A 57,671-nucleotide genomic window follows, 5' to 3' on the forward strand; every position below is an offset into this window, starting at 1 on the left:
ATCACAACCACAGCGCCCTGGAGCGACGTATTCGACTCACCGAGCCGGATGCTTGGCAGGGTTGGATCGTCGGTACGCAGCAGAACGGTCCTGGTCGGAAACTCCAGATTCGCCGTTACGGAAATACCCCGAACGTAGAACTCGTTGAGACCTTTTTTGAGCTGAATCGGGATGTGCAGATACCCCATACTATAGGCATCGCCCATGTGCAGTTCGCCGTTCACGTACACGTTGCTGTTGCCCTTGATGTTCAGCAGCGCCACCCGCTCGCGATCCGATGGGTACGTCAGGTACGTGTACCCACCGCCCCCACCGATTCCCCCCCGCAGGCTACCGGGAGTTACGCCGGGGCCGGCCGGAGCGCCCCCGTTGCGGAACGCATTGTTCCGCAGCCGGAGCCGGTTCAGGCTATCGGCCGTAACGGCCAGCCACTTCACGTCACGACCCTGCTCATCGCGGCCAAACACGGCCCCTTCTGCCGGCTGCTTCAGGGTGTTCGTGTAGAGTTGATGGGCCAGCGGATCGGTGTAAATAGCCTCCCGACCGTAGCGGCTTCCCGTCAGGGCCACCAGGCCCTTCGTAAACTGATAACCACTCGACGTGCTGGTGGGCTGAGTTGTCTGTGCCTGCGTTTGCCCGCCCAGCAGAAGCCCAAGTAAGGCGCTGGCAATTCGTTTGTTCATAACCGGTACGTTCATAGGTGCTATTGCTTCGATGCCGTCTGGGTAGGCATCTGGTACTGAAACCTGGTATTGACCGGGGCCCCGAAATAGTTGACGTTCAGGAAGTCCAGTCGTTTTTGATGCAGCGCCAGCCGCCGTTTAAAATCCGCTACGTTTTTCCGGTCTTTTTGGGTCCAGCCCACTTCGGCCAGCGCGATGGCCCGTGGCCAGACCATGTATTCGACGTATTCCGGCGTCAGCATGTATTCCGTCCAGACGTTGCCCTGCACACCGATGATGTGTTTAGCTTCCTCGGCGTTCAGACTGTCGGGCGTGGGCTCGTAGCCGTACGTTTTTTCGAGGGTTGTGAAGCCGCCGATGGCGATTGGCTGCGTTTTCGGGTCGGCCTGGTAATGGTCCAGATAACAGAACCCACCCGGCGTCATGATAGCGTCGTGTCCCTGGCGGGCAGCCGCAATACCTCCTTCGGTGCCGCGCCAGCTCATTACCGTAGCGTTCGGCGACAGACCGCCTTCCAGGATTTCGTCCCAGCCGATCATCTTCCGGCCTTTGGACGTAATGAATTTATCGATGCGCCGGATAAAATAGCTTTGCAATTCGTGTTCGTCTTTCAGCCCTTCCCGTTTCATCAGGTCCTGGCAGAACCGGCTTTGTTTCCACTGGGTTTTCGGGCATTCGTCGCCCCCGATGTGAATATACTGGCTGGGAAACAGGTCCATTACCTCCGTCAGAACGTCCTGCAAAAACGTAAATGTCTCTTCGCGCGGAAACAGTACGTCCTCAAACACCCCCCACTTCGTCGCGACGGGCACAAGTTTGTCGGGATTACTGCCCAGTTCCGGATAACCCGCCAGAATGGCCATCGAATGTCCCGGCAGTTCTATTTCAGGAATGACCGTTACGAACCGCTCCTGCGCGTAGCGAACTACCTCGCGCACTTCGTCCTGGGTGTAGAAGCCCCCGTACGGTGTTCCATCGTACCGGTTCTCGCCGTAGCGACCCACCATCGACTGTTTCCGCTGCGAACCAATCTGGGTCAGTTTTGGGTATTTCCTGATCTCAATCCGCCAGCCCTGGTCTTCGGTCAGATGCCAGTGAAAAACATTCTGCTTATGGAGCGCAATCAGATCGATGTATTTTTTGACGAAACTAACCGGGAAGAAGTGCCGCCCTACATCCAGGTGAAGTCCGCGGTAGGCATAACGGGGCTGGTCTTCGATGGTACAGCAGGGTACTGACCAAACCACATTCCGGACGGCCGCCGGGCTGAACACCTCAACCGGCATTAACTGAAGCAGCGACTGAAGCCCGTAAAAAAAGCCGTTGGGCTGCTCGGCCGTGATCACAATCTGTTTGGGCGTAACCCGCAGGGCGTATCCTTCCTCACCTAACGTTTCTCCCCTGGCGGCTTCAAACCGAATGGCGGCCTTACTGGTCTTACCAGTCGTAACCGACGGGGTACGTCCTGTGGCTTTTGCTAACTGACCGGCCAGCATATCGGCGATGGGTCGGATAGCCGCATTGTCAACCGAAATCTGTACTGTGTTCGGCAAGGTAAACACCCCCGCCTTTTCGTCTAGTTTGTTGGGTTTAGGTACTATGGCGTACGTTGCTGACTGAGCCAGTGCCATTCGACTCAGCACAAGAATAGAACAGAGAATAATTAATTTTTTCATCAAAGAAAGTGCTTAAACCATTCAGGGGCATAATTTATAAAATAGTTTCTAAAAAATTTTAAAAACTAAATGATTATTGGCTGCACGCTGCCCATTCAGAATAATATTGGGGCGTTTGTCGACCAATGCGTTTTATTTACTTGCTGCAAGCGATTCATTTCGTTGCAGGAAGAGCGACCAGCTGTAGTCTGCGTAGTACCTGATCACCGACCTGCCGGCCTTGCTCCTGGCCGTTTTCGATGGCTTCGCGGTAGTGGATACCGCCGTATAACCGACTAATCGCAGCTTCGTCGGCCGCGTGATGAAACGACATAAACTGCCGGGAGGGAAGCCCATACGCCACTTCCGTACTGTCCGTAAAGGCCTGGTTTGGTCCGAACAGCTGCGTTAAGACCACCGCCGAAGCCGTTGAGATGACACTATGCCCGCTGGGGTACTCGGGAAACGGGGGCGTTTGCAGCAACGGCTTCCAGCTTTCGTCGATGTGCGCGTTGATATACGTTTCGGGGCGGATTACGTTATACCGGTATTTGTCGTCCCAGCAACCGATGAACCCATCGAACAGAGCCACCGCCGTCAGGAAATAAGCGGCACTGGTTTTGAGCAGATCGGCTCCGGTCTGGCGGGCTACCTGACCGGCAATGGCCAGCCAATGCCCACCGGGCGACAGTTTTTTGCTCGCAAAGTTCATGTGCCCCTGCGTGTTCAGGTAGAATGGATTGCAGTCCCAATAATTGGCAATCAGCCGCTGCTCCGGGCTTAGCTGATTACCCACATCGCGTACTTCGCGGGCTGATTGGTAGAACCGGCTGTCGGGGGTCGTGGCAAATTCGGGGGGTGCAGCCAGTTTGTACTGCGCGGCCGAGTCGAGAGTAAGGGGCCGGATGCGTCGCCAGTACGGTTCTACGGCCGCGATATAGCCGGGTGGAGTAGGCAGCCAGGCCCCGGGCTTCTTCTGCGGAGTGTACCGCCGGAGCGAACGCGTCTGTTTATACTGGTCGGCCGCAGCCCAGGCCAGAATGTGGCCGGCCATCTGCCGACCCACTGCCCGCGAGGCCGCAATGGTCTGCGCCGGGTACCCCTGCCGGCCGACCTGCTCCCAAAGTTTTTCGGCTAACTCGTCGAGCCGTTTTTCCGAGAAAACTAAACTGCGCCCCACCACCAGCAACGCTTCACTAGCGGCCAGCGCGGGCTGGACACCGGTCAGCGTCAGCGAAGGAGGTGGCGTCAGCCCGGGTAATTGCCCTGCCGCCGACCGATACGGCCCACCCTGGCTCGCTACCAACGTTTCGTAGGCAGCCGCGTGGGCATACAGGTAAATCCGCGATGCTACGGGTGGCGAAAAAATATCGGCTACAATAACCTCCGTCAGCGCGTCATGAGCCCGGTGCAACAAGTGCCGCTCAAAGACATCTCGATCGGCAGTCTGCCGGGTCCAGCCTAACGTAGCCCGGCTTGACGTAGCCCGGCCTAACGTGGCCCGGCCGGGCGTAGACCAACCAGACGTAGCTACCAGACTGATTATCACGAAACAAGCGATCTGCCAGGTTTTCATCGTTCAAACCCAATCAGGGGGCCATCGTTTATGGTGAACAGAATCCGCTTCCGCCCGGAACCGGTACGCAGTTGAACGCCCGTCCGCACATCCCCACCAGCCCACAGGCCGGTCTGCCGAGGGGCCTCCGCGCTGAACCTGCCCCGGCCATCGCCCCGTAGGACAACCCCAAAACTGGCATCGCAGGGACCGTGCTGCACCCGGTACGGATGAAAATTGCCCGCTATGATTACGTCGGTTTTGCCGTCGCCGTCCCAGTCGTCAATCAGGAGACTACCGGCGCGTGAGAACTGGGCTTCCAGCGGAAAAGGCATAAATGAAAACTGGCCATTGCCCTGGTTGAGAAAGACCCCGGACGCCAGTTCGTAGGCCTCTACGGTGGTTGCGTTCGCCAGGGCCTGTTCGCCAAAAATGGTTTCGACCGTAGCGTCGGCGTACTGGTGGTAGCGGGAAAACCGCTTTCGTAGGGGCACGACCTGATCCAGCAACTCATCCCGCGAAGCCGCCGGATACGGTTTTCCCTGCACGTAGTACACCCAGACCGGATCAAGTACGCCGTCCTGATCAATGTCCCCGGCCACAACCGACATAGGTTCGGCCAGGCTGGCCCGAAACGGGTTGTTCAGGCCCGCATTGCCAGCCACGATGTCCGTATCCCCGTCGTTGTCAACGTCGGCCAGGCGCAGCGCAGCCCACATCCCTTTACTCTGGCTTAGGCCCGCCTGTTTGGTCTGATCAACCAGCTTACCTGGTTGATTACGAAACACCCGCACGGGCATCCAGTCACCGGCCAGCACCAGGTCAGGCTGTTTGTCGCCGTTGAGATCGGCCCAGGCCGCGGTCTGCACCATCCCCGCCTGTCGGCAAGCGGGAACAACCTCGTCCGTTACGTCGGTGAAGCGTACGGCTCCTCCGGCGGGTGTGTCGTTGCGAAGCAGGTAGCTAACCGATGGCAGGGGAAACGACCCCGCCTTACCCCGACCGCCCACGAACAGATCCTGGTCACCATCGCCGTCAAAATCGGCCGCAGCTACGGCCATTTTGCTGTCGCGCATGACCGGCAACGCGCCGGTTACAGCCGGACCGAATTTGCCCCGCCCGTCGTTCAGATACAGCCGATCCTGGTATTCGGGCGACCCCGCTTCGTATTCATTGCCTCCGCTGACGACATACAGATCGGCATCCCCATCGCGGTCGGCGTCGAAAAATAAGGCGTTCACGTCTTCGTAGGCTGCCTCCGCCTGCCAGGGCTGCTGCGGACTGCGGGTAAACGTACCATTGGCCTGCTGCACCCACAACTCGCCCGACTGCCCAACGGCCCCGCCCAGATAGAGATCATCCCGACCGTCGGCATTCACATCTCCGGCCGCCAAGGCCGGCCCCAACCGCGACAGCTGGTACGGAATCAGCACCTCCACCTTGAAGTCAATGAAATCGTTTTCCTGGTGGCGATACGGCAAAACGGATGCCATCGGGAGCGGCCGGAACCAGGGCATGGGCTGGGTAGAGGCCGAGGCTGGTGTGGCCTGCGTGTCGGCCTGTCTGATCGTTAGCAGTTGATCAACTGGTGGGTTTATCTGCCGGGTCTGCCTGCCGTCGGGCCAGTAAACGGTTAGTCGTTTAACGGTCGTCTCGCGGCCCAGGCCAAAATGCAGGACTGTCTCGACCGAAGCCTGATAGCCCCGCGTCGGCGATACGGTTTGTAGCTGCCGTCCGGCGGCCGTTTCGAGCACGACCCGCGCACCCAACGCCTGGGTGTTGGCCCCCGCGCCTACCAGCCGTACCCGTAGTGCATGAGCGGCATCCGGTTGCTGATCGGCGTTGTTGCGGTACAGCGACGCGGGTTCGTTCTGGTGGCAGACCACCAGGTCCAGATCACCGTCGCCGTCAAAGTCGGCGTAGGCAGCCGCTCCCGACACGGCCGGCTGGTCGATGCCCCAGGCCGCCGACTGGTTGCTGAACGTCAGATCGCGGTTGTTGCGGAAGACGTAGCTGGTCAGTCGGTTCGACGGCATTTTTTTGACCAGATCCAGCGTCTGGAAGTTGAGGTTACCCTTAGCGGCTTCTTCCAGTTTGGCGTCGGCCACGGTATACTTCATAAAATCCAGATCCGTAAAATCGCGCAGATAGCCGTTCGAAACAAACAGGTCCTTCCAGCCGTCGTTGTCAAAATCGGCCAGCAAGGCCGACCAGCTCCAGTCGGTGGCCGAAATGCCCGCCAGTTGCCCGATTTCGCTGAAACGAAGCTCGCCCTGCGCATCGGTGCCCTGGTTTAACTGCAGCATATTGCGCATCTGCTGCCGAACGTATCCACTGTCGATCAGCAGCTTGTAGGCATCGTACTCGTCGGAGCCTTTCAGCATCTTCTGGCGGTGATTGTCGGCCGGGAGCATATCCAGCGTCACGATGTCGGGCAGCGTATCGTTGTTGTAATCAGCAATGTCGCAGCCCATGGAAAATTTGGAGGTATGGGCCATGCTGGTTCGAATCACCTCCCAAAAGCCGGTATGCTTACCCGATGCGTCGTGCTGATTCAGGTAGAGGCAATCCTGTTCAGTGTAGTCGCTGGTCGTGTACAGATCGGGCCAGCCGTCGTTGTTCACATCGGCCACACCAACGCCCAGTCCAAAGTTGATGGGATTGTTCAGAATGCCCTCCGCCAGCGTTACGTCCGTGAATTTACCCTTGTCATTCCGCAGGAGCCGGTTGCCGTAGCGCATGTCCGGCGTCGCCCGCAGCTTCCGGGTACTCAGCAACGGATTGAAGGTATGATTGGAGTGATTCAGGATAAACGCGTCCAGATCGCCATCGCGGTCGTAGTCGAGAAAGGCGGCCTGCGTTGTTTGGGTGCCGGGCAGATCAAGGCCGTACTGACGAGCCTGTTCGGTAAAGTGTGGAACAGCCGGCTCATTAGCCTGATGCTGAACGCCTTCGTTGATGAACAGCTCATTCACCAGCTTGTCGGGCCCGAACTTACCCGAGTGGCAAACGTAGATATCCAGCCGGCCATCGCCGTTGATGTCCACCACACTGACGCCCGTGCCCCAGGTACCGTTGCCGCTGACACCCGCCTGCTGCGTTACGTCCGCGAACTTCCATTTTCCGTTCGGTTCGGAGCGGTTGACGTAGAGTGTATGCGGTACGGTATTGCCCGAAAAAAACAGATCGGGTTTACCGTCGCCGTCGAAATCACCGACCCCCACGCCATTGCCATTATACAGGTATTCGTACCGGAAGATGTGCAGCGAATCCGTTTCGACCAGCCGGTTCGTAAAGTCAACGCCGGTTTCCGCTGCCGATAGCCGCGAGAAGAGCGGAGCTTCGGCCGGCCGCATGGCCCACCACACCGGAACAGCCAGCAGGATTGACAACGCAATGGCGGATAGTCGGATCATAGTACCAATCGGGTTAGTCCAGGCGCAGATTTTCGTCGCCGGGTTCGTAGGTCGTGTAAATCAGAATCAGGGTCATCATTTCCTGATTACTCCGCATCTGTCCATCCGACGTAATGAGTTTGGCCGGCTTGTTCGGATTCATGGGATTTGCGTCCGTGTTGTCGTACGTCCCCACCACGTTCACCGTCGCGCCCGTTGGCAGCACAACGGGTTTCTCATAACGATACAGTTCCTGCCAGCGGAAATCCCAGTCGGGGATGTGAACGAGTCGCAGCGTATCGGCCCCAGGACTGGTTGCATAGGCTGTAAACTCCTTACCAATCTGGTGCATGTGGGGCCAGGCATACAGCAACGTAATGGGTTTGTTCCGGTACGCCACTTTCAGGCTACAGGTCTTTGCTTCCCCCCCAAACAGAAACAGCGGGGGCGTGATTTCATCCTGACCGATACCGCCCGATCCCAGACTAATGACATTGACGACGCGTTTGATAGGCTCCTTCTTGAAGAAGAAATTCACTCCGTTGATGGTTTCCTCGTCTTTGCCGGCCGGTCCGAAATGCACCGTCAGCAGCACGACGCCCCGTTTGGGCATTACCCAGCCCATATCCTTTGGGTACGTTTCGACCGAAGCGCCCGGAATCCAGCCGCCGTAGTAGGTCATCTTTTTCTTGTACGGCAGCCACTCCTGATAATGCCAGGCGTCTTCGGCATTCAGGTCCACCTGCTCGATGGTGTTCGTCAGCGAAATAGCCGGGTCATCCACCGGGTGAATGGCAAAGTTGGCGTGATGAATCGCTTTCTTGTTGGTCGACGTAAACTCCAGGGCTTCGATATTGGCTTCCTGAGCCAGCTCGAAGGGAATCTTGAACACCATAAACCGCTCGGTGCCGTCGCCCCGGTGCAGAAACGGCTTGCTCACTTTCAGCGTCAGATCAGGTGGGCGGGTGTAGCCGGTTCCCGCCTGCACCCGGGCCAGTACCTGTTCTTCGGCTTCCTTACGGACCTTACCCTTCGGCAGCCCCGCATCAATCCAGTTCGTAATGGCGCTGATCTGCTCGGACGTCAGGCTGCGCTTGTTGGCAAATGCCACGTAGTGATCGTCGGCCCGCCAGGGTGGCATGTAACCGGCGTTGATTACCTTTTTGATGAACGTAGCCCGCTTGGCCACGTCTTCGTAACTGATCAGCGAGAACGGAGCCGCTTCGCCCGGCCGGTGGCACACCGCACATTTGGCGTGAATCAATGGCTGAATGTCCTGATAAAACGTTTGCTTCTGGGCATACGCCGTCGGCACCCAGAGCAGAGTCAGCAAGCCAACCAGTTTACCAACCAACACCTGTTTCATAGAAAGCTAAAACGACCAACCCGCCGACGTCGGCGGGTTGGCACTAAACAACGAAAATACAAAAATTATCCGGATCGGTTCATACAGACCTCGTCTCTGTTACGGACGATCCCACCACACCCGACCGGTGGCATCCTGCAGGTCCCGGCCAAAACCCGGTTCCTTCGCCATATCGTCGTAAGCCGCTTTGCGGTTCGCGTAGTTGGGCTCCGTTGGACTCGGAATACTCAGCGGGGCACGCCGGGGTACCGTCAGTACGGCACCGTTCGAGATCAGATTCGGCAGCATAACCGTCGAGGTGGCATTCGGGAAGCCCGTCCGCTTCCAGGTAGCCCAGCCTTCGCTCGGCTGACGGAGGAAGTGAAGGTACTGCTGGCTGGCGATCTGGTCCAGCGCTTTCGCCGGATTGAACGCTACTTTCGGCTGGGCCAGATAGGCCGTTTTTTCAGCCGCGGTCACTGGCGTGTAGTTCGTCAGCTGGCCTCCCTGCGCTACCATATCATACCAGTCGATGGATGCCGTTACGCCGGTTTCGTACCAGGTTTTCGCGTCTTCGGTCGTAATGCCCGTAGCGGCCATTTCGGCCCGCATCAGGCAGAAGTCAGCATAGTTGATCACCGGGAAATAGTTGCGGCCAGTACCAGCGGTTCCGTTTACGGCATACGACGCCTGGAACAAACGGGGCTGAATGTACGACAACGTATCGAACGTCTGGTTTGCGCCATTGACGGCCAGTGTACGAACCGTGTAATACTGGCGTACATTCTGCTGGACCGCCGACTCGTCCGGACTGGTGAAGCTGCCAATGTAGCGCCGGGGCGACTCTTTCGTACCGGCGGGCAGCTGCCGGTTGGCAATCAGCAGGTCGATGTTGGCCTGCGAATAGCCGTTGGGCGTAAAGAACGCATCGATGCGTGGATCTTTCGCTTCATACATGAAGTCGACCAGGGGTTTGGAGGCCCGCAGCACTTCCGGGAAGAAGTTGGAACCCGCGTCGCCCGTGAAGCCGGCCGGGGTAACAAACACCCAGCTATCCGCATTTGAACTCATCAGATCCGCAGCGGGTGAACTCAACACCTCCTGGGCAATAGTTTTCAGCTTTGCCGGATCGCGCTTGGCCAGCCGGGACGCGATTTTCAACCGGAGGGCATTAGCCGCTTTCACCCACTGCTGCGTGTTGCCCGCGTAATACTGATCGTTCGTGCCAAGGGCTACCTGGGGAGCCGACTGCGGGGTTTTCAACGTCGTGATGGCTTCTTTCAGCTCCGCATCGAGCGTGGCAAACAGCGCCGGCTGCGCGTCGTACTTCGGGGTTTGTGTTCCGCCGTACCGCGCCTGAAACGCTTCGGTATAGGGAATGCTGCCGTAGATATCGCTCACGTAGAAGGTATAGTACGCTTTTAGTACCCGGGCAATCCGGATCATGTGTACGTAGCGCGGCTGCTCCTCGGCCGGCAGGTCGCCAACCAGCTTTTCAACGTCGGTCAGGGCATTGCCGATGCCGGTGTACAGCGAACCGTACCGCTGGCCGAAGTTATCGTACACCTGCGTGAAGTTCTGGCCGTTGCCGGTTACGCCCGTCGAGTATTGCATCCAGGGCATGATGCGCCGGTAATAATCGTAGAACGCTTCAAAATCGCGGTTGTGAATGTTGATCGTTGCGTTCAGAAACTGGCTGCCGGGTGGAACGCTCGTCAACCCTTCCGGATTGATGTTCGTTTCCACAAACGCTTCTTTCTGACAGCCACTGAATACCAATGTACCCACCGTCAGCAGACCAGCAACGTATTTTTTATAGGGTGTAATCATAATTGTGTAATGTCCGATTAAACTGATGTACTGTGATTAGAGGCCTACATTAACCGTTACGCCAATGTTCCGGCTGAAGGGCAATCCGCCGTATTCGGCAAACTCGCCGGCCCGGTTGCTCAGCAGCCCCTGCGGGTTGATGCCATCTTTCGCGGTGCGGTACAGGTAACCCAGGTTACGACCAACCACACTCAGGCGCAGCGACTGAACTTTAACCTTGTTCAACACCGTAGCCGGTACGTCGTAGCTTACGGAGGCTTCGCGCACGGCTACCCATGAGTTCTCGAATACAGAATATTCGCGGATACCCGATCCCCAGTTCGACAGGTTGTCGTAATAGGCAAAGGCCGGAATCGGCTTCAGGTAGCCTTTATCCACGGCTTCTTTATAGGTCATGCCGCCCAAATCAACCTGCTTGCCATCGACGGTTGCCGTTACGCCCGTGTTCAGTACGCCATCCGGAATGATACCATCGTTGCGGACATTGCCCTGGGCATCGGTGAAGGTGATACCACCCGACTCGGTGTCACGACCGAACAGGCTGTTCTTGAACGTACCGAAAGCCGATCCGTACTGGTGCGTGGCCGACGCCATTACGCCCCCAATCTTGGAATCCACCTGGAAGGTAGCCGAGAAATTACCGAACTGGAAGTTGTTGACGTTGCTGAGCAGGAACTTCTCCAGTAAGGTTCCCAGGTCTTTCGAACCCTGACCGGCCGCTCCGCTCCGCAGATACGTCAGGTAGCCGCCGTTTGTGCCGCTGGCAGCGCCAATCAGCTTCCGGCCCTGTGCGTCGCGGGCAAAGGCATACGTTGAAACGATGGTGCCATAATCACTACCCACCCGGGCAATGGAGCGCACATCATTCCCGAACGCCAGGCTCAGCTCGTACGTATCAACCCCGTCGACCAGCTCCAGAATTTTGTTCCGGTTGCGGCTGAAGTTGAACGACGTATTCCACTGGAATTTGTTTGTCTTGACGGGTGTGCCGGTCAGCAAAATCTCCACCCCACGGTTCAGAATCTTACCGGCATTGACCAACCGGTTCGTTAACCCGGCCTCCTGGGCTACAGGTAGGTTAAAGATTTCGTTCCGGGTCAGTTTGTTATACACCGCTACGTCGATACCCACCCGGTTGTTGAATAACCGCAGATCAGTGCCCACTTCCCATTCCCGGGCCAGACGGTTCCGCAGGTTATAGTTGGGCAACACGTTGTCCCGGAAGCCATATTGCTGAATCTGGCCATTGATTGAGTTGAAAATGCTGCCTGCGGAGTAGAAACCGGTCTGGTTGGTAATCCAAGCATCGGTATCACCACCCGTGAAGCCGTAGCTGGCCCGTAGTTTACCAAACGTCAGAGCTTTAGGCAGTTCTTTAACCGACTGCGTGAAATCCCAGGCCAGACCAACAGACGGATAATAATACGAGTACTGACCCGATCCATCGGCGTAGGTCAGGGCCGACGAGTAGTCGATCCGGTTCGTGAAGTTCAGGAACAGCGCATCTTTGTAGCTCAGATCACCGTAGGCATAAACCGCGTCCGTACGTTTAGAAGCAGCTAGACGGCCCTGACCTATATCAGCCACTACAGGGTTGATTGAATTTGGCAGGTTAAACTGTCCCGGAATCCGCAGGCCGCCATCCGTACGTAGCCGGAAGTCCCGACCGCCGATGATGCGGTTCGTTTCACCACCTACCGTCAGGTTCAGATGAAACAGCGAACCAAAATCCCGGCTGGCCGTCAGTAACGCCTGAATACGCGACTGGTTGTTGGCCTGAGAATACTGCGAGTATTCACCCCCGCCAAAGCCAACCCCCGGTCCCAAGAATTTATTCTCAGTAGCGTACAGTTCGTTCTGAATGTTGGCCCGCACCAGGGCTGTCAGCCAGGGCGTAACGTTCGCCGTTACGTCGATGTTGCCGCGGAAAATCTTTTCGTTGCGGTACGTATTATACTGGAAGGTTTCCCACAGGAACTGACTGATACCATAAGGATCAGCGGTTCCCGTTTTCCGACCACCCAGGGGCGACTGATAATTGTCGGCCCAATAATCAATATCCAGCGTCCGGGGTCGTGCGTACACAAATCGGAAGACCGGGTTGTAGGTTCCACCCTGCCGGATTGGATTCAGGTTATCATTAATCGTGTAGTCGGCAGCTACGTCCAGGTTGAATATCTTGCCCACCCGCTGCGTTGCCCGGATGTTGAAGTTGTTGCGCTTCAGTTCGGCACCGCCCGGCATGATTGTGTTGTTGAACAGATTGGAGTACGACGCCCGGAACGAACCCCGGTCGTTGGCGCCTTCAACGGCTACGTTGTGGTTCGTGTACCGCCCCGTCTGGAAGAAATCCAGCGGATTGTTGGCTTTCCACTCAACCATGCGGCCATCCAGATCGCGCACCATGCGGCCGTCGATCTTCGGACCGAATGAATACGCCCAGGCGCTGTTCTGCGACTGAACCACCTCTACCCCATCGGCTGCTTTGGGGAACGTAGGCGAAAGCCCGGCACCGTACTGGTTTTGCACGTCAACGAACCGATACGCGGTTTCAAACGACGACGTGTGGTTGTACGATACGCCCAATCCTTTCTGATCGCGTCCCTTTTTGGTTGTGATCACAACCACACCATTCAGGGCTTCCGATCCGTAGAGGGCGCTGGCGGCCGAACCTTTCAGTACCGTTACCGTTTCAACGTTATCGGCGTTCAGGTTTTTCATGATGTTGCCGAAATCCTGCGCAGCTCCCCACGAGTCGGCCCCCGTTGTAGTCGGCCGAATCAGCACCCCATCAACTACGAACAGCGGCTGCGTATTCGAACTGAGCGAGGCATTTCCGCGAATCCGGATACGGGACGACGACATAGGACCGCCTGAGCCCTGGTCAATCTGAACCCCGGCTACCTTACCCTGCAGGGCGTTCACCAGGTTAGGGGTGTTTGCCCGCAGCAGGTTCTGACCCTGAATTTCCTGGGCGGCATAAGACAGTTTACGCGCTTCCTGCTTAATCCCGAAGCCCGTAACGATGACTTCGTCGAGCGACTTGGGATCTTCCTTGATTGTAATGGAGAGGGTTGCCGCGTTGCCGACCGGCACCTCCTGGCGCAGATAACCCACCCCCGACACGACGAGGACAGCGTTGCCGTTCGGGACGTTCAGCCGAAACGCACCATCGGCGTCCGTACTGGTACCGGTGGTCGTTCCTTTCACGAGCAGGGATATTCCCGGAACACCCACGCCCTTGTCGTCTTTGACGGTACCGGACACGGTCAGTCTGTTCTGTGCGCTAACAAGCGAGCTTATGAACAGGAAAAGGAAAAGTGGTAATAATCGATTCATACACCCGTAAGATGATGGTTACGTTAACAAGTTGACTCGGTAGTAATAATTAGATAACTACGCACAATCTTACGATATTTTTGCAAAATTTGCGACGAGTTAATAAAAATTTTTAAAAACAGCCATCGGATAGTAAAATAGTTTGGGTTAGTTAGAATACGCTGTTAACTCACTTATATCCGTAAATAAGCACTTAACCTTAATGACGACCCTAGAAGACGAGTTAGTACCCCGAAAATCAGTTGTCACTCACAAAAAGAACCAGCGGCTTAAAAGCGTTTTATCATACCTGTATCAGGAAGGAGCCTGTACACTGGCGCAATTAGCCGACGTTTCACACACCAGCATTCCGTCGGTCACCGGGCTGGTTGACCAGCTCCTGGAAGAAGGCTGGGTCAGTGCCAACGGCATCGTAACGGGCAACAACGGCCGACGGCCGACTTTATTTGGCTTACGACCCGACGGCCACTACGTCATTGTGCTGGACAGTAATACGCACGACACCCGTTTGCTGGTGGTAAATCCGTTGCGCCAGATCGTTTTTCAGCGCACGGTCGACCGGCGTCTGGAGGACACCGCCGGGTTTCTGGATTTTCTGGCCCGGTTCGTAACGGAAACCCTTACCGAGTCAGCAATTCCCAGATCGGCCATCCTGGCCATGGGGCTTGCCATTCCGGGGCTGATCGATGCGCGACGGGATCTTAACCTGACATACAGCAGCCTGAATCCAACCGATCAGTCGATCACGACCTGGCTGGAAGAACGCCTGGATATACCGGTTTACCTGATCAACGACACCAAAGCCACGGCCCTGGGCGAAAATCGATTCGGGGGCGGCCTGGGTAAAAAGCACGTGCTGTCGATCAATATCGACTGGGGCGTGGGCCTGGGCATTATTCTGGACGGCAAGGTTTTCCAGGGGGCTTCGGGCTTTGCGGGTGAACTCGGCCACATCCAGGTCGACCCCGACGGGGACCTGTGCTACTGCGGAAAAGTAGGCTGTCTGGATACGATCACGTCGGCGTCGTCGCTGGTCCGGCGGGTACAGCGGGCGGTGCTGGACGGGTGCGTATCGCAGTTGGCCGCTTACCAGAACGACGTTAGCCAGATCACGATCAACCACGTTATCGAAGCGGCTCACCAGGGCGATGCGTTTGCCATTGACCAGCTGCACGAAACGGGTTATCAGCTCGGTAAAGGGCTGTCGATCGCGATCAACCTCTTCAATCCGGAAGTCATCATTGTCGACGGTGTGTTGGCGCAGGCGGCCATATTCATTACCAATCCCATCGAACAGGCCATCATCAAACATTGTCTGAGCGGGTTCCGCAACGACCTGACGGTCGAGGTAACGAAACTGAACGGCGCGGCCAAGTGGCTGGGTACACACGCGTATGTGATGGAAAACGTATTTGCCGACTTTTAGCCGATGCCCAGACGCCCTCTCCCGACCCGGTTTTCCACCGTATTTCTGTTTCTGCTCGCCGTTACGTCATACGGGCAGGCTCCTTCCGCCGATCGCATCAGCCGACACATCCGCTGGCTGGCCGCCGACAAGATGCAGGGCCGGGGAACCGGCAGTCCCGAAAACGCCAAAGCGGCTGCCTACATCGTCCGGCAGTTCCGGAAGGCAGGCCTGAAACCCCTGGGTACCGCTGGCTTTTACCAACCCTTTACGGCTGAAGTCCGCCGGGTGGTCGTGCCTGACAGTCTGCGAAAAGCGGCCAACGTCATCGGTTTTCTGAACAACGACGCCCCCCACACCATCGTGATCGGCGCCCATTATGATCACCTTGGCCTGGGTCGGCAAGGCAGTTCGCTGGCCGAAAAGCCGGAGGGGCAGATCCACAACGGCGCCGACGATAACGCGTCGGGCGTAGCCGGTCTCTTGGAACTGGCCCACTACTACGCTAAAAACGACGTAAAGGAACCGTACAATTTGCTGTTCATGGCCTTTGGAGCCGAAGAACTGGGTCTGCAAGGCTCGCGCTATTTCCTCAGCCAGCCGACCATGCCGCTGGTCAATCTCAACTTCATGGTTTGCATGGACATGATCGGGCGGTACAATCCGGAGCGGGGCGTCGGCATTGGGGGCTACGGCACCAGCGATGCCTGGCCGCAGGTCTTTAAAGGCGTGGAAAGCCCCATCAAGTTCTTCACCGATCGGGCGGGTAATGGGGGCTCCGACAATGCCGCTTTCTACGCCAAACAAATTCCGGTGCTGTTTTTCCATACCGGCGGCCACCCCGACTACCATAAACCCACCGACGATGCCGACAAGATTGACGCGTCGGCCGAGGAGCAGATTCTCAAGCTGTGCATCCGCCTGCTGGACAACGCCATGCAGCAGCCCAAGATGACGTTTACGGCCGTGAATTAGTGGTTTTTTCAGTTTGTAGTTTGTGGTTTGTAGTTCTTCCGGTGTCAACCAACTACAAACCACAAACTACAAACCACAAACCGAAAAACTACAAACCCAATAACCATCCCAACTCCCCGGCGCCCATTTTTACATGAACCGACGTACCTTCCTCCACCAATCGACCCTGGCTTCTGTTGCGGTATCCACGGGTTCGGCCCTGAACTTTTCCGGCCGCGACTTACCTACGGTCCGTGTAGCCGCCAACCAGCGCAACTTCCGCAGCCAGGCCGTTGAAGACACCATCCGGATGGTGCGCACCCAGATTAAAACTACCGAACTGGGCTGGCTCTTTGAAAACTGCTTTCCAAATACGCTCGATACAACGGTCGACTTCTCGATGGTCAACGGCCGGCCGGATACGTACGTCATCACGGGCGATATCGACGCCATGTGGCTACGGGACTCGACGGCGCAGGTGTGGCCGTATCTTCCCCTGATGAAGCAGGACGAGCCGTTACGTCAGTTGATTGAAGGCGTTATTAACCGACAGACGCGTAACATTCGTAAAGATCCGTACGCCAACGCCTTTTACAAGGACGATACCAAAGTCGGCGAATGGAAAGACGACAAGACCGACATGAAACCCGGTCTGCACGAACGAAAATGGGAGATCGATAGCTTGTGCTACCCCATCCGGCTGGCCTATGCGTACTGGAAACAGACGGGCAGCGTTGCACCGTTCGACGCCGACTGGCAGGACGCCATGCGGCTGGTGGTGCAGACGTTCCGGGAACAGCAGCGTAAAACGGGTAATGGCCCTTACAAATTTGAACGAACAACCAGCTGGGCTACTGATGGCGTTCCGCTGAGCGGCTACGGTTACCCTGTTCGGCCCGTTGGCCTGATCTGCTCTACCTTCCGGCCGAGCGACGATGCGACCATCTTTCCCTTTCTGATTCCGGCCAATTTTTTCGCCGTGACGTCCCTGCGGCAGATGGCCGACATGCTCACCGCCCTGAACGGTAACGCTACGCTCATCGCCGACGCCCGGGCGCTGGCCGGTGAGGTAGAAACCGCCCTGAAGCAGCATGCCGTCGTGCGACACCCGCGCTTTGGCAACGTGTATGCGTATGAGGTCAACGGCTTCGGCAGCTATAACCTCATGGACGACGCCAACGTACCAAGCCTGCTGGCGATGCCATACCTGGGCAGCATGCCCGTATCCAACCCAATTTACCAGAACACCCGCAAGCTGGTGCTGAGCCAGGACAACCCGTTTTACTTTGAAGGCAAGGCGGGGGCGGGCATCGGCGGACCGCACGCGGGCATGGACATGATCTGGCCCCTGAGCATCATCATGCGCGGGATGACCAGTACCGACGACCGGGAGATACGCACCTGCCTGAACACGCTGCGTGCCAGCAACGCCGGTACTGGTTTCATGCACGAGTCATTTCACAAAAACGATGCGTCAAACTTTACGCGCAAGTGGTTTGCCTGGGCCAATACGCTGTTTGGCGAATTTGTCCTGAAAACATTCAACGATCGTCGGCACCTGCTGAGTTAGCTGTAAACCATACATCTGACCTACTAGGTATCACTTTATTAGTCAGAATTTTAATACACTAACTTTTACCATCTCTCCTTTGGTGGGAATGATAAAAGCCCTCCTCTTCCGAAGACGGGGATTTATCCATAACTCAATGCATCAGTTCTTGCTATGAAACGATTTGGCTTGCCTTTACTCACCGCCCTGCTCGCTTCGGCTCCGGTCTTTGCGCAGCAGCATTCCGATCAGAACCATTCGAAATACGTCTGGCCCAAAGACGAGCAGGTCCGACAAAAGCTGAGCCAGTGGCAGGACGTTAAGTTTGGCCTGCTGATGCACTGGGGCACCTACAGCCAGTGGGGTATTGTGGAGTCATGGTCACTGTGCCCTGAAGACGAGGGCTGGTGCGAACGCCGGGGACCACACGCGGCTAACTATACGGAGTACAAACGGGCGTATGAGACCATTCGGGCGGAGTTCAACCCCGTCAAATTTAATCCGGAGCGCTGGGCTGAAGCGGCAAAAAAGGGCGGTATGAAATACATGGTGTTTACCACCAAACACCACGATGGATTCTGCATGTTCGACACCAAACTGACGGACTACAAAATCACCGATCCCAAAACGGCTTTTGCCACTAATCCACGTAGCAACGTCACGAAAGAAGTGCTGGATGCCTTCCGGAAACAGGCGTTTATGGTCGGTACGTATTTTTCGAAGCCCGACTGGCACACCGACAGCTACTGGAAACCCTATTGGCCACCCAAAGACCGGAACGTCAATTATGATCCGAAGAAATACCCCAGCGAGTGGAAGAAGTTTGCGGATTTTACAAACGGACAGATTCAGGAGCTGATGACCGACTACGGCAAAATCGACATTCTGTGGCTGGATGGGGGCTGGGTCCGGCCGTTCAACACCATCGATTCGACCATTAGCTGGCAAGGGGCCATTCCCTTCGATCAGGATATCGACATGGCCAGGATTGCCCGTGAAGCCCGCCAGAAACAGCCGGGTCTGCTGGTTGTTGACCGCACCGTAACGGGCGAATACGAAAACTACGTCACCCCCGAGCACCAGATTCCGGATCAGTACATGCCTATCCCCTGGGAAACCTGCATGACGATGGGTGATAGCTGGTCCTACATCCCGAAAGAGAACTTTAAATCGTCGCGCAAGCTGGTCCAGATTCTGGTCGACATTGTGGCGAAGAACGGTAATCTGCTGCTCAACATCGCTCCCGGCCCCGATGGCGACTGGCACGAAGAAGCCTACAGTCGGCTGACCGAAATCGGCAGATGGCTGGACGTAAACGGCGAATCGATCTACGGCACCAAGCCGCTGGCACCCTACCGGCAGGATAAGTGGGCTTTCACGAAAAAAGAGGACGTAACCTACGTATCATACCTGCCTGCGGAGTCGGAAACGCAGCTTCCGGCCACGGTAACCCTGCCGATCGTGCCCGGCAAAACCTTGACGCTGTTGGGCACAAAAGCTGCTCTGAAATGGAAAAAATCAGGTGCCGGCGCTACCGTGGCCATTCCGGAAACTAGTCGAAAGCAGCTCGCCGGTCAACCCGTCTGGGTGTTCAAATTGAGCTGATTAATCAATGAGATACCGGCTGCTCAGGCTACTTCCGTCAGCCGGTTTTCGCTGACCAGCGGCAGACTGACCACAAACCAGTCGGCCTGCTCCTCGATCTGAAGTTCGCCCTGGTTGAGAAGCTGGTACCGGCTCGCCAGATCGGTCAGTCCGGCCCGAACGGTATCGACGCGCAGGTTTTTGCGCTGGAGTGTATTGGCTACGCTCAGCCGCTGGTCCGCTGCGGACGCGATGCGAATCAGCAGTGGCTTATCGGGCAGAATTTTATTGTAACGCACCGCATTTTCGACCAGTACGTGCAGGGCCAGCGGAGGGACCAGCAGCAATTCATCCGCTGGTTTGACGGCTATTTCCAGCTCGATGCCATCGGCATAGCGGGTCCGGAGCAGGTGGCCAAACGACCGGATAAACGCCAGTTCATCGCGGAGCGGCACCAGTTCGCGGTCGCTGGCCGTGAGCAGGTACCGAAAAACGGCCGTCAGTTCATCCAGAAAGGCATCGGCCCTGGCCGGACTTTCATTGATCAGCGACGAGAGCGAGTTCAGGCTGTTGAACAGAAAGTGCGGGTTGACCTGGTGCTGGAGCGAGGTGAGCTGGCGTTGCAGCGAGACTTTTTCCAGTGTATTGGCCTCAATTGTTTCGCGCTGCCACTGCTGCAGGATGTACCAGCCTTCATAAAGCGCGATGTAAAGAAAATGGTAGAATATCTGAACGCCAATGTTGCGGCTCAGTTCGACGGGGGTCGTGTAGGGCTCAAACGTTCCGCTGATCAGGAAGCGAATAACGTGGCGGATAAGCCAGGCGATGATCACCAACAGCGGAAAAACAGCCAGCAACCGCATCAGGCGCTGTCGGGTATTTTCCAGACCGGGGTGCTGACGCTGTAGGCGAAGCACCACCCAGCGAGCCAGATTCCAGCAGAAAATGCCGGCGGTTATGGCGATGAAGGCATTGGTCAGCAGTTGTTTTACCGGCAGATTGAGGTACAGTTCAAGCCGAAAAAATACGCTGACGAATACATACAGGCCAACCGGACCCAGCAGACGAAGTCGGGTATCATTCAACGGTGTCATAAAGCAGCCCGGGTTTCGACGCGGTTGGCCAGTAATGGGAGTGTCACCACAAACCGGGTATCTTCTTCCCGGATGGCAATTTCACTCCCAACCAACAGACGATATTTAGTAGCGATGGAGTTCAGTCCCACCTTTGTCGAGTGCACGGCAATGCTCTTTCGCTGCAGGTTATTCGCTACGATCAGCGACTGCCCCTGGCTTATAATGTCAATTTTCAGCGGTCGGCGGGTCATCGTAACGTTGTGCTTGACGGCGTTTTCAACCAGCAGTTGCAGGGTTAAGGGCGGCATTCGGCAATCCAGGCAGGCGTCGTCTACACTGACCCGAAGTTCAATACCGGCCCCGTAGCGCGTTTTCAGCAATTGGAAATACGACTCAATAAAGGTCAGTTCGTTACCCAGCGTCGTCAGTTCCTGATCATTGGCCCGCAGCAGATACCGATACACCGTACTGATTTCATCCACAAACGCTTCGGCCTGCCGGGGATTATCGTGGATCAGCATCGACAACGAATTGAGGCAGTTGAATAGAAAATGCGGATTAATCTGCGTTTTGAGCGTATTGAGCTGGTATTTCAGTTTATCCTTCTTCAACCGCTCGTTCTGCTCATACGTCCTCCGCCAGGCCCACAGCAGGTAGTCGCCTTCATAAATAACGAAGTAAATACAGTGGTAGAAGATCTGAATGCCAATGGCGTAGGTGTAGCTCGGTAAGGTTTGCGTAATCCGGACCGCGTCGTTGAAGGCGACGTGCCCGAGCTGCCGAATCAGCCAGGCCACATTGACCAGCAGAGGCATCAGGAGCAGCATCCACATCAAACGCCGACGGGTATTATCCAGGCCGGGGAATTGCCGCTGCAATCGAAGCACCACCCAACGGGCCAGATTCCAGCACAGATACCCCGCACTAAGCCCAATGAGATCCGACCGAAGCAATCGGTTGGCTGGTAGTTCAAGATACCAGTTCAGCCGGAAGAAAAGCGTCCCCATCAGGAACAGGATGAGGGGGCCAATGATGCGGAGCCTGGTATCGTTAAAGGCTTTCAAGGTTCATTCGGGCGGTATACGTACGCAAGATAACTATTTCAAAAATAGCATTTGCATTGATACACCCGCATGCGCTCCGCAACCCTTACCGTTTCCCTTTCGGCCGGAAGCCGGCGGGGTAGCGCGACCGCAGATCGTTCGAGGGTTCAATCCGGATTTCGACCCGCCGGTTGGATTGCAGCCCGGCCGAGGTCCGGTTACCCGCGATGGGTCGTAGTTCGCCGTAGTATTCCAGTGTTACGCGGCTGGGATCGGTCAGGCCGGCGCGAACCAGAAACCGTTTGGCCGCTTCAACCCGGCGCTTGGAAAGCTGCTGGTTGTAGGTATCGCCGGCCCGGGCGTCGGCGTGTCCGATCAGGATGATGCGGCAGTTCGGACGAGCGTTCAGGAGTTCGGCCACCTGCCGCAGGGCTTCCTGCGAAGCCGGCCGGATGATCGCCTTGTCGGTATCGAACTCAATGTTACTCAGCAACGTATCGCACTCGCTCTTCAGTTTCGAACGCATCAGCGACGACACCAGACTATCGAGGTTCATGGCTACGCCCCCACCCGACACGACGCTCCCCTCCGGCGTATCAGGCTGTTTGTCAAACAGATCGGCCACCCCATCTTTGTCTGTATCCGTATACAGGCGGGGATCTACCGGATCGGGCATGTTGGCTCTGGCAATCGAGTCGGCATCGCTCAGCGTCGGATTGTAGGGCGGCTTAACCAGGTCGGCGGGGTCCGTCCAGCGCAGGTGATACGTACCCTGAGCCGCGTCGTAGGTGCCGTCACGCCCAGCTTTGGTCGCATTTCGGCCCAGTTTATACGTCAGAGTCACGGCCGTAAACCCCCACTTATCGAGGGGTGACGTACCTTTCTGAAACAGAAAAATATTGGCGGAATTATCGTTGTAGCCCGGTACGTCGCTCCCAACGGTCATGTCGAGCTTTTCGGTATTGACGTGGTTGTAGGTATAGTCAAGTCCCAGATCAAAGCGGGGGGTCAGTTCGTAATGCAGGTTGAAACCAACGGGGATTACCAGTTCGCGGGTGAACGTCGTACCGGACCCTTCCCAGCGGCCTGCCGTTCGTGAGCTGTAATCCAGCCGGTCGTTGCTGTAGCGGATAAGCCGTCCGTCAGCCAGGCTGTAAACGTCCGTGTAAAACCACATCATACCCGCTCCGGCGTGCAGGTCGGCCTTCCAGCGACGCAGCCTCCGGCTGCCCAGCAGCAGTGATTTCAGGTTGACCGTCCCGTTCAGCGTTCCCTGAATGAACAGGGGCGTCCGGAAATAGGCATTATATACCTCGTTTTTTGAACCGCTGAGCTGACCAATGGTAGCGTTTACGTAAGCGCCAAAGAGGTGCGATACCTGTTTATTCAGCGACAGCCCGAGCCCCCCGGTGATCAGTTCTTCGCGTCCCAGCTTGAATGGACTGCGGTATTGCCGGAGGTCGCCGTAGAATTGCGTTACGCCCGGCGCCAGGGTTACAGACCAGGTATTGAGTTTGTATTCGCCTTCGTAGGGTCGGTTCTGCGCCCGGGCAAAGGGAACAATCAGCAGGAAAAGCAAACAAACGTTGAGATAACTCTTTCGCATAAACCTCCAGGTTTGGTTCAAAGTATACGGGTAAGTACGTTGGAAACTGCAAACAGACCACACGCTACCGCAACACCACGAACGTCGAACTACAAACGCCAACCTACGAACTACATCCAAAAAAAACCTCGACGGTACAAGCCTGTAAGCCGGATTCTGTCACCGGGCAGCTGGCTGTCCGGCGTCTTATCATTTATCTGGGATGATCGTCACCGATCACCTCGTTCGACCTACCCGCGTCGGCATCCGGTTAAACCGGAACGGAGACGAGCAGCCTCGCATCCGACGCCTATTTGGTCTTTCAGCCCATAAGGTTTGTCCTGCCCCGCCGGTCGCCCGCCGGGCGGTGGGCTCTTACCCCACCATTTCACCCTTACCGGATCAATGAATGATTGAATGACTGACTAATTGAATGCACTCATTAAAAGCACGAGCTAATTCAATCATTCATCGAATCAATCATTCACTCATTGATAACCGGCGGTATATTTTCTGTGACACTGGCTGTCGAATCCCCGTCGCCAGGAATCCGCCTTCCCGTTAGGAAGTATGGTGCTCTACGCTGTCCGGACTTTCCTCACCCGACCCAATCCAGGGGACTGGCCGGGCGCGATAAGATGGCTTGTACCGCTGAGGCAGGCGCAAAGGTACGCATAGTATCATTGCAACCCATCTACTTTAACGTCCAGCCGACCGCGGGCGTTCACGACGGCCAGCAGGGCGGTTGGTGTCAGATACACCTGATCCGGTCGGATTTCGTCGATCTGACCGTTGAGTATAACCCCCCGGGCGATTTGATTGTTTTTAAGCCGCTCCTGCACCATCCGCTGGAGTTCGGTCAGCTGAGAGCCGACCGGAATGGTTAACTGCTTCTCCATCATACGGGCAAAGGTGCCCTGCAGCAGCCAGTTGGCCGTTCGCTGGAGCCAGCTTTTTGTATCCAGATCGTAGGTAATGTCCTTCAGCGAAATCGTCTGCGACTGGGCATCGTAGTACGGCCGCCCCTTCAGGTAGATATCGCCGGTGATGCTGCCGGCCAGGCCGGCTTTGATGATCAGGTTTTCGTTCTGGCCGTAAAGGTCGATGCCGGTGATCCGCACGGTATAGCGCCCATCGCTGAACGAATAGCTCTTCCCCACAAACTCCTGGGCCGCCAGCCGGGCCGCTTCCTGGTAGGGGGCTTCGCTGACCAGACCGATCCGGAAGTCGTCTTTTACCTGCGGCACCACCACCAGGTCGGGCAACGTAACGGCGGGCCGTACGTCGGGTTTCGCACCGGTCGTAGTGAGGGTATACCCCTCAATGCCGATGGTGGTCCGCACGTACCGGTTCTCAAACCGAAGGGGCGTAATCAGCACCCGTTTGGGCACCACCATCAGGTACGTCCGGTATTTTTCCGACAGCAGATACGGTTCCCGCAACGTATTCCAGGCTTTCAGAACGGGGGTCCGCAGGTCTACGTTTTTGCGGATTTCCTTATCCAGAGCCGCCGTGACGGTCCCCATATTTTTGTCGATCATCCGGCTCACCAGCGACGTAATGGGAATATCCAGCCCAACCACACTTACCGTCGGTTTGCGCACCCAGCCGTAGCCGTCGGCTCGCGTCTGGGTATGCACCGACCAGTCGGGGTCGAGGTCAAATCTGGTCAGAAACCGCAGATCAATGTCAAATTCGGTATCCCGAAAGGTGGTCATTCCCAGCACCGAGACCCCGGCTTTCACCCAGATGCGGAGCGGCACCGTAAAGTGAAACAGGCTATCCTCCACCGATTCGCCACCGGCCATGACCAGAATGGTGCCGCGTTTCCAGACCTTGATCATGTACTTGTCCTTACTGGCCGGGTCGTTCAGGGTGTTGGCTTCATAAAGCTGACCGCTGACTTGCGCGTTGATCTGCCGCTCCACGTCGGCGAGGGCGATGGCCACCGGAACGTTGACGGTCGATACCAGTTGTTCGTTACGAACCTCCATTTTCGTAGTTGTGTAAGACGCTTTGGGCGCTTTCGGATGAACCTGTTTGCCCGACTGGCAGCCTGCCAGCCACACTACCAACAGGCAACAATACACAGATACCCCGGCCACCGTAGTCCATACTCTGTTCAACCATTCGCCCCTTCCTACAAGTGACCCTCGTCTACCCGGGCCACGCGCCTTATTCATCTGTTTTAGTGGTGTCCTGCTGTTATTTGATCGTAACTTTTGTGGCTCCATAGCCAAACTTCTGTTTCTGGGCATCTTCAAAAAACCGTACGTTGGGGTGCTGCCCCAGCCGCCGGTGTAGTTCGGTTCGCAGGGCTCCGCTCCCCACGCCATGAATAAACGTAATCTCGCCCATGCCGCTGGCAATGGCGTTTTCTAGTGTTTTCTCAAACGTCTGCAGCTGCAGTTCCAGCAGCTCGGCGGGCGACCGGCGGCCGGGTCCCTGTGGCAGCAACGCTTCGACGTGCAGATCCACCACCGACGACGGTCGTTCGACGGCCAGGCTACCCGCATCGGATTTAGGTTTCAGCATCTCCTGTTTCAGCGCTTCGGGCTGGATGGCTGCGGGCGAGGGCGCCGGTCGGGTTGCGCTCGTCGGCGACGGATTCGCTTCATCGGCATCCAGCTGGAACACATGCCCCGGCTGGTTCAGTACCGGTACCGTCGCCTTGTTGTTGAAAAACGTAGCGGCCCGGCATTTGAGTCGCTTCACCAGCGGGGGGCGCAGACTCGTCCGGCCCGGGCGGAACCAGAGCGCCTGTAACACAAACGTCGGCCAGGTATCAAATTTGGCGTGCACGTACAGGTCGTTCAGTTTTAGCTGCGATTTGGGTTTCAGGCTACCGCTCTGCAAACCGTTGAACTGCACCCCACCGCTCGGCGCGGCCGCTTCTTCCCCAACTACGTAGGCCAGTTCCCAGTCGGTGTTGTTGACCACGTGTAGGGCATACTCGCGGTCATTCTGGGGCACGAACGCGAAATAAACCCCCTGATTGGACACAATGGTCGAAGCCGCCGGCTGCCGGGGCATTATGGGCTGCTGGGTCGGCGATTTCACCAGCCGTTCGGCTTCGAGGGGCGATACCACGACCAGTTCCGAGCGCATGACCGGTATTCGAAACCCATCCTCAATTTCTATTTCAACCTGATTGCCGGACAGAAAGCGCGTTATAACGCCCTGTTCTTTAGCCCGCAGCATTCGTACTTTGTCGCCGATGTTCATAAGCAATGGAAAGGGTATGATTTGCCGCCCGTTAACGCGGATTACGCAGATTGATTTATGGCTACCAGACGAGCCTTTGCGTACGCTGTGTTATCGGCGGCAACTCTTAAAAATACAACGGATGAAATTTGACGCCTTTACGGCTCAACTCCAAGGCAGGGGCCGGAATTTTTACGCTGTTGGCTAAAAACAGCAACGTCCGCACCAGTTTCCGGTTCGACCGGATGCGGGCAAAATCGACATCCAGCGACAGAAAATACTGCCGGTACGGTACGTAGCCCCGTTCGACACTGCTGCTGGGGTAAGCGGCCACCATGTTTTCAACACCGTAGCCGACCGCTATGTTCAGCCAGCGCGGAAAACGGGATTCGTCCCGGCGGGGCAGGAACGACGCTACGTTGGCCGAGAACCAGTACGTCTGCCCGTTGTAATCCTTGAGCCATTCTTCGCTCAATCCCTTGCCAAGCAGGTTCGGCCGCACGGCAGCGTAGCGGGTCTGGTGAAACGAGAATTTAGGCAGAATCCGCTCCTCGCCCCACACCGCAAACTGACCGGCATACAACGCCGACCCGAGCGTATTGGCCACGATGTCGCCGACTGAAAAGCCGTAGCCGGGCGCGAAGCCGTCGAGGATTTCGATGGGTGTCTGGAAGATAAAACCGGTCAGGGCACCGTACCAGGCTGCTTTCCGGGGCGATTGACCCGCCCAGCGGTACCCCTGCGCCGACATCCGGGCGATGTGGTAGGCCGTGTAGACGTGCCCGATCTTGTCGATCTGTTTCCATTCGCCGACATCGTCGAAAAACTTGAAACGGGTCAGCGGATCGGTGTACCAGGCCGTGCTCAGGCCGTAGAGCGACCCTGCATACAACACCGATTCGCCGATGAGCAGTGTCCGCATCCGGGCTTTATAATCAGGCTGCCGGGCCGTCGAATCCTGCGCCAGAAGGGACTGGGGAGTTCCCCCTAAAAAGACGAAGCCGAACACCAGCCAAAGCGTTTTCATACCCACTTTTCTAAACCGTATCAATAGCCGACCAGTGATTCCTGGTTGTCAGGCGGCTTTGCATTCACCGACAAACTTCGGCAAACAAACCCTTCGTTCGAACCATCGACCGTAACTTAATAAGAATTAAAACCCTTGACCGACCCAGTTGATTACGGTTAAACACGTTATGAACTCAACTTATGTGGATTGTTTTCGCGTTGCTGGCAGCCCTGGCAACCGCTATCGTCATTACGCTTTCCAAAGCAGGGATTAAGAACGTCGATTCGAGCCTGGCCTTTGCCATCCAATCCGTTCTGATTCTGCTTGTCTCGTGGGGTGTGGTCCTGTTTCAGGGCAATTTGCCGGATGTGACCAAAATTGAACGACGTGCCTGGCTCTATTTGCTCGTGGCCGGTGTTATTACGTGTGTATCCTCCCTGCTTTCGTTCCGGGCGCTGAAGCTGGGCAATGCCTCCCAGGTGTCGTCGCTGGACAAGGTGTCTCTGGTATTTGCCATTATTCTGGCCGTTGTTTTTCTGAAAGAGAAAGTCAACTGGCAGGTTATCGCAGGCGCTTCCCTGATGGCTATTGGAGCCGTTCTGATCGCCATGGCCCGGCAGTAAGGCCCTTCGTTACGAGCGCATCGAATGGGTAGGTACACGGCCTATAAAACCGTACCTTTGTCTTGTTTAGTATCATTACCTCATGCCGTCCGTAAACGAGAAACTTGAACTGGCCTATAACTTTGTGCTGCACACCAACCGCAACGTTTTTCTGACGGGAAAAGCGGGCACCGGCAAAACTACCTTTCTGCACCAGATCAAACAGGCCAGCGCCAAGCGGCTCATGGTGGTTGCACCTACCGGCGTTGCGGCCATGAACGCGGGGGGCGTCACGATCCATTCGCTGTTTCAGCTCCCCTTCGGTCCGATTGTGCCGGGCGCTATGCAGCGCGAAACCCGGAAGTTTACCCGCGAAAAAATCCGGCTCCTGCGGACGCTCGATCTGCTGGTGATCGACGAAATCAGTATGGTGCGGGCCGACGTACTCGACGGGATCGACGACGTACTGCGCCGGTACCGCAACCGCCAGGAGCCGTTCGGTGGGGTGCAGTTGCTCATGATCGGCGATATGCAGCAGTTGCCGCCCGTGATCAAGGACGAGGACTGGGCGCTGCTGAAACCCCATTACCAGACCGGCTACTTCTTCGGCAGCAAAGCCCTGCGCGTAACGCCCTACGTATCGATTGAACTGACGCACATTTACCGGCAGTCCGACGCGCAGTTTATCAATCTGCTCAACGGCATTCGGGAGAAGACCATCACCCGCACGCAGCTTGACGAGCTAAACCAGCGCTACGTTCCCGATTTTTCGCCCGACGAGAAAGAAGGCTATATTACGTTGTCGACCCACAACGCCAGTGCGCAGCAGATTAACACCCAGAAGCTACAGGCGCTTAAAGGCCGCAGCCGAACCTACACGGCTACGGTAGAGGGCGAATGCCCGGTGCACACTTTTCCGACCGAAGCCGAACTGGAACTGAAAGTGGGGGCGCAGGTCATGTTCATCAAGAACGACATCTCCCGCGACAAGCTGTACTACAACGGCAAGATCGGACGCGTAGTGGACCTCGACGATGATGTGATCTACGTCCGCTGCCCATCCGACGATGACGACATTGCCGTGTACCCGGTTGAGTGGACCAATGTTCGCTACAGCCTCGACCCGGCCACGAAAGAAATCAAAGCCGAGCCCATAGGTCGCTTTGTGCAGTTTCCGCTGAAGCTGGCCTGGGCCATTACGATTCATAAAAGCCAGGGGCTTACGTTCGAAAAGGCGATCATCGATGCGTCGGCCGCGTTTGCACATGGTCAGGTATACGTGGCCCTGAGCCGCTGCAAATCCCTCGAAGGTCTGGTGCTACGTACGCCGATTCCGTCGCACAGCATCAAAACGGAGCAGACGCTGGAGGATTTCCACGAGCAGGTGCAGCAGCGCATCCCAACGGCGCAGGAACTGCTCGACTCCAGACGTACCAACCAGGAGAGTCTGCTGCGGGAGCTGTTTTCGTTCGAGCTGGCGGCTTCGCTGCTGTACCGCGCTCAGAAACTGGTTCGCGACAACGCCGACAACCTGCCGGACGAACTGAGCGCCGGACTGAACCAGCTCAATGACCTGCTGCGCGAAAAAGCCCGCGAGGTAACGATCCGGTTCCAGCAACACCTGTCGGCCTACTTCGCCGACAACCGCCTGCCGGAAGAGAACGGGGCCTTGCAGGAACGGGTCATCAAAGCCGGCGCTTATTTTCAGGCCCTGATCGGCGACGAACTGCTGCCGCTGCTGCGTCAGTGCCCGACCGATTGCGACAATCAGCAGATCCGGGAGGCCGTTGTGGAGGTGCTGGACGAACTGGAAAAAGAGCTGTTTATTAAATCAGGCAGCTTTCAAAGCTGCCAGCACGGATTCAACGCCCTGACGTACCTGCAGGCCCGCAACCGCGCCGAACTGGATTTCCAGCCGGCCCGCCGTAAGGTAGAGGTCCTGGCTACCGACGGCTCAGCCGGCAGCAGCCTGTACAAAGCCCTGATGAAATGGCGGAACGATAAAGCCGGTGAACACGACCTGTCGGGCTACATGGTGCTGCCCCAGAAAACCGTTTATGAACTGGTCAAACTCCGGCCGACGACCACCGACGAACTGCTGGCGGTGAAAGGATTCGGCAAAACCAAAGTGAAGCAGATCGGCGAAGAAGTACTGCAGATCATCCGTGAGTACGCCGGAAAACCTGAACGCCGGGAAGCCTCCGCCAAAAAATCGGCCAGTCCGAAACCTAAGAAAGAGAAAATTGACACCCGGGCCATCACACTGGCGCTGTTTCAGGCCGGTCGCACCATCGATGAGATTGCCGCCGAACGAAGCATGGCCGTGTTGACCATTGAGGGGCATCTCGCTCAGTACGTTCGGCACGGCGAGGTATCGCTCGACGCGCTCCTGCCCCCCGACAAGCTCAAACGGATCCGGCAGTATTTTGCGAGCAACCAGCCCGGTTCATTGAGCGAAGCCAAAAACGCGCTGGGCAAGGACGTTACGTACGGCGAACTCCGGTTCGTGCTGAACGCCCTGCGCACCGACGACTAACGTAACGCCCTTCCCGGTATCTTAATAGCCGCCATAGAACTTCCGCAGGCCCCACTCAATGGCGGCCAGCGTCAGCACAACGAAGAACAGCCAGCGCCAGTTGATGATCTCGTCCATCTCTTCGGTGCTGCTCAGCCGGGCCGGGCGCGACCGGGAGGTAAGGTCGTTCACCAGATTATCAACCTGGGCGGTCGTGTAGAATTGGCCACCCGTCTGGCCCGACAACTGCCGCAGCAGGCCGTGGTCGGCGGTGGTGTTGAGCGCTTCGAGCTGCAGGTCGCGCACAATGAACTGCCCCGCCGACTGCTCCGTGCGGTTATTCACCGACGTACTGGCCCGGTAGCGATACGCGCCTTCGGGCAGGCGGCTGATCTCGAAGCGGGTGTTGGCGGCCGTGGGGGTGTAGTTGTACGACCGCGTCAGGCCTTTCTCGTCGGTGATTTCGAGTCGCACCGGCCGGTCGTACACCCGTTCGTAAATGTCGTTGTACAGCTCGGTTTCGAACACCACCTTTTCGCCGGCGATGAATTCGTTCCGTACCGGATACACCCGCAGTTTGCGCCGGTCTTCCTTCACCGAAATCAACTGAATGATTTTCTGCATCAGCTCGTCAACCACCTCCTGCTTGTCCGTCAGCGCGTATTCCTCCAGTCGCCAGCCCCAGATGCCCTCACCCGCCAGTACGGCCGCTTTACGCGGACCCGTTACGTTGACCGCCAGCAACGGCTTGGTCGTGCGGACATTCCCGACCTGTTGCCAAAGCACCACCTCACTGCCCGGCTGTAGTTTAAACTCGCCATAAGGCACCAGCATCGGGGGAAACTTCTCCAAAATCTCGATCCGGGCCGGATCCAGGTTCAGCTGCCGAAAATCCGGGTTGAACAGCCCCGTCACCTTATCGTTCTGGTTCGGCTGGGCCGTTACCTGCATGACCGGATTCGAGGTGTTGAACGGCCCGAGCGACGACTGATTCCCCAGCACAAACAGCACCGGGGTGTTCTTGGCGAACAGACGCTGCAAGACCGGACTACCAACCCCGCCGTTGTCGGGAATCTGGTGGGCAATGATCAGGTCGTAGGTTTTATCGGTAGGGACCGTAGCAGCGGCCGCGTCGGTAGCCCCCGTCAGTACGCGAACGTCTACTTCATAATTCTGATTTTTTTCGAGGATGCTCCGCAGCGCTTTCACGTCGGGGTGGGGCGTCAGGGCCAGCAGCAGCACTTTCTCTTTGCCGTCGATCACGTCGAGGTACACATCCTGCCGGTTGTTGCGGGTACTGAACTCACCCGGCTGGGGCAGCACCTCGACGACGTAGTGCTGAACGCCCTTCTGCGCGGCTGTTGTCTGGAACGTCACCTGACTAAAGCCCTGGTTGCGGTTCAGGTTAGCCGTTTGCCGACCCAGTTCGCGGCCGTTCTGCCGGAGCACGACCGTGGCCGTGCCGCCCTGAAACCCGTTACTGACGACCTCGGCCTGAATCGGAAACTGGTTACCGAGGTAGGCAATGCGGTTGGCGATAACGGCCTTGAGCTGTACGTCCCGCTTGGGCACCGTATCGCCCAGCCCAACCGTCTGCACGGCAAACGGGTACTGCCCGAACGTCGGCGACAGCCCCTGGTTGAAGATACCATCAGAAACCAGCACGACGTCGGTCAGGTTACGACCCTCGTAGTCGGAGCGAATGCCGGCCAGCAGCGACGACAGATCAGTGCCCCGGCGGGTAAACGGAATCTGCGTCAGGTCGGCGTCGGTTACCGTATCGCCCAGCGTCCGTACCGACACCTCCAACCCTTTTTCCGTCAGTTGCTGCCGAAGCGTTTGCAGCGCTTCCAGCGACCGGTTCAGGGCCGGGCGACCAGCCGCGGCCACTGACTCCGAGTTATCGACCGCCAGCACGACCTTCGGTTTTTCGGTCATCGTCCGGATGCTTCGGATCAGGGGGTTCAGCAGCAGAAAACAAATCAGGCTCACGACCACGAACCGAAGAGCCGCCAGGGCGTAGGTCGTGGTTCGGTCGAACCCGCCCACCGGGCCGGACGTACTACCACCGACGCGCGACGGCCGTAACAGCGGAAGACGTTGGTACATCAGAGCCGCATAAGCCGCCCCTACCAGCAAACAAACCAGAATCCACCACGGGGAGGATTGGAAAATGACGTTCATAAGTTAGGGGGAGGAGAGGAGGAAAGGGAGGAAGGGGAGAAAGGGGAATGACTTGCGCCAGCATCCATCCCTTTTCTCCCTTTCTTCCCTCTCCTCCCTTTCCTCCTTTTTTACGTTAACATTCCTCCGTCGACCTGCAGCACCTGTCCGGTGATGTAGCGCGAGAGGTCGGATGCCAGGAACACGGCGCAATCGGCCACCTCGTCGGGCTGCCCCCCGCGTTTCATCGGGATGGCCTGCTTCCAGTCTTCCAGGGCTTTTTCATTCAGTTCGCCGGTCATTTCGGTTTCGATGAAGCCCGGAGCAATCGCGTTCGAGCGAATGTTCCGTGAGCCCAGTTCGAGCGCGACCGACTTGGTAAAACCAATTATCCCCGCCTTCGATGCAGCGTAGTTGGCCTGCCCGGCATTACCGCGCAGCCCCACCACTGAAGTCAGGTTAATGATTGAGCCGGATTTCGCCTTCATCATCGGCTTGATGGCCGCTTTCGTCAGGTTAAAGACCGACTTTAAATTAACGTTAATTACGGCGTCCCATTGTTCCTCCGACATCCGCATCAGCAAACCATCTTTGGTAATACCGGCGTTGTTGATCAGAATGTCGAGTTTACCAAAATCGGCGACGACCTGATTCACCAGATCCTCGGCGGCTTTATGGTCGGAGGCATCGGACCGATAGCCTTTCACCGACCCGCCGAACGCCCGGAGTTCTTCTTCCAGAGCCTGGCCTTTCTCAACGCTCGACAGATAGGTAAACGCCACGGCGGCTCCTTCCTGGGCAAATCGCAGCGCCATAGCCCGGCCAATACCGCGCGACGCGCCCGTAATCAACGCTACTTTTCCTTTTACTAAATCCATGTGGTAAATGAAGCCCGACTGATACGGCGGGTGGTTATAACGAACAATCAGGCCAAAAATAGCGGTTTAGGGGCAAACGGCAAGGTAGCCCACCGCTACTTAAAGACATACCGTATGGCAAAGTTACCCGTCAGGCCGGCGGTTATGCTGGCATTCCACACCTTGTTTGGTCCGTTCGTATCCGCAAAGTTTACGGAAGCACTCCCCAGCGAAGTTTCCACGATGAACCGCTGCCCGGCCATGTAGGCTAGTCCAGCACTGACGCCGGCCCCGTAGCTGTTGAGGGCGTCGGTGTCGTCAGCCAGATTCAGGTACGCGTACGACGCATTCACGCGTGTGTATGGGGTTAGCCGCGTTGAGGTCCAGTACTGCTGGTAGTAAGGCGAAACCCCGACCGACCAGGCATGACCGGTTTCGTTGAGCAATTCTGAGCGGAACGAAATCCACGTCAGGGGTACGCTGATACCGAGCAGTTTGTTTTTTCCGATGAAATAACCCATCGATGGACTGAGCGAATACGTTGTGCTGGAGAACCGGGCCGTTTGGCGGATGGCGGTCTGGTACTGGTCGGCCGACTGATTACTAACCGCAAAGCTCCCTTCCACCAGCCAGCGCCCCGCGTCCGTTTGTGAATTGGCTCGTTCCCGCTGCCGACCGGTCTGCCGCCCGGGGCCCGTCCAGTACACCAGTCCGGCGTCGAGTCCCGCGGTGTTGAACGGCATGGAATTGGTGCTGGCCGCAAGCTGCAGGGCCAGCCGGTTGGTGAAGAAGTACGTTAATCCGGCCTCCAGACGGGGACTGAACGCTACACTTCGGGACCGGTTTTCAATCGACGTTACCTGTGTGCCGCTCGATTCCAGACTGATCTGTCGCACCCCGCCAACGGCCACGGACAACCCCGCGCCGGCAAACACATAGCCGGTCGTAAACTTCCAGTACCGGCGCACAAACGGGGTCGTGGTGACAGTCAGCGAATTGTCCCGGGTGGTAAACGACCTGCCCAACAGACGCTGATCCTGTTTTATGAACCCGGCGGTAGCTCCGACCGACAGGCCCGCCAGCCAGTTGTCGGCCACGAATCGGCCAACCGTCAGATTAACAGCGGGCCGCCAGCCGATTACCGGCTCATCGGTTGACTCCGTTTGGCCGGAGTTTATCGAAACCGTTCCGGTCAGAATCCCATTTCCTTTTTCAATTTGTGCGTGAAGTAAGCCGCCCCAAAGCAGCAGGGCCATTGTGAATACCTGTTTTTTCATAAAGTTGATCCTGAAACATCAGCTGGGCAATGTATTATTTTTCAGCACTCCAACATATGTAGCACGCCTTAATTTTTACGAAGGAAATACCGGGAATTCCAGCACAAGTCAAAACAGTTGAGTAACTTTCCGGCACTCACTCCCATCGACTTTTTGTTATGCTGCGCTCCCTACCTGTTCTTTTCGTCTCGCTCTGGCTGACCATCTCCGTGGCTGCGGGTCAGAAAATTCACGCCCACAATGACTACGCGCAGGCTCAGCCGTTTGTGAATGCCTATGAGCAACGCGCCGACTTTATTGAAGCGGATGTATGGCTGCGCGACGGCGTGCTGGTTGTTGCGCATGACAAAAACCAGGTTGCCACCGCCCCCACCCTCGATTCGCTGTACATAAAACCCATCGTCCGGCGGTTTCAGCAGTACAAAGAACGCGTCAGCCCTGAACGCGACTACACATTTGCCCTGATGATCGACGTGAAGGATGAAGCAGCCGAGGTGATGCCCAAACTAATTGCGTTGCTGCAGGAAACCATGGTTTGCTTTAACCGACAGGTCAATCCGCTGGCCGTTCAGGTGATTGTCAGCGGCAACCGACCCAAAGTAGAGACCTATCTCGATTACCCGGCGTTTATCCAGTTCGACGGACGCCCCAACGAAATCTACGACACCGAAACCCTGCGGCACGTAGCACTGGTCAGCGATAGTTTTCGCAGCTACTCCCGCTGGGACGGCAACGGCGACCTCTCCGACGAAGACCGGGCCAAACTGAAGCGGGTTATCAAGCGGGCCCACAACGACGGTAAACCCATCCGGTTCTGGGCCATCCCCGATACGCCCAACGCCTGGAAACAGCTCAAACGACTGGGCGTCGACATCATCAATACCGATAAGGTCGCCGAAGCTGTACAGGCCATGCGGTAATGGCGCGCTGTTGAGTTAATCGGAACCGTTTACACGTTGTCACGTACGTACCGCCCCCGAACAAACGTCGGGCGGCTCCCTCCCCATTGCCTCACTAATTCCGGGTCAACCGGCCCCCTCTTTATCACTTCCCTGTTAAACCCTGACCTGAGCAAGGCATACACGTACTGCCCATTAGCAGAAACTGTACGGACATTGTGAACGAGTGCCAGGGGTTATAGTGTGTAGTAATAGCCGCAAAGCTACCTGGCCGACAGGATCGTTGGCCGGGTAGACTTTGTTTACCCCAGCCAGGTGGTACAATACGGTTAACGATTTAAATCTGGTTACGCGTGGAAGGATTACTGCTACTCATTCTCAATACGTTGCTTGGCCTTCTGACCGCTGTGATTGTATTAAAAGGGGTGGTTGTTGCCATCGAGCAGCGGCAGGCCGTTCGGAAAAAACTTGAGAAAAAACGAAACAAAAGCCGGCTTAAAACCAATTAAGTCTGTGTTCACATAATCTATTTACTCTATGTTCTATCACGACAAAAAACTCCAGTACAAGGTGCGGGTCGAAAAGCCGAATCCGCAATTCGCACGGGCGCTTCAGCAAGCCATCGGTGGTATAGAAGGCGAGATTCGGGTTTGTCTGCAGTATTTGTTCCAGGCCTGGAATTCGCGTGGGCCGCAGCGGTATCGGGATATGCTGCTGGATACGGGCACTGAAGAAATGGCGCACATCGAAATGCTGGTAACGGCCGTAGCGCTGAACCTCGAAGGAGCGTCGAGCGGTCTGGTAGATGAGATTATCGGCAACAACACCATGATGAAGGAGGTAATGGGCGGCATGGATCCTCGACATTTTTTGTCGGGTGGCCTTGGGGCGATGGCGGCCGATGCAAACGGCGTACCGTTCAACGGATCGTGGGTGGTTAGTTCCGGCAACATTGCCGCCGACATGTATGCCAACGTTATGGCCGAATCGACCGGTCGGGTGCTGGCAACGCGGCTGTATGAGCTGACCGACGATGCCGGAATGAAAGACATGCTGTCGTTTCTGATTGCCCGCGATACGATGCACCAGAATCAATGGCTGGCCGTGCTGGAAGAACTGGGCCACGGCGATATGCGCAACGTTCACCCGATTCCCAACAGCTTCCCGCAGGACAAGGAAGCCAAGGAATTCAGCTACGTCTTCGTCAACACCAACGTCGATCCGGACGAACCATCGATCGGGCAGAACCGGCGCTGGACCCAGGGCCAGTCGATCGATGGCAAGTCGCAGTTCCGCGAGGAAAAAGCGAAGCCGTACGGTCAGGAGCCAAAGCTGGGCCCACCGGCTGCCGAAGGCCACGCGCAGGTTGAGCAGCTTCAGCAGGCCGGCGAAAAAGTATAAATCAGTTTTTGTTAAAAAACCCACCTCCTTCATCGGTCATCGTTCGGTTGAGGAGGTGGGTTTTTACATCGACCCGTTATGATCAGACCAGTCAGTTATCAACTATCGCCCGATTCGGACGAGACCGGTATCAACCGCGACTCTTACAAAGAATACCCGACCGACGACGAGCCCGTTGACTCCTCCTATGCCGAAAGCCCTGATCCTGATGAGTCGGGCAAGGTGCTTTATCCCGGCAGCCACGCCGACAACTACGATCCGGAGCATACGCCCGACCGGAACGTACCTGACGATGGACCCAGTGGCGAAAACACCACAAACGGCGGTGAACGGGGTGGCGGTCTCTGGACCAGTGGCGGTACAGTGACGAGCGGCTCCGGCTATAACGATGACGATGTGTAGCCAATGTTCGTTATTGCCATACACGGCGGAGCCAAATCCCTTACCCCTTCTGAGCTTACGCCCGGTCAGGAACAGGCGTACCGACAAGGCCTTGAAGCGGCTCTGAACGCCGGTTGCAATGTACTGCTCAACGGCGGCACCGCACTCGACGCCGTTGAGCAGGCGATAATTGCCCTGGAGGATAACGACCTGTTCAACGCCGGAAAAGGAGCGGCCTTCACCAGCAACGAAACGAATGAGCTGCAAGCCGCCATCATGGACGGTCAGACGCTGGAAGCGGGGGCCGTTGCCGGGCTGCGGAACATCCGTAACCCCATCGCCCTGGCCCGGAGCGTTCTGGATGCATCAGAACACGTATTTCTGATTGGCGACGGTGCCGAAGCCTTTGCCCGGGCGCAGGGGCTACCGTTCGAACCCGACGAGTACTTCTTTGCGCAGACCAGCTACGATGAACTAAAGCACCAGCTGCCAACGAAAAGTAAGGGCACCGTTGGGGCGGTGGCGCTGGATCAGCACGGCAATCTGGCCGCAGCTACGTCGACGGGCGGCCTGACCGGACAGCTGCCCGGCCGCGTGGGCGACAGTCCGCTCGTTGGAGCCGGCACGTACGCCAGCAATTCAACCTGCGCCGTATCCTGCACTGGCGACGGCGAGTACATGATCCGGCGTGTGGCGGCCTACGACGTTTCCTGCCTGATTGAATACAGCGGTCTGTCGCTGCACGATGCCTGCGGGCGCGTCGTTTTCGACAAACTAAAACACCTCGGTGGCGAAGGGGGGCTGATTGCCCTGAACCGCGCCGGAGAGGTAGCCCTTCCCTTCAATTCTTCCTGCATGCTCCGGGGCTGGCGCAACGACGCCGGCAACGGCGAAACCAGTATTTTCTAAGTCCCGGCCAGGACAGGGATTTACGAAAACGTTTTGTTCCGGAGGGTGAAGTTATTGCCGTGAATGAGTACGTGCACGAGCATATTCTCGATAAAAATGTCGTGTTTCTCCTGCGCTACGGTCAGGTTGGCATCCTGCAGGCTCCGGCCGTCGATAATCGTTACCAGCCCCGAGCCGATGGTTTCGAGCTGATTGCCGTTCCGGATAATCACACCCGTATCCTCTTCGAGGCCGATGCCGATGTGGGTAGGATTATTGGCCACGGCTACGGCCAGCCGCCGGAAGCGTCCCCGTACGAGAAAGTGCGTATCGATAATGACATCATGCACCAGACAAAGACCCGGAAACAGCCGCACTTCAGGCGTAAGCCCCTTTTTACGCAGGCTGGGGTAAATCATCAGGTCTGACATGGCCATGGCTCCGGCGCTGGTTCCGGCAATGATAAAGTGATCGTTGACGTACCGCTCGTGAATGAGCCGGGCAAACATGGTATCGCGGAACACCGTGGTTAGCTGCAACTGATCGCCCCCGGAAAACATAACGCAGCCCGCCCGGGCAATCCGATCCAGAATTTTCCTATCGTCGGCTTCCTGGGGTGAAGCAACGTGCATTACCTTCACTTTTTTGTGCCCCAGTTTCCGGAACGCTTTCACGTAATCTTTGCCCACTTTATCGGGAATGCTCGAAGCCGTAGTAATTACTTCAATGGGGGCATCAGGATTGTTTGTTTCGGTCAGCACACGGTACAGAATGCCCGATGTCACAAAATCGTGGGGTGTATCCTGAACGTGCAGCGTTTTTTTCTTGATGCCTTTGTCTTCGTTTCCTCCAATCGCAATTAGTGTTCCGTGAATGGTCATACCAGCCGCTTAAGTTGAAAGTATCGGTAAAACTAATGCGGGGGGCCATAGGTTACCGGACGCCGGTCAAAGTTCGTAAGCCGACCCGCTGCAAACGGATCCGAGCCGTAGACGAATCTGCCGAACGTAATTCACGCGACTGAACGTTGGGGAACTTAGAATCGATAATAGGGCGGCATCGTGACGGTATCCCACCAGTAGTGCCGCAATGCTTCAAAATAGGCCTGCCATTCGCCCCGGGTGGCGGGTTTGGTGATGAACGAGTTCGCCCCCAGATCGTAGGTTCGGACGATATCTTCCTCTTCGTCGGAACTGCTGACGACAATGACCGGGAGCCGCTGCCGAAGCGGATGCGCTTTCAGCAGTTGCAGCAACTGCCAGCCATCTTCCCGCCGGGGGAGGTACAGGTCCAGCAGAATGAGCCGGGGGAGTTCGTGCACGGCGCAACCATCGAGATAAGCCAAGGCCTGCGTAACGGAGTTGACGCAATACGTCTGGACATCGGGCAGTTGCCGGCAAGCCAGTCGCTGCATCAGAGCCTCATCATCGGGGTTATCCTCAACGACCAGCATGTACGCCTTGCGTGCCTTGCTACGGCTTATGTCATCAATAGGGATCTGCACGATGAATGAAGTGGGGAAAGTGTTGTTACACGGCAGTAAAAGTCCACAAAGATAGCACTCTACTTACTTTAGCCATACAATGCGCCAGAACAAACCCTGCGCCTTTACCTCATAAATTGCCGGTTGTCATATCCATTCGCAGCTCATTTCAGTTACATCAGGACCACTGGCTTCCAGATCAGTCAGCCGACCGGAAGCTGCGGTTGCATCGTAGACCATTCAGTAGCATAGCGTGTTTATGACAGCACCGAAAGGAAAATTGATACCAATTGGCGGAGGGGAAGCTAAAGGGCCGGGCACTGATGCTACGTCGAGCGAACTCCACCAGACCAACTTCTTCGAATCGGGTATACTTGAAGAGTTTCTAGCCGAAGTAAAAGGTACCGGATCGCGCATTGAAATCATTCCGGCGGCATCCGAGTTGCCGAACGAGATGGGCAGAGAATACCTGGACGCGTTTGGGCGGCTGGGTTGTAAGAACCTGCACGTCATGCACTTCGAGTCGCCCGAAGAGGCCGATAGGGACGAAAACATCAGGCGAATTGAGAAGGCCGACGCGGTGCTGTTCACCGGCGGTGACCAGACGAAGCTGATCGAAACCTTGCAGGATACCCGGCTCCTTCAATGCATCCACGACCGATATCACAACGACAGGTACTTTGTCATTGCCGGAACCAGCGCCGGAGCTGCCGCCATGCCGAAACTGGCAATTAAAGAAGGCAAAAGCGCCGAGTCGCTCATCAAAGGCCTTGTTGAAACCGAAAAAGGCCTCTCGCTACTGCCCAGCGCCGTGATTGACACGCACTTCATGCAGCGGGGCCGCCTGCCGCGCCTGACCGAAGCGCTGCTCCGCAATCCGGGCCTGGTGGGAATTGGGTTATGCATTGATACGGGCGTCGTTATCACCGGCGGCAATAAATTAAAAGCGATTGGCTCGGGCGGAGTGTTCATCGTCGAATTGGATGAGGTCAACGAAACCAACTACCACGAAATCCCTGAACTTGAGCCCGTATACGTTAATAATCTGCGGATCCATATCCTGGCCAATGGTGCGGGATACCAGATCAGGGAACGGTTGTTTACAACCGAAACCGTACAAGAGAAGCGCTAATGCCATCCTTAGCGCTTCTCTTGTACGGAGCCCACTACCGCCTTTTCGAAGCAGTTCATTATTGCCTGGTAAAATACACCAGTCGGTTCAGCGGTACGTCGATGGTGATTGTCTGGCCGCCCTTGTGCTTCTTATTCAGGTCGTCTACCCAGTTGCCTTTGGGTAGTTTCAGGGTGCGGATGGCCGCGGTTCCGGTGGCTACCTTATCCACGACCGGAGCCACCAGATACCGGTCGCCCAGCATGTACTGATTACTGATGCCCTCAAAGCCCTCGCCGGGAAACGCGTATTCCATGTGGCGCACAATCGGTTCGCCGTCTTTAGCGGCCTGCTGAGCCAGGGAGTAGATGTAATCGCCCATGCGGGCATGCAGCAGAGCCGCCTGCCGAACAATACCCAGGTGAGTAGAATCCAGTACGCGCCAGGGAGCCACCGAAAACTGCATCATGGGCATAAGCGCCTGCACCTGGGCCGACCGGATCAGCAGTGCCTGATCGAACTTGCCGTAGTCGATGTTTTCGAAGGTTTGAATCAGTCCCCCGCCAATCAGATCCGGGCAGGTGAATGGGTGGCCGATCAGCCCGGCCGAAATCATATCGGGCACCAGCAGCTTCAGTTCGTCCCAGGAATAGCCCTTGTCCTGCAGGCGTTGGGCCAGCGGCTGATTGCCGTTCTTCCAGGCCGCCCGGAACTCATTAAAATCAAACTCGGTGCCCAGCTTCCCGAAAGCCTCGGCCTGTTGCTGGCCGGTTGTGTTGGTGTCGTCGTTGGGGAACACCCGTGAGCCTTTGTGGTAGAAGTCGAAATCGCCCGCGTCGAACTTGAACCCGTCGATACCGTATCGGGTTTGCAGACTCTTCAGCTGCGTCCGCAGCCAGTCCACCGCTACGGGTTTGGTCAGGTCCAGGCAGGCGCTATAGCCATTCCACCACTTAATCAGGGCGGGGGTGCGGTTGTCGGCGCGCAGCACCAGCGCTTTCTGGCGGAGCAGGTGTTTGAACTCCTTGCTGTCGGGGCTGACGAACGGCGTAAGCCACAGCATGACCCTGAAGCCTTTGGTGTGGAGGTAGTCCACCATCCCTTTCGGGTCGGGGAAGGCCACCGGATTAAACTCAAAATTACCGTAGTGGTTGCTCCACTTGTCGTCAATCATGAACACCCCGGTCGGGAAGCCGTTCCGGATCACGTCATCGGCGTACTTAATGATATCCTTCTGGTTCTGCTCCGTTCCCAGCTCAATCCAGGTGTTGTACTGGGGCATTTTGAACATAAGCGGGTTCGGCGTTTTGCCCGATGCCGGAAAGTGTTTGCGCATGGCCGCCAGATAAGCCTCGCGCAGGGTCTTACCGGCCGCTATGGGTTCCATCTGTTCGTGGTCGGAGTACAGCAGCAACGTACCGCCCTTCAGCTCAAACGCAAAGGGCTCGTCGCTCCATACGTAGCGGCCTTTGCTCGACAGCAGCAGCGGAGCCGCCTGGTTGCCCCGGTTATCGACGCGCAGATCCTTCCGTTTTTCGTCGGCCAGGTATGGCTGAAAGGTAATGTCTTTGAAAGGCGTACCGGCAAACGCCTTGGCTGCGTAGGCCCCGTACCACCGCTCCCCGTCGAGGGGCTTCACTTCGGTAGCATGCTTTTCCGCATAACTCATCAGGCAGGGTAACAGGAAGCAGAACAGCAGGATATTCTTTTTCATCGGAGGTTGTATGTTCAGTATTGATAAACAGGAGCTTGCCGTTGGGCAGCGGCTATTCGTTCAGTTTGAAGTAACAGTACAGCGGCCAGGTGTGCGGGTGTGAGCAGTACCCCTGAAAGGCTTTACGCATGTCGGGGATTCTCAACCAGAACTCATACAGGCCTTCCCGCAGCATCGACGAGTTCATCTCGTCGGGCGCTGTCCAGTGGCCGACCCAGTATTGCGGGAAATGCGTAGCGAAATTGGCAAATGAAAACTTCCGCATTAGCCGCCAGCCTTCCGCTTTGTCGAAGTCGGCCAGAGCCGCAACCACCGGGTATTCCAGCGAATACCAGATGCCGCCGTCCTCGCCGTGCGGTCCGTTATCCCAGAATTTCCTCTCCCGGTTGCGCAGGCCGAGTTTTTCCGGCGCACCCAGCTTGCTGTACACGTAGCGGTAGATCTCTTTTTTGCGTTCGGCCGGCAGACTCGGAATCTGCAGCAGGTAGCCCTGTGGTTCCATCGTTACGTCCTCGACGCCAAACCGCAGCTTAGCGTTAAGATACGCGCGGGCCGAAAACGTACGGTTGCCCAGATCGTTCAGATACGCTTTTTCAACGGCATCGTGGTAGTCTTTCATGGCCTTCACGAGGGGCGTTGCCCCGGTGCCGCCTGCCTTGTCCAATTGGGTGATGAGCTTCGGAAACACCGCCAGCACCATAGCCGAGTTCAGATGCGATTCGGCCGACCAGATGTAGCGGTTCGGTGAGTACAGCAGAAAAAACGAATCGCTCCAGTCGGAGTTGAGGATTTTTACCAGCCCATTCGGCCCCACCCCAATCTCGTCACGCAGATACACAAACTGCTTTAGTATCAGGTTCAATACCGTTTCTGTTTTACCGTGTTCGGCTGGGTACAGCTCCACCCGTTCATTCAGGAAACCATAGTCGCGGGTGATGCGCAGGTATTCAGATAAGGTGTTGAACAGAAACAGCTGCTCATCGCTTTCCTTGTAGATGCCCGGTTGTGTGTAGCCGAAGCCGCTATTGCCCCGCTTGACTTCGCCATCGGGTTCGGTGTGCTTCAATACGTACCGCAGGCATGATTTGGCCAGTTCGGGGTTGGTGTAACAGGCGGGTAAAGCCGCCTGCAGATGGTCCCGGTTCGCGATGTTATCGCCGAAATGATAGGAGTATACTGTGCCCTGGGGAATGAAGGTTTCCCGGTAATAGACGCTGTATTTTGCCGAGGCCTCCATCATGTGCGCGTTCCAGAGCATTTCCCGTTTCATCACCTCGTCCTGCTCGGCAGAGAGGTCAGGCAGTCTGGCTTTCCACTGCCGGGCAAACAACCCGTCGGTCTGGGGGTTAAGATCAGCGCCCGCGAAAAGGTCGTTTACCTGCTCCGGTACCGACCTAAAATTCGGTTGGTCGTGCAGACCGATCACCAGTTGAAACAAACGGGTTTCTCCCGGCCGGAGCGTAACGGTAGCTTCGGCCCCTAGTGCGTTCGAATCGGTACGGACGGTGGCGGCTACGGCATCCTTATCTGGTTTGACGGCCATAAACACGGTCGGGGGCGCTACGTCGTACAGATACCGTTCGTTTTCGGCGGGTGCCGACAACAGCGTAGTGGCCTGATGCGACAGGGCAGCGACCGCCCATTGCCTGCTTTTATCAGCCGTGAATCGGGCTTTGTACAGCATAGGGCGCTTGTTACCGGGCGTCATCTGCAGGTTCATCAGGACGTAGTTCACCGGCAGCCGCTCCGTATAGACCAACGTCCGCGCCTGGGAGCCGCCGTTTGTCAGCGCTACAGTTACCACAAACGCCGGGTTACCCGCGTTAATTTTGGGCGAGGGTTTTACCGAAATCGTGCGCGTACAATGCAGACCCGTATCGAGCGCATACGTGTACCGGGCGAAACCGACGCCAAACTGCCGTTGGGTAATGGTGGGGTCGACCGCCATCGATTTCAGCCCCAGCAGGTCTATTTTGCGGGTCTGCCCGCCGTTCTGGATTGACAGGCTGGCTTCGGCCCGGCCGTAGTTGGGTTGCGGGTCATCGGCGTTGATACGTGCCCAGGCCCGTTCGGCAGTGATGAACTGGTACGTACCGCTGACGTGCGGAATCAGGGTCATCCGGTAGTTCCCCAGCAGGAAGTACGGGTCCTCGGGCAGTTGGGCGTCTTTGCCGTCCTTGTCGACGGCCTGAAACGGCAGCCGCCCGGTGTACTTGTAAACGGGCAGTCCCGCCGACGACGAAGCCCATTCGCCAGGCTGGGCTTTGCTGCTTACTGACAGGAGTACGAAGAGCAACGCAAGCCACTTGGAGCGGATCATTACGCTGCGACCGTCGGAACGGGCAACCGGGATTTCATTCATTCCGGCACCGACGCTAACCGGAGCGGGCATTGTGGTATACGAACGAAACGAGAACGTGGTTGACTGCATACGGGTTATGTTCCCTGCGCAGAAGCCTGTGGTTGGATCATGAAACCTTACCGACTGAGGCAGGAGTGGCCTATCGCTTAGAAGACAATACAGCCGCGGCTTCCACTTACAAAGCGTCGGTTTTTGTTCCCAATGGCCACCCAGACCAGTATCAATTTGGCCGCTACCTAATGGATTTACCCGATCAGCCGCCGTAAAAGCCCTGCTCGCGAACGTAGCGCTGGACTAACGGCGTATCGTCGGGGTTCGTACGGAGGCCGGATGAACGAACGGCGAACGTATTGTGGGCGGTCAGGTCAAGAGTGAATGCGAAAGCCGTGAAGCGCCAACCATAGTCTGCTTCCGCGGGCTACGTAGGGCGGGAAAGATGTTCATACACCGGTTTACGGTCAGACAGATTGATCGTTCATGAGTTTATGAAAACCTGACTCGTAAAAAAGCCGCTCCAGTTTAACTTGTAAGCGGCTTTTCTAAGCGACAACTCTACTACATCGAAGCGTCTGCAGATAGACCCGGCCGTGGCCGTCACATCTTGGCTTCTACCTGCATCGGCAATCCGTATTTCTCGTCCAGCTCCTTGAGGGCCTGAATGATCTCTACCGACTTGCTGACTTTTTCGGTCAGGTGAACGATCAGGCAACCCGGCTGGGCGTGGCGAATGGCGTAGTCCAGCGCTTTCAGTTCTTCGGGAATAAATTCGATGGATTTGTCAGGCGCTTCCCCCCGAATGCCCTGACTGACCAGTTCTACGATTTCGTTCGGATGCCGGCCCCGGTAGTCTTCGTCCAGGCGAATGATGATCTTGTCGAACAGCCCGGCAGCAATCCGTCCCAGTTCGATGAGGTCTTCGTCGCGCCGGTCGCCGACCCCCGTCAGCACGCCGGTCTTGCACGTAGCATCGACCTGGTTGATATAAGCCCCGAGTGCCGACAGACCGTGCGGATTGTGCGCGTAGTCGACCAGTACCGAGAACTCGTTGAACCGAAAGAGGTTCATGCGGCCGGGCGTATTTTCAAACGACGGGATGAACGTCCGCAGCCCCTGCGCAATCCGGCTGATCGATACCTGCGTGGCATACGTAGCCAGCGCAGCGGCCAGACTATTCTCGATCATGAACGTAGCGGTGCCGCCGAACGTCAGCGGAATATTGATTACGTGCTCCACGCGAATCCGCTCCGGTCCATCCAGAATGGTGATGTAGCCTTCTTCATAAACGGCCGCCATCCCCCCTTCCCGAACGTGCCGCAGAATCCGGTCACTGTTGGGATTCATACTGAACAGAGCCAGCTTTGACCTGATCCGTTCGCGCATCTGGTACGTGTATTCATTGTCGGCATTCAGTACGGCGTAGCCATCGGTCTTCACCGTTTCGGGAATCACGGCTTTCACTTTGGCCATGTCCTCAACGGTCCGGATGCCGTGCAGGCCGAGGTGGTCGGCCGCTACGTTGGTCACGATACCGACATCGCACTGATCAAACGCCAGGCCGGAGCGCAGCATACCGCCCCGGGCGCACTCCAGTACCGCAAACTCAACCGATGCATCCTTCAGCACTTTACCCGCGCTGATGGGGCCGGTGGTGTCGCCCTGCTCAACCAGATAATCGCCGATGTAGATCCCATCCGTGGTGGTATAGCCCACCCGCGCGCCCGTTTGCCGAACGATGTGAGCGGCTAGTCGCGTGGTGGTGGTTTTTCCGTTGGTGCCCGTAACGGCAATGATCGGAATCCGGCCTTTAGCCTCGTTGGGAAACAGCATCTCGGCTACGTAGTTGCCCACGTCGCGCGGTTTTCCCTCCGACGGGTGGGTGTGCATACGGAAACCGGGACAGGCATTTACTTCGATGACCGCGGCCCCGGACGCTTTCAGCGGGCGCGTAATGTCCTCGGCAATCAGGTCAATGCCGCAGATGTCGAGTCCGATGGCCCGGGCGGCCCGCTCTGCCATGAACGCAATTTCCGGGTGCACGATGTCCGTTACGTCCACCGACGTACCGCCCGTGCTCAGGTTGGCCGTCCGCTTCAGGCAGCACGTCTCCCCTTCCGCAATCACCGACTCCGGCGTCAGGTTTCGGGCAGCCAGAAAGTCAAGGCTGCACTCATCCAGGTTGATTTTTGTCAGCAGATTCAGGTGACCGTCACCGCGCCGGGGGTCTTTGTTGGCCTGCTCCACCAATTCGGCAATGGTTGATTTACCGTCGCCGATCACCTGGGCCGGCACCCGCTCGGCAGCCGCGACGAACTTGTAGTCAATGACCAGCAGGCGGTAATCCTTTCCCCTGGCAAACTGCTCCACAATGACCTTCTGCGAATGGCGCTTTGCCCGGACAAAGGCCGTAAACAACTCCTGTGTGCTCTGGATGCCAGTCGTTACGCCCCGGCCATGGTTGCCGTCCAGGGGTTTCACCACCAGCGGGAAGTCGATTTGCCGAAGCACGGCTTCCAGATCGCGCTCCGATTCGATAACCTCGCCGAACGGCACCGGAATGCTGGCTTCGTCCAGAATTCGCTTGGTTTCGTTCTTGTCGCCGGCCAGGTCGGCTGCCAGCATACTGGTGTGCTCCGTAGCCGTGGTGTTAATCCGCTTTTGCTGCGCTCCGTACCCCAGTTGCACGTAGGAGTCGTTATCCAGCCGGATGTAGGGAATACCCTTCCGCACGCAGGCGTCTACAATAGCCGACGTACTGGGTCCCAGTCGATCCGTTTCGTTGATCCGGCGCAGTTCTTCCAGATCGTGCTGAAGGTCGTAAGGGCGTCCTTCAATCAGCGCTTCGGCGATGGCCACTGCGCACCGGGCTGCGTAGATACCCGCCCGCTCCTGCTGGTAGGCTATCACAACGTTATAGACGCCCGGATCGCCGGTGCCACGCGTGCGGCCAAAGCCGCAGTCCATGCCCGCCAGCGACTGGATTTCGAGCGCAATGTGTTCGATTACGTGACCCATCCACGTACCAGACTTGACACGGAAGAAGAACCCGCCCGGTCGTCCTTCGGAGCACTCGTGGCTGTACAGACTCGGCATCAGTTGCTGAAGCCGCTCGTAAAAACCCGTGATCCGGTTGGTCGGGTAGTCTTCGAGCTGCTCCAGGTCCAGCTTCATAACAACAAGATTAGGGTACCTGATCGACCAGTAGTTTGGTCCGCGAAGGGTACGAATTTCCAGGATTTTCATAGCAGTTGAGCAGATAAGGCAGCAGAACGTAGTAGCGGTACGTTCGCTGATTGTTGAGGTTGAGAGTCGATTGGCTGACCCGGTTAAATCTGGCAGCGCATGATCAAACGTTATCTGTGAAGTTCGTAACTATGGTTTTGTTGTACTAGCGCTTACTCAACGGTAAACCGATTCACTTGTTTTACCGAATTTATCAGCCTCTTAGGGAATGGTCTTTGAAACAATTCAACGTATATGGCAACTAAGAATAAAAATAATATAATTTTTTGTTCAATCGAAAAATAGAGCGCCTATTTACGTAGTTTCTTAGTTAGAGGAAAGCAGCCCGTTTCAGTATTCAGTACCAGGAGCCAACGTTTACCATGAAAACTGTCAATCGGTTAATCATCAGTTGTTTGCTTTTGGCGACCTTCACGAACTGCCAGAAAATCACACCTTTATCACCAAAGGAACTCGATGATAAACTGGAAAACATCACGAGGTGTCAGCCGCCCTCCATTGAAACGAACCTCATCGGTACCTGGCGGTTCGAGGCTACCTACGGTGCAGCCGAAAACTCAGTCAGGTATGGAACGGTTACGTTTGATCAGCAGGGCCGTATGATTGACCCGGATCATCTGTTCGAAGCTGTCGCGCGTGATCACCCAGTACTTAAGAACGAGTACAAAGCCAATGTGCGTAAGAACCTGATTGGCAAGGAAGAAGATTATGTTCAAATAGTTTCAACGACAAGATATGGTACACGCACGTATTATTTCTTGCCGGTGCGTAACGAGTGTAATCTCATCAACCTGGTCGAGAATGGCGGCACCAACAAAGGGAGCGGCATCTACCTGAAGAGACTTTGAAGTGACCCTCTTTCGAACAACTACACCCTGTCAATTTTAGGTTCGTCGATGGCAACCGGGCACCAGGATACCCGCGGTTCAGCCGGGTGGTGTTTTCACGCCGGACACTCTACAGCACGAGCCCCCGGAAACGAACCGACAAGCTGCGGACGTTACACAAACTCACGCCAGTTGATACTGTCGAGGTATGGCGCCAGTTCGCTCGTGCTTTTGAAAGCGTATATGTATTTCAATTCATGATCCCTCCACCAGCTGGCCTCTACGTAGAAGTTGCCCAGGCTGTACAGCATGATGTATTGCCTCCCGTGCATCCGTGGCATCAGGGGTATTCCCGCCTGATACAACACCACACACTGGAGCCTTTTCGACAACTGTTCGTATTCAGACAGGCTGATTGGCATACGCGTTTGACTCTTAAACAACACACAAAATCGGCGGTTTTGCCTGCCACCAGCCGGGGCCTCGCGGCACGAGTGTTTCAACGGATTCCCCGGCAGCCAGCTGCTGCACCATCCGGGTTAGGTCGGTCGGCTCCGGTTTCCCGTCCCGCAGGCAATACACGCCGGGTTCGTACAGATTCTCACAACGGGTCAACATACAATGCCAGTCGTACATCCCAAACACTGCCCACGCTGTAACGGCCTGCACGTCGGCCCCTTCGCAGCGAGCCAGCAGGGCCTGCTGCCAGCTTTCGCCCAGCCATCGCATCTGCTCATCGACGCTGCATCCCAGGTGTGCTTCGGTAACAACCAGCGGGATGTTATACCGCTGCCAGGCCTGCATCAACAGCTTGCCCAGACCCAGCCGCTGCCCGGGTGCCGCCCGGACAACCTCCGTATCGACGTATGCATGCCGTCCGTTCCCGGCATGCTGATGAGCCGGATAAGCCCTGACGTTATCATCCAGGTATCGTTCGCTGGTAACGTAGTGGTTTATGCCAATAACGGATGGAGGACAGGGGTTTTCAACGTGAAACCATAGATTCTGTTCGGATGCACCGGCCCAGCGCAGGTACGACCACATCGGGTGATCGGGCGTTACGTGCCCGCAGAGCAAATCCCAGGTCAGCCACCGGCGGCAGTTTTCAAACTCCGCCTGATAGGCCAGTCTGGACGTACTGTGCGTGTAACCCAGATCATCCGTCTGCACGAGCTGGGCATTGGGCTGCACACACCGAATCTCGCGCATGGCCCGGACCGTCGCCCGGCATTCGCGCAGCAGCAGATCGACAAACAGGCGATCGGAGCTGGCGTGCGGGTACCAATGGCCATATAGTCCCGAAAAGCGGGCCGTTGTCAGTGGTTCGTTGATCGGCGTGTACATCTCGACCCACGGATACCGCTCAGCCACATGCCGGGCGTAGCGGGGAAACTCGCGCTCAAACGCCGACCGTTCGAACGTAGCATAGTGCGGACCGCAGCCGTGATGGACCAGCCCAACCACGGGCCGAATGGAACGCTGCTGTAACACGGCCAGGCGTTCGTCGGACCAGCGCCAGTTCAGGTCGTCGGGCTTAAATGGCGCCGTTCGCTCCCACAACACCGGATAGCGAACGGTTTTCACGCCCAGACGCGCCAGACAGTCCATGTCTTCGGGACGGTGGTGGTGGCCGGTTCGCAGTACCTGATCCTGGTATACCTCGCCAACCCGATTGACGGTGCATTCAATCCCTCCCCACATAGCCAGCGAGGGCTGGCTGCTGGTCCGAAGCTTGTCGGGCCTGCCTGCAAATCGGTTGCTCATGAGTTCATTGCTCAGTTATGATCCCCTGCAACTGTAGCTGCATAAGCCGCTGCATCTGCTCCCACGTATGCTCCCACGACTGTTCCCGCAAAAACGTATCGATCGCGTTCCAGTCGGCATCCGGCTTATTTCGAATCAATTGGTCGATGGTTCTTTCGAACGCAGCCGCTGAATCGGCGATGCCCACCTGCTCCCAGCCACCATACGTCCGCACCACATCCCGGATGGGCGTGGATACCACCGGCAGGCCAGCCGCCAGGTATTCCGGTGTTTTGGTCGGGCTGATGTACCGGGTAGCCGTGTTCATCGCGAAGGGTAGCATGGCCACATCCCAGTTGCTGAAATAAGCCGGCAGCTGTTTGTAGTCCTTCATGCCCAGGTAATGCAGGTTCGGACGCCGGGGCAGCGAATCAGGGCAAATCTTCACCACCGGTCCGAGCAGGATAAACTGCCAGTCCGGTCGTCGCCGGGCCAGTTCGTCCAGTAAGGCCAGATCGAGCCGCTCGTCAATCACCCCACAAAAGCCAGCGCGAACGCCGGAGATGGAGCACTGATCGGCGGGGTCGGGCACCGATTGCCGGGCGGGCCTGAAATGCTCAAAATCGATACAGCTCGGAAAGGCAAACACCCGTGGGTGCCGCTTCTGCTTGGCTTCGAAAAGGCTGTAGCCCCCGGGAAAAACCAGATCGGCCTGCCGGAGAAGCTGCTTTTCCTGATCCAGCAGCAAAGGCGACGCCCCGGCAAACGCCGACAGCTCGTCCATGCAGTCGTAGACCGTCAGCTCCGGCCGCAGGTGATTGCTGAACAGATACGCCATGGGGGTGTAATACCACGCTACGTAGCGGCTGATGCGCGCACCGAGCAGCAGTTCGTCCAGCAGTTGCCGTTGCCGCTCAATGGCGGTCTCCGCGTCGATGCCGTGGGGCAGATGCGGCACCACCACCCGCAGCCGGTCATTGATGACTTTAATCTCCAGTCGATACGCCGTTCCCCATTCCGGTTCTTCAATAAACCAGATTGGCCAGTGGCGGCTGGCCCGGCTCAGGAGGTGCTGCGGACGTTGGTAAACAAAGTTCCAGCGCAGGTGAGAGAAACAAAGCAGGTGCTCCACAACGCCTGACGTTTGTTGCTTACCGTTTGTGGATACCCCTGAAACGCGCGTTGACGACAAGCCAGCGGTACTGGCCGATTCATTCCTGTATGTCATAGCTGAACGCTGAGTAGCCGACTCCCTTGTGCACATGGAGCCGGTGCCGGGTAGATAACCCGAAGGTGCCGGCTGATGGCCTGAGAATGAATCAGGTTTTTAGATAATGGTCTGTATTAACGTATGAACCCATTCGGAACCATACGCTAATTCCTTACCAAAAGGTGTGTGGAACAAACCGAAAGTCACCAAATTGTGCATAATTTTACTTGATGCTCATGCGGTATTTTACCTAAAATCAAAACCGAAAAGAAAATTCTACTAGTCCTATAGGCTTTTTTTATTTTTGCCTCCTCAACTTTTGTACACAACTCTATGAAAAATTCGTTCCGTAATTCCAGAATACTCGTGATCGAAGACAACCCCGACCACTGGTTCTTCATCGAAAAAGCGATGGAACTTTGTTTGTCGGAGGTTTCAGCGACTCATATCACCACCGAGCAGGCATCCATTGACTACATGAACAGTTGTCTTCATCAGGAATGGGATCTGCCTACGCTGATTCTGCTGGATCTATATTTACCAAACCCGGAAAATGGGTGGCGTGTACTGGAGCACATAAAACAAATGCCGGCGCCTGTCAACCAGATTCCGATTGTTATGCTGAGTAGCTCGAACCAGCGCGACGACATTGCGGAAGCGTATCATAAGGGCATTTCCTCTTACCTGGTTAAGCCGACTCAGCTGGAGGAGTGGATAAGCTACTTCCAGAAACTACGTTCGTACTGGTGGGAAACCGCCACCCTGCCCAAGATGAAGTTTAGCCTGTAAGACCGTACCGGCTCCTTAGTGAGCCAGCGCAACGATGGAGAACCAGTATTCACACAATTGTTCGAGCGTTTGTAGGAGCCGGTTTGTATCATTCGATACGGATACCACCGAATTTGCCTGTAGTGCGTAGGCCTGTTCTATTTCCTGGCTTGTCGGCAACACCAGCATAACAACGGGGATTGAAGTAAGCCGGTCGTTTTCTTTGATTCGGCGGAGCGTCCTGACCCGGTCTACTTTCGACGTACGGGCATCGATCAGGATCAGCACGGGCAGTTCATCCTCGTCCGTGAATTCCAGCATTTCGGGCAACATCCCTCCCTGGCTTACAACATGCAGGGTGTAGTGTCCCCATTTCTCATCGAGCAACTGCTGAAGCAGCTGCATATTGGCGGCATCGTCGCTGACCACCACCACCGACCGCTCCTTGGTAGCCTCGTCCTCCTGAATCAGTTGAATCCGCTCGTCGGCACCGGCCGGCACCAGATCCGCTTCGACCAGGGCGGTTTGCAGCACCTCAATAACCTGGTTCCACCGTCGGCGGCTGACCGGCAGGGTTGTTCCGTCGGTTAGCTGAACGGCTCCCGCCATCTTTGGCCGCGGGGGCGCCTGAGCCGATTCCACACATTGTGGGTTTACCAGCGCCGTCTTATGAACGCGAATAAACGTGGGTAAGCTTGCTTCAAAGAAATTCAGCGATTTGGCAGCCAGTACTTTCTCACCGTTTCTAAAATAAACCCATGTGTAGTTATTGGCCCCAGACAGATACGTAATTAAAAATGGGTGCTGAATAATTTTACGAACCATACTCATACGTAGTTTTCATAACGTTTACCTAACCAGTCGACACGATCAACCAAACGGAAATCGTAGCGACCGGTACATCCGGTACGCTGACAACCAATGGCTTTCTGGTCCAGGGGTTCGGCTATACTGCCGATCAACCTGGTCAGTTGTTATAAAAATACATAGGATACCGTAAAACCTGGTCGTAAGGTGGCCCTTAATTCACTAAATGTTTGTATACGGTCATCATTCCGCGTTCGGACCCAGCCCCCGGCAAAGCTGACCAGTTCGCCCTCCAGAATGAACCGGGTACCAATCAGATACGCCAGCCCGGCGCTCAACCGGGCCCGGTACGTATCCGTCACAAACGAGTCGTCGCTCCATTCCCAACCCAGCTCACCGGCTGCATAGGGGGTTAGCCGGCGGTTGCTGACGTACTGCTTTACGAACGGGTGAATGCCTACCGTCCACCGCTCCGACCGCACCGACTGCTGATCCGGTGCTCCGAGGTACTGATCGGTCAGTTTGCTGTAAGCGACCGGCGTAGCGAGTCCGACCACCAGCCGTGTATTGACCAGGTACCCTACGGATGGATTTATCGAAAAACCGCGTCCTGTCTCCTCCCTGAACACCTCCGCTACGTTCTGGCTGGGAATCAGTTTCCGATTGCTGGTGGTCAGCTCAAAGCCGCCGGCTACCAGCCAGTTTGACCGGACAAACTGATTCGGCGGAAACACCGGATTTTCCATCGGCCGGGAGGGTGGCCGACCCGTTGTTGCCAGCAGGCCCACGCCCAGGTTGGTCACCGTCAGCGGAAAGGTGCTCGACCGGGTGATGGCTTCAATGCCCCAGTAATTCGTGATGAAGTACACAAAGCCGGCCTGTAGCTCAGGTGACAGAAAGAACCGGTTTTCGCGGGTTTGTGAGAACCGCTGTGTGGTTGCCAGCGACCGGGACACAACCCGCTCCCAATCGCCCGACAGCCCGACCCCAAGATACACCCGCCAGTTGAACGACCGATTGCCGGACGGGGGGCCCCAGTAACGCCGGGCAAAAGGCGTTACGGAGACTCTGCTCTCGAACCGGCTGTTGCGGGTGTCGAAGTTGAAGCCGGCTTTCGTGCTCGTCCTGCTTAAGTCGGTGGTTACCTCGGCCCCTAACAAAAAGTTCTTTCGCGCAAATACGCCCCGGCTGGCGAATAACTGCAAAGCCAGATCATCCGCGTTGTTCTGGTACTGGCGCGAGGTAGTAAACTGACCGCCGAAGCCGCCCGTCCAGAACCCACTGCCCTTTTCCGTTTGCGCCTGCACTACCGGGCAGGCTGCACAAAGCGCCCAGATCTGTAAATAAGTCGATGTTTTCATGAGGAAGACACGTCACTACGTTAACCCTACTGCACTGAACCCCATTTATTTTTCGACAAGCCACCAGAACGCTAAGCCATTTATTCACAATGAATTCCAACAAAAAAGGAGCCGAACGCATGGTTCGGCTCCTTCGTATTTATTCAATGGTAACTATTCTTATTCTACCACGGCTTCCGGTTTCTTCACCGAGATCGTCAGCGTCTCACCATTACCGTCGTAATCGGCCAGAATTACGTCACCATCCTTCAGTTCACCTTTCAGGATTTCTTCAGCGACGGGGTCTTCGAGGTAGCGCTGAATAGCGCGGCTCAGCGGACGGGCACCGTACTGCGGGTCGTAGCCTTTTTCCGACAGGAAGTCTTTTGCTTTGTCGGTCAGCTCGACTTTGTAGCCCAGGTTGGTTACGCGGCCCAGCAGCTTGCCCAGCATGAGGTCAATGATCTTGTGGATGTCTTCGCGTTGCAGCGAGTTGAACACAATCACATCGTCCAGGCGGTTCAGGAACTCCGGCGAGAAGGCTTTCCGCAGGGCGTTCTGAATCGTGTTCTTCATCAGCTCATCCTGGTTCTCAGACTTGTTGCGGGTAGCAAAACCTATGCCAGAGCCGAAATCTTTCAGGTCACGTACGCCGATGTTCGACGTCATGATGATGATCGTATTCCGGAAATCCACCCGGCGTCCCAGACCATCGGTCAGGATACCGTCGTCGAGCACCTGCAGCAGGATGTTGAATACATCCGGGTGCGCCTTCTCGATCTCGTCGAGCAGCACGACAGAGTACGGCTTCCGGCGGATCTTCTCGGTCAGCTGACCACCTTCTTCGTAACCTACGTAGCCCGGAGGAGCGCCGACCAGTCGGCTAACGCTGAACTTCTCCATGTATTCCGACATATCGATCCGCACGAGTGCGTCCTCTTTGTCGAACAGGTACGTAGCCAGAACTTTGGCCAACTCCGTTTTACCAACCCCCGTTGGACCGAGGAAGATAAACGAACCGATTGGTTTCTTCGGATCTTTCAGACCGACCCGCGTCCGCTGAATGGCTTTCACCAGTTTGTCGATGGCCGACTGCTGACCGATTACTTTGCCTTTCAGTTCCTCGCCCATGTTGATCAGCTTGCGACCTTCATCGAGCGATACACTGTTGACCGGGATACCCGTCATCATGGCTACGACTTCGGCTACGTTTTCTTCGTTCACCGTGTAGCGACGCTTCTTGGTATCTTCTTCCCAGGCCTGCTTGGCGCGTTCGAGCTGGTCGATCAGCCGCTTCTCCTTATCGCGGAGCTGAGCGGCCTCTTCGTACTTCTGGCTCTTGACAACCTGGTTCTTTTCCTTCTTGATGTTCTCAATCTGCTCTTCGAGCTTCAGGATATCTTCCGGAACGGTAATGTTGGAGATGTGTACGCGGGCACCGACTTCGTCCAGTACGTCGATGGCCTTATCGGGCAGGAACCGGTCGGAGATATACCGCTCCGACAGTTTCACGGCCGCTTCAACTGCCTGTGGCGTATAGTTGACGTGGTGGTGATCTTCGTATTTATCCTTGATGTTGTTCAGAATCTCGATGGTTTCGTCGATCGACGTAGCATCGACCATCACCATCTGGAAACGACGGGCCAGGGCACCATCTTTCTCGATGTACTGACGGTACTCATCCAGCGTCGTGGCACCGATGCATTGAATGTCGCCCCGGGCCAGAGCCGGCTTGAACATATTCGATGCGTCGAGTGAACCAGAAGCGCCACCTGCGCCGACGATGGTGTGCAACTCGTCAATGAACAGGATCACCTCGGGTGATTTTTCCAGTTCATTCATGACGGCCTTCATCCGCTCTTCAAACTGGCCACGGTATTTGGTACCGGCCACGAGCGACGCCAGGTCGAGGGTAACCACGCGTTTGCCGAACAACACCCGCGATACCTTCTTCTGCACGATGCGCAGGGCCAGGCCCTCAGCGATGGCCGTTTTACCAACGCCCGGTTCGCCGATCAGGATCGGGTTATTTTTCTTCCGGCGGCTCAGGATCTGAGCTACGCGTTCGATTTCTTTTTCGCGACCAACAATGGGGTCGAGTTTACCAAGTTCGGCAAGTTTGGTCAAGTCACGGCCGAAGTTATCCAGCACCGGCGTCCGCGACTTTTCGGAGCCTTTTGGATCTTTACCTGAGCTGGAGCTGCCACTGCCACCAAACATACCACGGTCGTTGTCGTCGTCGTCGGTTTCGGGGCCCATCACCGGACGGCTTCCCGAAGATTGATATTCCAGCATCTCCTTGATCACCTCGTAATTAACGTTGAACTTATTCAGAATCTGCGTCGCCACGTTATCTTCGTCGCGCAGAATTGACAACAGCAGGTGCTCCGTACCAATGAGTGGGCTCTTAAAGATTTTAGCTTCCAGATACGTAATCTTCAGGGTCTTCTCCGACTGACGGGTCAGTGGGATATTGGCCAGATTTTTAACGTTATTGGTGGCCGTTCCTTTGGTGGCTTGTTCAATGGTGATGCGGAGTTCATCCAGCGAGATGCCCAGTTTTTTCAGCAGCCCCACGGCTACTCCTTCGCCCTCGCGGATCATACCCAGCAGCAGGTGCTCCGTGCCGATGTAGTCGTGGCCCAGGCGTAAGGCTTCCTCCCGGCTCAGCGAGATCACTTCCTTGACGCGGTTTGAGAATTTTGCTTCCATTCGCTTTGGGTCTCCTATCGTAAGCGTAATATAGGCTTAACGAAGTATTTTCAGGTTTTGTTCACCCGGTTTAAGGGTTCGTCAGTTGGTGGTTGCCTGATCTGTTTTCAGTTTATTCGCCGGAAAAGGGGATAAGCCAAATCAACCAAACGACCGCTCA

Annotated in this window: 41 protein-coding genes and 1 other RNA gene (1 of these 42 cut by a window edge); 14 read left to right on the forward strand and 28 right to left on the reverse strand. The window is 56.4% G+C overall.

All coding sequences use genetic code 11. The features are described 5' to 3' along the window. The 7 genes from DYU11_RS22040 to DYU11_RS22070 form a co-directional block, all read right to left on the reverse strand. Window positions 1-683, reverse strand: the start of a protein-coding gene (locus DYU11_RS22040) for a carboxylesterase family protein (RefSeq protein WP_229365975.1). 1,855 nt of this gene lie to the left of the window's left edge; only the first 683 of its 2,538 coding nucleotides appear in the window; its start codon is at window positions 681-683; its stop codon lies off the left edge, out of view. Between the two features lie 20 nt (window positions 684-703). After that, window positions 704-2,359 carry a beta-N-acetylhexosaminidase gene (locus DYU11_RS22045; protein WP_119669883.1) on the reverse strand — a complete coding sequence of 552 codons (1,656 nt, stop codon included), beginning with the start codon at window positions 2,357-2,359 and terminating at the stop codon, window positions 704-706. Window positions 2,360-2,513: 154 nt separating this feature from the next. Further along, complete coding sequence (locus DYU11_RS22050; RefSeq protein ID WP_119669884.1) at window positions 2,514-3,914, reverse strand: vanadium-dependent haloperoxidase; 1,401 nt, start codon at window positions 3,912-3,914, stop codon at window positions 2,514-2,516. Then, complete coding sequence (locus DYU11_RS22055; RefSeq protein ID WP_119669885.1) at window positions 3,911-7,309, reverse strand: VCBS repeat-containing protein; 3,399 nt, start codon at window positions 7,307-7,309, stop codon at window positions 3,911-3,913. The genes DYU11_RS22050 and DYU11_RS22055 overlap by 4 nt, the downstream gene beginning before the upstream one ends. Window positions 7,310-7,322: 13 nt before the next feature. Continuing rightward, on the reverse strand, window positions 7,323-8,654 hold the full coding sequence (locus DYU11_RS22060; RefSeq protein ID WP_119669886.1) for a c-type cytochrome: 1,332 nt from the start codon (window positions 8,652-8,654) through the stop codon (window positions 7,323-7,325). A gap of 99 nt (window positions 8,655-8,753) precedes the next feature. Further along, window positions 8,754-10,463, reverse strand: a complete 1,710-nt coding sequence (locus tag DYU11_RS22065) for a SusD/RagB family nutrient-binding outer membrane lipoprotein (protein ID WP_119669887.1) — start codon at window positions 10,461-10,463, stop codon at window positions 8,754-8,756. Between the two features lie 36 nt (window positions 10,464-10,499). Then, the gene (locus tag DYU11_RS22070; protein ID WP_119669888.1) at window positions 10,500-13,802 is read right to left on the reverse strand and encodes a SusC/RagA family TonB-linked outer membrane protein; all 3,303 of its coding nucleotides are present in this window, start codon (window positions 13,800-13,802) and stop codon (window positions 10,500-10,502) included. Window positions 13,803-14,004: 202 nt separating this feature from the next. On the opposite strand from DYU11_RS22070, the gene DYU11_RS22075 reads away from it, so the two are divergent. The 4 genes from DYU11_RS22075 to DYU11_RS22090 all read left to right on the forward strand — a co-directional run bounded on the left by DYU11_RS22075 (window position 14,005) and on the right by DYU11_RS22090 (window position 19,315). Beyond that, window positions 14,005-15,228: an ROK family transcriptional regulator gene (locus DYU11_RS22075; protein WP_119669889.1), complete on the forward strand. Its 1,224-nt coding sequence runs from the start codon at window positions 14,005-14,007 to the stop codon at window positions 15,226-15,228. A 3-nt stretch (window positions 15,229-15,231) separates the two neighbouring features. Then, entirely contained in the window at window positions 15,232-16,182 is a 951-nt protein-coding gene (locus tag DYU11_RS22080) for a M20/M25/M40 family metallo-hydrolase (protein ID WP_119669890.1), read from the forward strand. A 133-nt stretch (window positions 16,183-16,315) separates the two neighbouring features. Beyond that, window positions 16,316-17,731, forward strand: a complete 1,416-nt coding sequence (locus DYU11_RS22085; RefSeq protein WP_119669891.1) for a glycoside hydrolase family 125 protein — start codon at window positions 16,316-16,318, stop codon at window positions 17,729-17,731. Between the two features lie 153 nt (window positions 17,732-17,884). Continuing rightward, window positions 17,885-19,315: an alpha-L-fucosidase gene (locus tag DYU11_RS22090; RefSeq protein WP_119669892.1), complete on the forward strand. Its 1,431-nt coding sequence runs from the start codon at window positions 17,885-17,887 to the stop codon at window positions 19,313-19,315. A 23-nt stretch (window positions 19,316-19,338) separates the two neighbouring features. Here the strand turns inward: DYU11_RS22090 and DYU11_RS22095 are convergent, their stop codons facing one another. The 7 genes from DYU11_RS22095 to DYU11_RS22125 all read right to left on the reverse strand — a co-directional run bounded on the left by DYU11_RS22095 (window position 19,339) and on the right by DYU11_RS22125 (window position 27,229). Further along, window positions 19,339-20,388: a sensor histidine kinase gene (locus DYU11_RS22095; RefSeq protein WP_119669893.1), complete on the reverse strand. Its 1,050-nt coding sequence runs from the start codon at window positions 20,386-20,388 to the stop codon at window positions 19,339-19,341. Then, on the reverse strand, window positions 20,385-21,434 hold the full coding sequence (locus DYU11_RS22100) for a sensor histidine kinase (RefSeq protein ID WP_119669894.1): 1,050 nt from the start codon (window positions 21,432-21,434) through the stop codon (window positions 20,385-20,387). The genes DYU11_RS22095 and DYU11_RS22100 overlap by 4 nt, the downstream gene beginning before the upstream one ends. Before the next feature lie 85 nt (window positions 21,435-21,519). Further along, window positions 21,520-23,019 carry an OmpA family protein gene (locus DYU11_RS22105; protein WP_119669895.1) on the reverse strand — a complete coding sequence of 500 codons (1,500 nt, stop codon included), beginning with the start codon at window positions 23,017-23,019 and terminating at the stop codon, window positions 21,520-21,522. 129 nt (window positions 23,020-23,148) lie between these two features. Continuing rightward, window positions 23,149-23,648: RNase P RNA component class A (rnpB, locus tag DYU11_RS22110), an RNA gene on the reverse strand. A gap of 30 nt (window positions 23,649-23,678) precedes the next feature. After that, window positions 23,679-24,992 carry a DUF4403 family protein gene (locus tag DYU11_RS22115; protein ID WP_229365976.1) on the reverse strand — a complete coding sequence of 438 codons (1,314 nt, stop codon included), beginning with the start codon at window positions 24,990-24,992 and terminating at the stop codon, window positions 23,679-23,681. A gap of 211 nt (window positions 24,993-25,203) precedes the next feature. Then, window positions 25,204-26,223: a DUF8465 domain-containing protein gene (locus DYU11_RS22120; RefSeq protein WP_119669897.1), complete on the reverse strand. Its 1,020-nt coding sequence runs from the start codon at window positions 26,221-26,223 to the stop codon at window positions 25,204-25,206. Window positions 26,224-26,329: 106 nt separating this feature from the next. Continuing rightward, window positions 26,330-27,229, reverse strand: coding sequence for a DUF2279 domain-containing protein (locus DYU11_RS22125; RefSeq protein WP_229365977.1), 900 nt, complete (start codon window positions 27,227-27,229; stop codon window positions 26,330-26,332). Window positions 27,230-27,411: 182 nt separating this feature from the next. Here DYU11_RS22125 and DYU11_RS22130 point away from each other — a divergent pair, with 182 nt between their 5' ends. Both DYU11_RS22130 and DYU11_RS22135 read left to right on the forward strand, forming a co-directional pair. After that, window positions 27,412-27,834, forward strand: coding sequence for an EamA family transporter (locus DYU11_RS22130; protein WP_119669898.1), 423 nt, complete (start codon window positions 27,412-27,414; stop codon window positions 27,832-27,834). An 82-nt stretch (window positions 27,835-27,916) separates the two neighbouring features. After that, complete coding sequence (locus DYU11_RS22135; RefSeq protein ID WP_119669899.1) at window positions 27,917-30,349, forward strand: helix-turn-helix domain-containing protein; 2,433 nt, start codon at window positions 27,917-27,919, stop codon at window positions 30,347-30,349. A gap of 21 nt (window positions 30,350-30,370) precedes the next feature. On the opposite strand, the gene DYU11_RS22140 is transcribed toward DYU11_RS22135, so the two are convergent. The 3 genes from DYU11_RS22140 to DYU11_RS22150 form a co-directional block, all read right to left on the reverse strand. Continuing rightward, on the reverse strand, window positions 30,371-32,512 hold the full coding sequence (locus DYU11_RS22140) for a vWA domain-containing protein (protein ID WP_119669900.1): 2,142 nt from the start codon (window positions 32,510-32,512) through the stop codon (window positions 30,371-30,373). 110 nt (window positions 32,513-32,622) lie between these two features. After that, window positions 32,623-33,369, reverse strand: a complete 747-nt coding sequence (gene fabG, locus DYU11_RS22145; RefSeq protein ID WP_119669901.1) for a 3-oxoacyl-[acyl-carrier-protein] reductase — start codon at window positions 33,367-33,369, stop codon at window positions 32,623-32,625. Between the two features lie 95 nt (window positions 33,370-33,464). Continuing rightward, on the reverse strand, window positions 33,465-34,625 hold the full coding sequence (locus tag DYU11_RS22150) for a hypothetical protein (protein ID WP_119669902.1): 1,161 nt from the start codon (window positions 34,623-34,625) through the stop codon (window positions 33,465-33,467). Between the two features lie 158 nt (window positions 34,626-34,783). Here DYU11_RS22150 and DYU11_RS22155 point away from each other — a divergent pair, with 158 nt between their 5' ends. The 5 genes from DYU11_RS22155 (at window position 34,784) to DYU11_RS22170 (ending at window position 38,215) form a co-directional block, all read left to right on the forward strand. Next, on the forward strand, window positions 34,784-35,545 hold the full coding sequence (locus DYU11_RS22155; RefSeq protein WP_119669903.1) for a phosphatidylinositol-specific phospholipase C/glycerophosphodiester phosphodiesterase family protein: 762 nt from the start codon (window positions 34,784-34,786) through the stop codon (window positions 35,543-35,545). Window positions 35,546-35,877: 332 nt separating this feature from the next. Next, on the forward strand, window positions 35,878-36,033 hold the full coding sequence (locus DYU11_RS33330) for a hypothetical protein (RefSeq protein WP_158600340.1): 156 nt from the start codon (window positions 35,878-35,880) through the stop codon (window positions 36,031-36,033). Window positions 36,034-36,061: 28 nt separating this feature from the next. Further along, the gene (locus tag DYU11_RS22160) at window positions 36,062-36,925 is read left to right on the forward strand and encodes a manganese catalase family protein (RefSeq protein WP_119669904.1); all 864 of its coding nucleotides are present in this window, start codon (window positions 36,062-36,064) and stop codon (window positions 36,923-36,925) included. Between the two features lie 78 nt (window positions 36,926-37,003). Then, the gene (locus DYU11_RS22165; RefSeq protein ID WP_119669905.1) at window positions 37,004-37,327 is read left to right on the forward strand and encodes a hypothetical protein; all 324 of its coding nucleotides are present in this window, start codon (window positions 37,004-37,006) and stop codon (window positions 37,325-37,327) included. A 3-nt stretch (window positions 37,328-37,330) separates the two neighbouring features. After that, on the forward strand, window positions 37,331-38,215 hold the full coding sequence (locus DYU11_RS22170; protein WP_119669906.1) for an isoaspartyl peptidase/L-asparaginase family protein: 885 nt from the start codon (window positions 37,331-37,333) through the stop codon (window positions 38,213-38,215). Window positions 38,216-38,235: 20 nt separating this feature from the next. On the opposite strand, the gene DYU11_RS22175 is transcribed toward DYU11_RS22170, so the two are convergent. Together DYU11_RS22175 and DYU11_RS22180 are read right to left on the reverse strand one after the other, a co-directional pair. Then, window positions 38,236-39,075, reverse strand: coding sequence for a cyanophycinase (locus DYU11_RS22175; protein WP_119669907.1), 840 nt, complete (start codon window positions 39,073-39,075; stop codon window positions 38,236-38,238). Between the two features lie 155 nt (window positions 39,076-39,230). Beyond that, window positions 39,231-39,698, reverse strand: a complete 468-nt coding sequence (locus DYU11_RS22180; RefSeq protein WP_229365979.1) for a response regulator — start codon at window positions 39,696-39,698, stop codon at window positions 39,231-39,233. Between the two features lie 238 nt (window positions 39,699-39,936). On the opposite strand from DYU11_RS22180, the gene DYU11_RS22185 reads away from it, so the two are divergent. After that, window positions 39,937-40,809 (forward strand): cyanophycinase, encoded by an 873-nt coding sequence (locus DYU11_RS22185; protein ID WP_119669909.1) that lies wholly within the window; start codon window positions 39,937-39,939, stop codon window positions 40,807-40,809. A gap of 58 nt (window positions 40,810-40,867) precedes the next feature. Here DYU11_RS22185 and DYU11_RS22190 read toward each other — a convergent pair whose 3' ends face one another. The 3 genes from DYU11_RS22190 to cphA form a co-directional block, all read right to left on the reverse strand. Further along, window positions 40,868-42,502, reverse strand: a complete 1,635-nt coding sequence (locus DYU11_RS22190) for a glycoside hydrolase family 31 protein (RefSeq protein WP_119669910.1) — start codon at window positions 42,500-42,502, stop codon at window positions 40,868-40,870. A gap of 52 nt (window positions 42,503-42,554) precedes the next feature. Beyond that, complete coding sequence (locus tag DYU11_RS22195) at window positions 42,555-44,933, reverse strand: hypothetical protein (protein WP_119669911.1); 2,379 nt, start codon at window positions 44,931-44,933, stop codon at window positions 42,555-42,557. 525 nt (window positions 44,934-45,458) lie between these two features. Next, window positions 45,459-48,104, reverse strand: a complete 2,646-nt coding sequence (cphA, locus tag DYU11_RS22200) for a cyanophycin synthetase (protein WP_119669912.1) — start codon at window positions 48,102-48,104, stop codon at window positions 45,459-45,461. 362 nt (window positions 48,105-48,466) lie between these two features. Here cphA and DYU11_RS22205 point away from each other — a divergent pair, with 362 nt between their 5' ends. Then, window positions 48,467-48,952: a hypothetical protein gene (locus DYU11_RS22205; RefSeq protein ID WP_119669913.1), complete on the forward strand. Its 486-nt coding sequence runs from the start codon at window positions 48,467-48,469 to the stop codon at window positions 48,950-48,952. A gap of 152 nt (window positions 48,953-49,104) precedes the next feature. Here DYU11_RS22205 and DYU11_RS22210 read toward each other — a convergent pair whose 3' ends face one another. Genes DYU11_RS22210 through DYU11_RS22220 form a run of 3 tightly spaced genes read right to left on the reverse strand, consistent with a single transcriptional unit; the run spans window position 49,105 to window position 51,902 of the window. Next, window positions 49,105-49,353, reverse strand: coding sequence for a hypothetical protein (locus DYU11_RS22210; protein ID WP_119669914.1), 249 nt, complete (start codon window positions 49,351-49,353; stop codon window positions 49,105-49,107). A 13-nt stretch (window positions 49,354-49,366) separates the two neighbouring features. Beyond that, window positions 49,367-50,695 (reverse strand): family 1 glycosylhydrolase, encoded by a 1,329-nt coding sequence (locus DYU11_RS22215; RefSeq protein ID WP_119669915.1) that lies wholly within the window; start codon window positions 50,693-50,695, stop codon window positions 49,367-49,369. Between the two features lie 4 nt (window positions 50,696-50,699). Continuing rightward, a complete protein-coding gene (locus tag DYU11_RS22220) occupies window positions 50,700-51,902 on the reverse strand; it encodes a glycosyltransferase family protein (protein WP_119669916.1) in 1,203 nt (400 codons plus the stop codon). Between the two features lie 315 nt (window positions 51,903-52,217). Here DYU11_RS22220 and DYU11_RS22225 point away from each other — a divergent pair, with 315 nt between their 5' ends. Next, complete coding sequence (locus DYU11_RS22225) at window positions 52,218-52,673, forward strand: response regulator (protein ID WP_119669917.1); 456 nt, start codon at window positions 52,218-52,220, stop codon at window positions 52,671-52,673. Between the two features lie 15 nt (window positions 52,674-52,688). Here DYU11_RS22225 and DYU11_RS22230 read toward each other — a convergent pair whose 3' ends face one another. From DYU11_RS22230 to DYU11_RS22240, 3 genes are all read right to left on the reverse strand, one after another. Further along, window positions 52,689-53,477 carry a response regulator transcription factor gene (locus DYU11_RS22230; protein WP_158600341.1) on the reverse strand — a complete coding sequence of 263 codons (789 nt, stop codon included), beginning with the start codon at window positions 53,475-53,477 and terminating at the stop codon, window positions 52,689-52,691. Window positions 53,478-53,626: 149 nt separating this feature from the next. Next, window positions 53,627-54,820, reverse strand: a complete 1,194-nt coding sequence (locus tag DYU11_RS22235; protein WP_119669919.1) for a type 2 periplasmic-binding domain-containing protein — start codon at window positions 54,818-54,820, stop codon at window positions 53,627-53,629. Window positions 54,821-54,979: 159 nt separating this feature from the next. Then, window positions 54,980-57,511, reverse strand: a complete 2,532-nt coding sequence (locus tag DYU11_RS22240; RefSeq protein ID WP_119669920.1) for an ATP-dependent Clp protease ATP-binding subunit — start codon at window positions 57,509-57,511, stop codon at window positions 54,980-54,982. Window positions 57,512-57,671: the final 160 nt, after the last annotated feature.

Source organism: Fibrisoma montanum (assembly GCF_003583365.1).
Taxonomy (GTDB): Bacteria; Bacteroidota; Bacteroidia; order Cytophagales; family Spirosomataceae; genus Fibrisoma; species Fibrisoma montanum.

Excerpts from the sequence above, each read along its gene's own strand:
- DYU11_RS22065 (WP_119669887.1), bottom strand. The coding sequence starts at position 10,463 with ATGATTACACCCTATAAAAAATACGTTGCTGGTCTGCTGACGGTGGGT.
- DYU11_RS22155 (WP_119669903.1), top strand. The coding sequence starts at position 34,784 with ATGCTGCGCTCCCTACCTGTTCTTTTCGTCTCGCTCTGGCTGACCATC.
- DYU11_RS22070 (WP_119669888.1), bottom strand. The coding sequence starts at position 13,802 with ATGAATCGATTATTACCACTTTTCCTTTTCCTGTTCATAAGCTCGCTT.
- cphA (WP_119669912.1), bottom strand. The coding sequence starts at position 48,104 with ATGAAAATCCTGGAAATTCGTACCCTTCGCGGACCAAACTACTGGTCG.
- DYU11_RS22185 (WP_119669909.1), top strand. The coding sequence starts at position 39,937 with ATGACAGCACCGAAAGGAAAATTGATACCAATTGGCGGAGGGGAAGCT.
- DYU11_RS22170 (WP_119669906.1), top strand. The coding sequence starts at position 37,331 with ATGTTCGTTATTGCCATACACGGCGGAGCCAAATCCCTTACCCCTTCT.
- DYU11_RS22080 (WP_119669890.1), top strand. The coding sequence starts at position 15,232 with ATGCCCAGACGCCCTCTCCCGACCCGGTTTTCCACCGTATTTCTGTTT.
- DYU11_RS22210 (WP_119669914.1), bottom strand. The coding sequence starts at position 49,353 with ATGCCAATCAGCCTGTCTGAATACGAACAGTTGTCGAAAAGGCTCCAG.
- DYU11_RS22240 (WP_119669920.1), bottom strand. The coding sequence starts at position 57,511 with ATGGAAGCAAAATTCTCAAACCGCGTCAAGGAAGTGATCTCGCTGAGC.
- DYU11_RS22105 (WP_119669895.1), bottom strand. The coding sequence starts at position 23,019 with ATGCGAAAGAGTTATCTCAACGTTTGTTTGCTTTTCCTGCTGATTGTT.
- DYU11_RS22230 (WP_158600341.1), bottom strand. The coding sequence starts at position 53,477 with ATGGTTCGTAAAATTATTCAGCACCCATTTTTAATTACGTATCTGTCT.
- DYU11_RS22135 (WP_119669899.1), top strand. The coding sequence starts at position 27,917 with ATGCCGTCCGTAAACGAGAAACTTGAACTGGCCTATAACTTTGTGCTG.
- DYU11_RS22190 (WP_119669910.1), bottom strand. The coding sequence starts at position 42,502 with ATGAAAAAGAATATCCTGCTGTTCTGCTTCCTGTTACCCTGCCTGATG.
- DYU11_RS22045 (WP_119669883.1), bottom strand. The coding sequence starts at position 2,359 with ATGAAAAAATTAATTATTCTCTGTTCTATTCTTGTGCTGAGTCGAATG.
- DYU11_RS22220 (WP_119669916.1), bottom strand. The coding sequence starts at position 51,902 with ATGACATACAGGAATGAATCGGCCAGTACCGCTGGCTTGTCGTCAACG.
- DYU11_RS22130 (WP_119669898.1), top strand. The coding sequence starts at position 27,412 with ATGTGGATTGTTTTCGCGTTGCTGGCAGCCCTGGCAACCGCTATCGTC.
- DYU11_RS22075 (WP_119669889.1), top strand. The coding sequence starts at position 14,005 with ATGACGACCCTAGAAGACGAGTTAGTACCCCGAAAATCAGTTGTCACT.
- DYU11_RS22115 (WP_229365976.1), bottom strand. The coding sequence starts at position 24,992 with ATGGAGGTTCGTAACGAACAACTGGTATCGACCGTCAACGTTCCGGTG.
- DYU11_RS22125 (WP_229365977.1), bottom strand. The coding sequence starts at position 27,229 with ATGAAAACGCTTTGGCTGGTGTTCGGCTTCGTCTTTTTAGGGGGAACT.
- DYU11_RS22140 (WP_119669900.1), bottom strand. The coding sequence starts at position 32,512 with ATGAACGTCATTTTCCAATCCTCCCCGTGGTGGATTCTGGTTTGTTTG.
- DYU11_RS22055 (WP_119669885.1), bottom strand. The coding sequence starts at position 7,309 with ATGATCCGACTATCCGCCATTGCGTTGTCAATCCTGCTGGCTGTTCCG.
- DYU11_RS22050 (WP_119669884.1), bottom strand. The coding sequence starts at position 3,914 with ATGAAAACCTGGCAGATCGCTTGTTTCGTGATAATCAGTCTGGTAGCT.
- fabG (WP_119669901.1), bottom strand. The coding sequence starts at position 33,369 with ATGGATTTAGTAAAAGGAAAAGTAGCGTTGATTACGGGCGCGTCGCGC.
- DYU11_RS22225 (WP_119669917.1), top strand. The coding sequence starts at position 52,218 with ATGAAAAATTCGTTCCGTAATTCCAGAATACTCGTGATCGAAGACAAC.
- DYU11_RS22165 (WP_119669905.1), top strand. The coding sequence starts at position 37,004 with ATGATCAGACCAGTCAGTTATCAACTATCGCCCGATTCGGACGAGACC.
- DYU11_RS22235 (WP_119669919.1), bottom strand. The coding sequence starts at position 54,820 with ATGAAAACATCGACTTATTTACAGATCTGGGCGCTTTGTGCAGCCTGC.
- DYU11_RS22175 (WP_119669907.1), bottom strand. The coding sequence starts at position 39,075 with ATGACCATTCACGGAACACTAATTGCGATTGGAGGAAACGAAGACAAA.
- DYU11_RS22090 (WP_119669892.1), top strand. The coding sequence starts at position 17,885 with ATGAAACGATTTGGCTTGCCTTTACTCACCGCCCTGCTCGCTTCGGCT.
- DYU11_RS22150 (WP_119669902.1), bottom strand. The coding sequence starts at position 34,625 with ATGAAAAAACAGGTATTCACAATGGCCCTGCTGCTTTGGGGCGGCTTA.
- DYU11_RS22215 (WP_119669915.1), bottom strand. The coding sequence starts at position 50,695 with ATGAGCAACCGATTTGCAGGCAGGCCCGACAAGCTTCGGACCAGCAGC.
- DYU11_RS22095 (WP_119669893.1), bottom strand. The coding sequence starts at position 20,388 with ATGACACCGTTGAATGATACCCGACTTCGTCTGCTGGGTCCGGTTGGC.
- DYU11_RS22085 (WP_119669891.1), top strand. The coding sequence starts at position 16,316 with ATGAACCGACGTACCTTCCTCCACCAATCGACCCTGGCTTCTGTTGCG.
- DYU11_RS22120 (WP_119669897.1), bottom strand. The coding sequence starts at position 26,223 with ATGAACATCGGCGACAAAGTACGAATGCTGCGGGCTAAAGAACAGGGC.
- DYU11_RS22160 (WP_119669904.1), top strand. The coding sequence starts at position 36,062 with ATGTTCTATCACGACAAAAAACTCCAGTACAAGGTGCGGGTCGAAAAG.
- DYU11_RS22060 (WP_119669886.1), bottom strand. The coding sequence starts at position 8,654 with ATGAAACAGGTGTTGGTTGGTAAACTGGTTGGCTTGCTGACTCTGCTC.
- DYU11_RS22205 (WP_119669913.1), top strand. The coding sequence starts at position 48,467 with ATGAAAACTGTCAATCGGTTAATCATCAGTTGTTTGCTTTTGGCGACC.
- DYU11_RS22195 (WP_119669911.1), bottom strand. The coding sequence starts at position 44,933 with ATGCAGTCAACCACGTTCTCGTTTCGTTCGTATACCACAATGCCCGCT.